This is a genomic window from Streptococcus sp. HMSC074F05, assembly GCF_001808725.1.
Classification (GTDB): Bacteria; Bacillota; Bacilli; order Lactobacillales; family Streptococcaceae; genus Streptococcus; species Streptococcus parasanguinis_I.
The window spans coordinates 437,084-494,754 of the sequence record NZ_KV794411.1 but is presented as its reverse complement, the minus strand read 5'-3'; the positions used below and the strand labels follow the sequence as shown (position 1 = coordinate 494,754).

Sequence of the window (57,671 nt, the reverse complement as noted above, 5' to 3'; positions counted from 1 at the left end):
TCTGGAACCAAAATGATGGCTGGTTTATCGATCGTTACCGTCAGGCCGAAATCGTTGTTTGTACTGGTTTAGGAGCTTGGGAGCATGACGGGCTTCCATCTTTCTACAAACTGAAAGAAGCCTTTGATCACAAAAACATTCCCGCTTGGTTCGCTGAATGGGGCCATGATGTAGCCCACGATTGGGAATGGTGGCGCAAGCAAATGCCCTATTTCCTAGGGCAAATGTATCTATAAGTCAAAAGGAAGGAGACCTCTATGAATTATCTTGTTATTTCACCTTATTATCCACAAAATTTCCAACAATTCACCATTGAACTAGCTAACAAGGGAATCACTGTCTTGGGGATTGGTCAAGAGCCGTACGAACAGTTAGATGAGCCTTTGCGCAATAGTTTGACAGAGTATTTCCGTGTAGAAAATATGGAAGACTTAGATGAAGTGAAGCGTGCAGTAGCCTTCCTCTTCTACAAACACGGGCCAATCGATCGCATCGAGTCCCATAACGAGTACTGGTTGGAATTAGATGCGGCGCTTCGGGAGCAATTCAATGTCTTCGGAGCTAAGCCAAAAGATCTGAAGAAAACCAAGTTTAAATCAGAAATGAAGAAACTCTTCAAGAAAGTAGGAGTTCCTGTCGTTCCTGGTGCCGTGGCTAAAACAGAAAAAGACATTGATAAGGCCGTGAAGAAGATTGGGTTACCATTGATTGCCAAACCTGACAATGGAGTAGGAGCAGCAGCGACCTTTAAACTTGAAACACCAGAAGATGTAGATCATTTCAAGGCAGAATGGGATGGACATACGGAGTACTTCTTTGAGAAATTCGTCACTTCTAGCGAGATCTGTACCTTTGATGGTCTGGTCGATCGTGATGGCAACATTGTCTTCTCAACGACTTTTGACTATGCTTATACGCCACTCGATTTGATGCTCTACAAGATGGATAACTCTTATTATGTCCTTAAAGAGATGGATCCAAAATTGCGTCAATACGGGGAAGCGATTGTCAAAGCCTTTGGCATGAAAGAGCGTTTCTTCCATATCGAGTTCTTCCGTGATGGGGATGACTATATTGCAATCGAGTACAATAATCGTCCAGCAGGTGGCTTTACCATCGATGTCTACAATTATGCTCATTCCATCGACTTGTACCGAGGTTATGCTGCCATCGTAGCAGGAGAACCTTTCCCAGCTTCTGAGTTTGAGCCCCTTTATTGCTTGGCGACTTCTCGCCGTGCCAATGCAACCTATGTCCTTTCAGAGGAAGAAGTTCTGGCTAAATACAGTGATCAATTCCGTGTGAAGAAAGACATGCCTGCTGCCTTTGCAGAACTTCAGGGAGATTACCTCTATATGCTTACAACACCTAGTCGTGAAGAGTTAGAACAAATGATTCACGACTTTGGTCAACGCCAATCATAAGATGCCGACCGGTAGGATAGGATCCTATCGGTTTTTTATATGTATAGCAAAACTATGAGAAATAAGTTTGTGAAATATTGAATTTATATTAAAAAAAGCTTATAAAACCTTCTTCCAATGAATAAAGTTTGTGAAATCATTTGAGTATTATTTTTGACAGTGCTTTCATTTTTGGCTAGAATGAAAGAGAATGAATAAATGCTAAGAAAGGCGAAATGATGGCAACATTAGATAAAAGTCTCTTATTGGATATGTTCCGTAAAATGGAAGAAATCCGTCGCATGGACTTAAAAATTGCACAGTTAGTAAAAAAAGGAAAAGTGCCAGGAATGACGCACTTTTCTGTTGGGGAAGAAGCGGCTAACGTTGGGGCTATGTTGGCTTTAAACGACGATGATTTGCTGACATCTAACCACCGTGGACACGGACAAGCCATTGCTAAAGGAATCGATTTGAATGGTATGATGGCTGAAATCCTTGGTAAGTATACTGGAACTTGTAAAGGTAAAGGTGGATCAATGCACATCGCCGACCTGGATGCAGGGAACCTTGGTGCTAACGGTATCGTAGGTGGTGGTATGGGGATTGCAGTAGGTGCAGCCCTTACTCAACAAATGAAAAACACTGGTAAGATTGTCGTCTGCTTCTTTGGGGACGGCGCAACCAACGAAGGTGTCTTCCACGAAGCGGTGAATATGGCTTCTATTTGGAATCTTCCAGTAATTTTCTACTGTATCAATAACGGTTATGGAATCTCTGCTGACATCAAGAAAATGACCAATATCCAGCATATCCATGAACGTAGTGCTGCTTACGGCATTCCTGGAATGTTTATTCCTGACGGGAACAACGTTATTGATGTCTATGAAGGATTTAAGAAGGCAGTCGATCACGTCCGCTCTGGTAAAGGCCCTGTCTTGATCGAGAGTGTCACCTATCGTTGGCTTGGTCACTCATCTTCAGACCCTGGTAAATACCGGACCCGTGAAGAAGTCGAAGAGTGGAAGAAGAAAGATCCAATCGAAAACCTTCGCAAGTATCTCCTTGAAAATGAAATCGCGAGCGCAGAAGAATTGGATCAGATTCAAGAAGAAGTGAAAGAAGCAGTGGAAGCTTCAGTGAAATTTGCGGAAGAAAGCCCATTCCCTCCACTCGAATCAGCTTTCGAAGATATTTACGCAGACTAAGGAGAAGTAGAGAAATATGGAAACAAAATTAATGTCTTTACGCGATACCATTATCCTTGCAATGTCTGAGGAAATGCGTCGCGACGAAAATGTACTCTTGATGGGTGAAGATGTCGGTGTCTTCGGTGGAGACTTTGGTACATCTGTAGGTATGCTTGAAGAATTTGGGCCAGAACGTGTTCGTGACTGTCCTATTTCTGAAGCAGCCATTTCTGGTGCAGCTGCTGGTGCTGCTATGACGGGACTTCGCCCAATCGTTGATATGACCTTCATGGATTTCTCCGTGAATGCCATGGATGCTATCGTTAACCAAGCTGCTAAGACTCGCTACATGTTTGGTGGAAAAGGGCAAGTACCGATGACAGTCCGCTGTGCCACTGGTAACGGAGTTGGATCTGCAGCTCAACACTCCCAATCTTTGGAATCATGGTTTACTCATATTCCTGGTTTGAAAGTTGTTGATCCTGGAACTCCAGCGGATATGAAGGGACTTCTCAAGTCATCTATCCGTGATAACAACCCCGTTATCATTCTTGAATACAAATCAGAATTCAACCAAAAAGGGGAAGTGCCAGTTGATCCAGACTACACGATCCCACTTGGTGTCGGAGAAATCAAACGCGAAGGAACTGATGTAACAGTAGTAACCTATGGAAAAATGCTACGTCGTGTTCTACAAGCGGCTGAAGAATTGGCTGAAGAAGGCATCTCAGTTGAAGTAGTAGACCCACGTACTTTGGTTCCACTTGATAAAGAAATCATCATTAACTCAGTTAAGAAAACAGGAAAAGTAGTTCTTGTCAACGACGCCCACAAAACAAGCGGCTATATTGGTGAAATCTCAGCTATTATTTCAGAATCAGAAGCATTTGATTACTTGGATGCACCGATCCGCCGTTGTGCAGGTGAGGATGTACCAATGCCTTACGCACAAAATCTTGAGAACGCAATGATCCCAACAGTTGAAAGCATCAAAGATGCTATTCGCAAAACATATAACAAAGAATAATACATAATATAAGTTATGTAAATTAATTGATAAGACGAGAAGCTTTGTATCTAATAGATGCAAAGTTCTCTACGTCCTTAGTATCTTAGATTAGAGCACGGGCTAAAAGCTCGGAAAAAAGATAAATCTCCTTGACTTCATCGAAGTCTGTGTTGATTTCCTATTTTTCGGTCGCTTTTAAACGCCCTTAGTATCATGTAATTGAATTCGGACGGAGGTCTGTGAAAAAAAGATAGATTTCCTTGTGTTCATCGAACACATCGTCAATCTCCTATTTTTTCATTGCCCTCTTCGTCCTTAATATCTTAGTATAGAATAGGAGAGGTCATGGCTGATGATAAGCTAAGAGCGACTCCTGCAGCTAGAAAATTAGCGGATGATTTAGGAATTAATCTCTACGATATTTCTGGCTCAGGCGCAAACGGTCGTGTCCACAAAGAAGACGTGGAAACATTTAAAGACACTAATGTGGTTCGCATTTCACCACTTGCAAAACGAATTGCCCTTGAACATAACATTGCATGGCAGGAAATTAAAGGAACTGGTCATCGTGGCAAGATCATGAAGAAAGACGTCCTTGCATTCCTTCCTGAAAATATTGAGAATGAGACCATTAAGTCACCTGCTCAAATCGAGAAGGTGGAGGAAGCTCCAGATAATGTGACACCTTATGGTGAGATCGAGCGGATTCCGATGACACCAATGCGTAAGGTAATCGCTCAACGGATGGTGGAATCTTACTTGACAGCACCAACCTTTACATTGAACTACGACGTCGATATGTCTGAAATGCTCGCCCTTCGTAAGAAAGTCCTTGATCCAATCATGGAAGCAACTGGTAAGAAAATTACCGTTACAGACTTGCTTTCACTTGCGGTTGTTAAGACTCTTATGAAACACCCATACATCAATGCGTCATTGACAGAAGATGGCAAAACCATCATTACTCACAATTATGTCAACTTAGCGATGGCAGTTGGGATGGACAATGGCTTGATGACTCCAGTTGTCTACAATGCTGAAAAGATGACCTTGTCAGAGTTGGTCGTAGCCTTCAAGGATGTTATCGGACGTACTTTGGATGGTAAACTAGCTCCAAGTGAATTGCAAAACTCAACCTTTACTATCAGTAACTTAGGAATGTTTGGCGTTCAATCATTTGGACCGATTATCAACCAACCAAACTCTGCCATCCTTGGAGTTAGTGCAACGGTTGAAAAACCAGTTGTTGTGAATGGTGAAATTGTCATTCGTCCAATCATGAGCTTGGGCTTGACCATTGACCACCGCGTTGTCGATGGGATGGCTGGTGCCAAATTCATGAAAGACTTGAAAGCCTTGATTGAAGACCCGATTTCAATGTTGGTCTAATCAACGAGAGAGAATAGAAACAAGAAAAAGAGGGAAATAAAATGGCCTTAGAAGTAATTATGCCAAAAGCCGGCGTAGATATGACCGAAGGACAAATCGTTCAGTGGAATAAAAAAGTCGGCGAATTTGTAAAAGAAGGAGAAGTTCTCCTTGAAATCATGACAGACAAAGTCAGCATGGAGTTGGAAGCGGAAGAAGATGGGTACTTGATCGCTATCCTGAAAGGAGACGGCGAAACTGTTCCTGTAACAGAAGTGATCGGTTATCTTGGTGAAGAGGGGGAAAACATCCCAACCGCTGGAGCAGCTGCACCAGAAGCAAGTCCAGCACCAGCTGCAGCAAGTGCTTCAAACGATGACAATAAGAGCGATGACGCTTATGATATCGTAGTGATTGGTGGTGGTCCTGCTGGTTACGTATCTGCTATTAAGGCAGCTCAATTAGGTGGTAAGGTTGCTCTTGTTGAGAAATCTGAACTTGGTGGAACATGCTTGAACCGCGGATGTATCCCAACTAAGACTTACCTCCACAATGCTGAAATTATCGAAAATATTGGTCATGCAGCAAACCGTGGTATTATCATTGAAAATCCAAGTTTCTCAGTAGATATGGATAAGGTTCTTGAAACCAAGAACAAGGTCGTAAATACCCTCGTCGGTGGTGTTGCAGGACTTCTTCGCAGCTACGGAGTGGATGTTCATAAAGGAATCGGTACTATCACTAAGGATAAGAATGTCTTGGTCAACGGTTCTGAATTGCTTGAAACGAAGAAAATCATCCTTGCTGGTGGTTCAAAAGTCAGCAAGATTAACGTTCCTGGTATGGAATCATCCCTTGTCATGACCAGTGATGACATCCTTGAAATGAACGAAGTTCCAGAAAGCCTTGTCATCATCGGTGGTGGTGTTGTCGGGATCGAACTTGGTCAAGCCTTCATGACCTTTGGTTCAAAAGTAACAGTCATCGAAATGATGGACCGCATCGTTCCAGCTATGGATGCGGAAGTATCTAAGAACCTTCGTTTGATTCTTGAACGCAAGGGGATGACCATCTTGACCGATACAAAACTGCAAGAAATCATTGAAGAAGACGGAAAACTCCGTATCAAGGTTGAAGGCAAAGATGATATCATTGCTAACAAAGCTCTTCTATCAATCGGACGTGTTCCAGACCTTGAAGGTATCGGTGAAGTCGAGTTTGAATTGGATCGTGGACGGATCAAGGTCAATGAATACATGGAAACATCTGTTCCAGGCATCTATGCGCCAGGCGATATCAACGGTACCAAGATGTTGGCTCACGCTGCCTTCCGTATGGGTGAAGTAGCGGCTGAAAATGCTCTTAAGGGAAATCATGCTGTTGCAAAATTGAACTTGACTCCTGCAGCCATCTACACCCTTCCAGAAGTTGCAGCTGTTGGTTTGACAGAAGAACAAGCTCGTGAGAAATATGATGTCCAAATCGGTAAATTCAACTTTGCGGCTAACGGACGTGCCATTGCATCAGATGCGGCTCAAGGATTTGTAAAAGTAATTGCAGACAAGAAATATGGTGAAGTTCTTGGGGTTCACATTATTGGTCCAGCAGCAGCTGAATTGATCAACGAAGCTTCTACTATCATTGAGATGGAAATCACTGTAGAAGAAATGCTCAAGACCATCCATGGGCACCCAACCTTCTCAGAAGTGATGTACGAAGCTTTTGCGGATGTACTTGGCTTGGCTGTTCACTCACCTAAGAAGAAATAATATTTGAAATGATAGAATGGCTGGACAGCAAATGCTGGACCAGTCTCTATCGTATATAAAGGAATCTTATGAAATACATTATTAATTATTCAAATGATACTGCTTTTAATATTGCTTTGGAAGAATATGCTTTTAAGCACCTCTTGGATGAAGATCAAATCTTCCTTCTTTGGATTAACAAACCTTCTATCATTGTTGGTCGCCACCAAAATACTATCGAAGAAATCAACCGTGACTACGTTCGGGAGCATGGGATTGAAGTGGTTCGTCGGATCAGTGGTGGTGGGGCTGTTTATCACGATTTGAACAACCTCAACTACACCATCATTTCAAAAGAAGATGAAAACAAGGCTTTTGACTTCAAGAGCTTCTCAACTCCTGTGATCAACACTTTGGCTCAACTTGGGGTTAAGGCTGAATTCACGGGTCGTAACGACTTAGAGATTGATGGCAAGAAATTCTGTGGAAATGCCCAAGCTTACATCAATGGTCGGATCATGCACCATGGTTGCCTTCTTTTTGACGTTGATTTGTCAGTCCTTGCCAATGCTCTCAAGGTATCTAAAGACAAGTTTGAGTCCAAAGGGGTTAAATCAGTCCGTGCTCGTGTGACCAATATCATCGATGAATTGCCAGAAAAAATCACGGTTGAAGAGTTCCGTGACTTGCTTTTGGACTACATGAAGAAAGAATACCCTGAGATGACAGAATATGTCTTCTCGGATGAAGAATTGGCTGAAATCAATCGTATCAAAGAAACCAAGTTCGGCACCTGGGATTGGAACTATGGAAAGTCTCCTGAATACAATATCCGTCGTGGCACAAAATTCCCAAGCGGTAAGGTGGAAATCTTCGCTAATGTCATTGAATCAAAAATTCAAGATATCAAGATTTACGGTGACTTCTTTGGTATCGAAGATGTTGCAGCAGTAGAAGATGTTCTTCGTGGCGTTAAATACGAACGTGAAGACGTCCTCAAAGCCCTTCAAACCATTAATCTAGGCCGTTATTTTGCAGGTATCACTGCAGAGGAAATTGCTGAAGCTGTGGTGGAATAAAGTCAAAAGAGATTCGCAGAAGCGGATCTCTTTTTTGAAACTAGTTTCACATAGAAATTATTGTTTTACTAAGGATTTTGTGGTATAGTAAAGGTGGAAAAGTGTATTCGCTTACAAAGAATGTAACTGTAATTTGTAAAACTCAGTAATTATTAAACAACGAAATTAATTGACTAGCTAGGTATTACTTTCCTTTTCTGCTTTAGAAAGTGTGATGATATGAAACGTGTCTTTATTATTTTATCAAACCTTTTCATCTCTAGCTTTTTGATTTGGATTGCCTTTATTTCTCCAAATACGCTTATCCACCGCAGTCTTCCGGTAGTAAGTGTGCAGAGACAAGAAAAGAGCGTCACATATGAAGACTTATCTTCCAGTTTAGACCGTTTGGCAAGGGAAAATCATAGTATAATTGCCGGTCAGATACAAAGAACAGATTCTAAAGGGCAAGTTGTTTTCACCTATGATATCTTCGGAGAGGGAAAACTTCCTTCTGGAATTAAAAAAGAGAAGAAAGAACTGGCTGCCAAAGAAAGCCTGCTAACGAATTATTATGTATTATCAGGTGAATTAGAAACTGAAAAGCTGGATCAAACGCTTCATACTCTTGGTTTCTCACAAACTTTTATAGAGAAACCAAATCCTCTGCAGACCTTTATTGCCTTTTTTGGCTCCGGTTCACAATCACTTGCCTTGGTTATTTTTATCATTAGTTTTAGCGCTTTGACGATTATCCAGAAAACACTTGAAATGAGAAGCGCTGGGATTCGATATATCTCAGGAATGAGACGCTTGCAACTTTTTGGACATTCCTTAAAAGATGATAGTATAGAGTTGCTTTTTGGATGTATTGTCACAAGTATAATGGGTGCGGTTCTGATTTATTTTTTTCAATTGACACCCTTTTCCTATTCCATCATCATTTCGAGTAGTATCATTTACAATGGGATGTTACTTATTTTATCTGCTATCTTATCCTTCCTCTTTGCATATAGTATTCAAACAATGCATTTAGTCACCCTTCTAAAAGGGAAAGTTCCATTAAAGCGCATTTTGGTTTTCCTCTTTATTTGTCAATTTCTCGCTGTCACACTAATTGGTCTTGCAGTTCATCGAATCAGTATTTATGGATCCGTCTGGCAAACTTACCAAGAGGGAAGTGAGGCTTGGTCTAAACAGTCGAACTGGGTCCAAATTGGTACAAATCGAGAATATTTCTATCAGAATATCAGTAAAGAGGGTCTGAAGGAGGATGTGGAGAAATGGTCCAAGCTCATCGAGTCTGGTATTGAAAATGGTGGTCTTTTAGCTTATCATAATCTCGTATTTTTTAGTTCAAAAGGAGTTATGACGGATCCTAGTACAGGTAAAGAGTTTTCAATCACAGATTACGATCCACTTGCACGAACTCTCTATGTAACTCCAAATTACCTAGAAATCCAAGATGTTCCAGTATCTCCTGAAGAAAAAGATTACTTAAATCACTTACAAGCAGGAGAATTTGGTCTCTTGCTTCCGGAAAAATTAAAAGGTCGAGAAGATGAGATGATCAAACGATATGAAGATTATCTATCTCCTCGAGATGATCAAGGAAATATCACCTTATCAATGAAGGCGCATGTAACGTATATTCCGAATCATCAAAAACGCTTTATCTACAACAACACACCAATCAGCTATAAACAATTCTTTACAGATCCTGTTTTAGTGGTTATTCAACCTGAAAGTTTTGGAGGCTATGTGAATCCATATTTCACCCATCTAAATCCCTACCTTTATTTTAATGGACTTCAGAATAGTAAGAAGCTAATCGCTGAGTATAATCTTGAAAAAAGTGTTAGTCAGTACGACTATGCAGTGGACGTTTACCAGCAAATGGCCCAAAACATACAAATAGAAAATCTCATGGCGATTGCAGGAGGAGTCTTTGGTATAGCAACCTCTGTTCTTCTTTTTAACACTATGAATTTCCTATATTTTGAAGAGTTTAGAAAACAAATCTTCTTGAAGAAGATTGCAGGTCTGGGATTTGTAAACATTCACCAAATGATTTTGATCTCAGAAAGTGGCCTCTTACTATTAGGAAGCCTCCTGGTATTCATTCTCACTTCGGAATGGTGGATTGCTCTTGTCACTCTCTTGCTATTTATTACTAATGCTTGGTTCATTCTCCTGTACCGGTCTCATAAAGAAGACCACTTGTTAGCCACTGTACTGAAAGGAGCCTAATATGATTAGCATAGAACATTTAACCAAATCATTTGGCCAACGAACGGTCTTTCAAGATTTGAGCTTGCAATTTACAGAAGGTAAGGTCTATGCTCTGATCGGAAATAGTGGGTGTGGTAAAACAACCTTGCTTAATATCTTGGCGAAGATAGAGCCTTATGAAAAAGGGAGTATAAGCTATAAAGGGCAAGAACTGAAACAAATCAAACAGCATCACTTCTTTAAGCGTGAATTAGGTTATCTCTTTCAAAACTTTGGCCTGCTTGAAAACGAGACTATCGCTACAAATTTAGATTTGGGATTGATTGGGCAAAAATTAACGAAAAAAGAGAAGAAGCAGCAAGAAGAAGAAGTGCTCAAAAAAGTAGGATTGGCTTACCTTGCTCTGGATCAAAAGATTTATGAATTATCTGGGGGAGAGGCGCAACGTGTCGCATTAGCTAAAGTCATTTTAAAAGATCCACCTTTAATTTTGGCAGATGAACTAACTGCAGCACTGGATCCAGAAACCTCACAAGAGGTGATGGACTTGCTCTTAATGTTAAAGAATCAAGAGCGTATAATCATTATCGCAACCCATAATCCAGTAATTTGGGAAAAAGCTGACGAAGTGATAAAACTCAACTAGTCCATGGCTGAAGAATGGTAGGATCTTCTGTATTATCTTTTATAGTTAGCTATTCATGAGGTAAGAGCTGATGAAGAGAAACATGTCAAACAAAAATTTTTAAGATTTATCATCAAAAGTTAGTTCATGACACGGCTTCTTTTCTTGATATTCAAAAATAATGAGAGTAGAATATAGAGGAAATCTGAACAAAAAGGGGATCATATTCGATGATGAAAATTCCAGTTGAAAAACTTGGTCTATTTGAACAGTTAGATCGTATAGTAGTGGCTTTTTTTAGAAAGCAACAACCTTCAAGTCCATATGATTTGAATATCAGTATTACACAAGAACACCTTGACCAGAAAAAGCAAGAGCTAGAACCATTAGGCTATCAAGCTGTCAAGCTACCATTAGGAATGGCTTTAGATAATGTCATCCAGCAACCTCATTATCAAAATTTAATCATTGGTGGACTTGCTCCCGACGAAATTATAGTCAGCAAAGAAGAATTAATGCCTTTGAAAGATATTGTGGACAGTTTTTGTATTATGTACGCTGCAGCGAATAACAGACTGGAAAATAGTAAGGCTTATGAATTAATGAAAGATAAGACGGTTTATTTTATTGGTAAACTATTTACAGATTTTCCAAAAGCCGGTGATGAAATTGCGTATTTAGGAATTGATCGAATAGCGAGCGATGGCACACCATATGAAGCAGTTAAATGCTTTCTAACAGAAGAGAGTGCAGAGAAGTTCAATGGTGAAAAAAGACCGGTCACTCCTGCAAACTTGGCCTATCTAAAATCATTCTGGGGAAAACCAGTCATTATTGAGCCACACCGTAATTATTGGATCGAATTTTTATAGAAAGAATAAAAGAGCGTAAGATACCATAAAAAATCTTACGCTCTTTTTCTAACACTAAAATATTACATAATTTATATTATGTGTCTTATAAACTATCCAAGGCATTTTTCTGTTCATCATTAACGATATGCGTATACAAGTCGGTAACTTGTGTACTAGCATGTCCCAGTTGGTGGCTGACCAAAACTTGAGATTTGGTTGCATCATAGAGACGGGTTGCAAGAGTATGGCGCAGTTTGTGGGGGGTTACGCGGACTTTGAAGTCTTCAGAATACTTGGCCACCATCTTTTCAACACTAGAAGCATCAATCCGGTTTGGAACACCTCGATACAAGGTTAAGAAGAGGGCTGTATCAGTCTTTTCTGTCTTATAACGTTTGTCTCGAATAGCAAGATATTGCTCTAAATAAGGCTTAGCAAAGGCAGCAACATTGACTGAGTCTCGTTTTCCACCTTTTCGAGTAACGTCAATCACCATCATCTTAAGATTGAGGTCTCGAAGATCGAGGTTGACGGCCTCAGATAAACGGACACCAGAGGCAAGAAGGAGTGCGATAATGGCTAAATCTCGCTCTTTATTCTTATTGAATGAAGATAAGGCGCGATTGGAGAGTGTTTGAGGGTATTCCTGGTCGATATAGTTAAGGAAACCTTCTGTCTCGTCACCTAAAAAGAGTTTTTGCTTGATATTTTCAGCTCGGGCCGCCAAGGTTTCTTTCTTTTTCTTGGTCGCAACCTTCTTCATGACATTGCGGTAGAAATAAGGTTCCCCTTGCTCATTTTCAACTTCCTCAGTCAAATATTTATATAGACTAGAAAGTGCCGAAAGGGTACGGTTAATGGTTGTTTGAGAAACCCCGTTTTTCGTCGTATTGGCATTGAGCAGAGGACGTTCACGTAAGTAAAGGATAAATGATTCCATGTCTTTCTTGGTCATGTGCTCCAGAACGTCTAAGGGAATATTGGCCATAGTGTCAGCATCCGATATACCAGATTCCAAGACCCAGGTGAAAAATCGATCGTATTCCTTTAAGTATTCGTATAAGGTTGTAAAACTGTATGGAACGGCCAGTTTTGATTGGTAATATTCTAAGACGTACCAAGGCATGACTTGTTTGAGTTTATCAATCCGTTCTAATAAGATCTCGCGTTTCATGTTTTTCTCCAAATCTTGCTATACTAGTAGTATAGCATAGCCAGATATATTTTTCAAGAAAATTATAGTTTTTCGGAAAGATGTTATAGGGGCTATATAGGTCTGTTTCGTTTCCCTTTCTATTCTAGATCCCTTTTAAACACAATAAAATCAGCAAATCTCATGGATTTACTGATTGTTTTTCTTTTCTAACTTATTTTTCTACATATCGAAATGGAATCTTGCTACCACAGAGCCAATTATAGACTCGATCATTGACTTGAACATTCATAGCTTCGTGGGCATATTCTGGCATGATTAAATGCTCTTTTGGACCTTCTAATCGATTATAAATGGCAAACTGCGTTTCAGGATAACAGACATCATCATCTAGACCTGTAATCATGTGAACCTGTCCTTTGATACGATGGGCAAAATTTTTCACATCAATATAGGCCAAAGTCTGCATCAAACGATCTTCCGTTTCATGGAATGGATCATGGAACTTGAAATAACGGAAAAGCTCGTCATAGGCCTCACTGGTATTTCCGATCTCTAATACCCGTCTGAAATCCGATAAGAATGGATAAATGGCGACTGTTCGTTGGATTCGGGGATTTAATCCAGCAGCAATCAGGGCCAGGGCACCACCTTGAGAGGCTCCGTAGCTGGCAAGTTTGCTGTCATCTACTTGAGGAAGGTTGGCTACAATTTCAATTAACTGGTAAAGGTCTAAGTAGATATCTTTATAAAAGAGCTCATCCGGACCTTCCACGGCTCCACGGATAATCTGTCCTTTTACCGTATTCCCAAGTGGTGAGCGATCTCCGTCCGTTGAATAGCCTGATTGCCCTCTTACGTCCATAGATACAACACCATAGCCAGCTACTGTATAAGCCAGCATGTCGGACCAATCCCAACAACGGCCCATATAGCCGTGAAAATGGAAAACAACGGGAACCTTTTGATCCGTTTTTGGGAGGATCATTCTTGAATAGACAAGGCCATTTCTGGTTCCTTTAAAGGTTAATTCATAACAAATCACATTTGGAATGCTGAAATCTCGTTCTTCGAGCTTGTATTCTGGCAGTTCAGTAATCTTTGCTAGGGCTTGATTCCAAAAAGCATCAAAATCTGCGGGAACCTCATCCCGTCCCTTGTAATCTTTCATTGTTTCTAATAATTTGGGATCTTTCATAAAATCCTCCTTAAGCATGTGTAATCGCTACCAAAAATGTACCATATTTACCTAAGGATTGCAAGAGACAAATAAAAATTACATAACCGAAATTATGTAATTTAATTATAGATTCAAAAACAGACTTAATTGTTTTACTAGATCTGGATTAGTGGGTAAAGCTGAATGATGAGCCTTACGACCATTTAAATTCACTTCTGTATAGGTTTGATTGTCAAAAATAGATTTTGCTGCTTGGGCACTAGAGAGAGGAACGATGCCATCTGATTTCCCAGCAAAGCTACCGACAAAGTTAAGGACCTCTACTTCTTTATCTAATCGATGCTTCCATTTTTGAAAATCGTCATACATTTCTTGATTGAATTGGTAAGGACTACCAATAATAACCAGCTTGCTCACGGTCACCTTCTTTTTCTCTAAAAAGCCACTTTCCAATAAACCAGTCAAAACCAGTCCACCATTAGAGTGACCCACTGCCTTAAACTCAGTAAAATGATAGTGATCAAGAAGATAGGTTAAAGCAATTTTAAGGGATTCGATTTGCTGCTTGATATTGCTGTAGCCATCTCGATTATTCTCAAAGCCAATCACAATCATAGGGTTTGGCTCTTTTGTATTTAGTCTTCCTTCCATCTCTATAGAATCATCTTTATTGACCTTTATTTTTAAGAGACTTTGCTTTTTTCTAGAAAAGCGATGGAGCATGCGGATGGTTCCGTTGAATCGCTGGATACTGGCTGAACTCCCAGGTACAAAGATAATCGGTCTGATGGGTGGTTTCTTCGATCCTTTAGGAAATTCAAAGGGCTTTCTGTGCGAAGAAAACAATCTTGTAAAGAAACGAATGACTTGTTGAAATAGTTTTTTTAACATCTTTCCTCTAGTAGTAGTTTCTAAAAGAACCCAGAACAGTGTGTTCCAGGCCCTCTTAGAAACGATTATTTCCGTTTTTTCTTATTTTTGCGCATTTGTTTGGCCATCTTGTTCATTGCCCGTTTCATCATAAATTCGCCGGCTTTTCCTTTGAGACCACCGCCAAACATTTGGCTCATATCAGGCATTCCAGCGCCTCCACCAAGAGCTGACAAGTCAGGCATGCCACCTTGTCCCATCAAGCCTTCGAGGGCAGACATATCAGGCATTCCACCAGGCATATTCTTCGGCATGTTATTTGGATTGAGCCCCATTTGTTTCATCATCTTATTCATATCGCCAGAGAGGACGCCTTGCATCATCTGTTTGGCTTGGTTAAAGTCCTTGATGAATTTATTGACTTCGACAAAGCTATTTCCTGAACCAGCAGCAATCCGACGACGACGGCTTGGATTTAACAAATCTGGATTTTCTCGTTCAGCTGGGGTCATGGATGATACAATTGCACGTTTGCGAGCAATTTCTCGTTCATCAACCTTAAGGTTCTTCATAGCTGGATTGTTGGCCATCCCTGGAAGCATTTTGAGCAGATCTTCCATTGGTCCCATGTTTTGAACTTGGTCTAACTGATCGATGAAATCGTTGAAGTCAAAGGTGTTTTCCCGCATCTTCTCAGCGAGTTCAAGAGAGCGTTTCTCATCGTATTCTTGAGAAGCCTTCTCGATCAGTGTCAGCATATCCCCCATACCGAGGATCCGGCCAGACATACGGTCTGGGTGGAAGGTTTCGATATCCGTGATTTTTTCACCAGTACCAGTAAACTTGATTGGTTTCCCAGTAATCTGACGGACAGAAAGGGCTGCACCACCACGGGTATCCCCATCGATCTTGGTCAAGATGACCCCAGTCACTTCGAGTTGTTCGTTAAACTCACGCGCCACATTGGCCGCTTCTTGACCGATCATGGCATCGACAACCAAGAGGATTTCATTTGGCTCAGCAAGGGCTTTGACGTCGCGCAATTCACCCATGAGTTTTTCATCGATTTGCAGACGACCAGCCGTATCGATCAAGACATAGTCATTGTGGTTGGCTCTCGCTTGCTCCAAACCTTGACGAACGATCTCTACTGCAGGGACTTCTGTACCGAGTGAGAAGACAGGGACATTGATCTGTTGACCAAGGGTCTTCAACTGGTCGATGGCTGCTGGACGATAGATATCGGCCGCAATCATCAAAGGACGTGCATTCTCTTCCTTGACCAATTTGTTGGCTAATTTACCCGCAAAAGTTGTTTTACCAGCCCCTTGAAGACCGACCATCATGATAATGGTTGGAATCTTTGGAGATTTGATAATTTCTGCTGTTTCTGATCCTAAAATCGCTGTCAATTCTTCATCGACAATCTTCACGATTTGTTGGGCAGGGTTGAGGGTTTCGATGACTTCATGACCTACAGCCCGTTCGCGGACCCGTTTGATGAAGTCTTTTACAACAGGAAGGGCAACGTCGGCCTCTAAGAGGGCTAGACGAATCTCTTTGGTTGCCTCTTGGACATCCGCTTCAGAGATTTTCCCTTTCTTACGAAGATTTTTAAAGACGTTTTGTAAACGTTCGGTTAAACTTTCAAATGCCATTATTTTCTCCTATTTTTTCAATTCAGTGGAAATCGTCCGAAATGTTGCAAACATTCTAGTTCTTCGGGTGTGACTTCTTTCATGATTTCTTTTGGATATCCCCAACAGCTAAAACCTATTTGCATAGCTTTGGAGATATCATTGGGCGAGATAATCTGTAGTCGAGTAGGAAATACTTCCTGTGCGACTAATAGTTTGCAAGGTATTCCTTGATAAATGACGAGACTGCCCATAATCACTCCCGATTGTCAATGCTTGATAAAATTTCAACCTGCTCTTGTAGAAAAGTATCTTCCGGATAGCGTTCTAAAATCTGATCAAAAATCTGGCTGCGTACAATGTAATCGGAATACATATGGAGTTTCATTTCGTAATCTTCCAAAATCTTTTCTGTACGTTTAATATTGTCATAGACCGCTTGACGGCTCACTCCAAACTCTTCTGCAATCTCAGCCAAGCTGTAGTCATCTGCGTAGTAGAGCTCGATGTAGTTCATCTGCTTGTCCGTCAAGAGCGCTGCATAAAACTCAAAGAGCGCATTCATTCGGTTGGTTTTCTCAATTTCCATACCTTTCATTATATCAAAAAAGCCCGCTAAAGACTAGCGGGACTTGATGCTTTTTGAGCTTGAAATAAGAGGATTCATCATTAAAGTTTCAGTGCCAACATATTGACCGTCATCCCTGCTGCAGTTCCCATCAAGAAGATGGTATCTCCTTCCTTCACATAGCCATGATCCAGTGCATAGGCTAGGCCGAAAGGTACGGCTACCGAAACCATATTTCCATAATCACTGACAATATTGAGGTACTTGTCTTTGCCGACGCCCAATTTGTCCATGACAAGTGGTAAGGCGCGACTTGCTTGGTGAGGAATAATATAGTCTACAGCATCTTTAGAAATGCCTGATTTTTCTTGGAATTCTTGGAACATTTCTGGAATAACACGGGCAGAAAGTAAGAGGATTTTCTTCCCTTTCATATCAAACATGAAATCAGTCTTGGTTGCTTCAGAGTACAATTTCGGATGATAAGCTGTCAAACCACCACGAATTTCAGTATCATGGGCTCCCTCAGACCAGGTACGTTGCATACTGGCAATGATTCCTTTATCTTCCTTTGTTGCTTCAAAAATAAAGGCTGCAGCTCCATCACTAAACAATTCAAAGCTTTCTTTTTGTTTAGGATTCAGCCCTAGGCTCCCTACTTCACTAGATACAATCAGAACCCGTTGGTATTCACCACCTTCAATCAGATAAGAAACAGTGCTTAAAGCAGATACAAAACTGGTACAAGTGGTATTGATATCCATAGCAGGAATCGTCAGTCCCTTGGCCACGCGCTCATGGATCAGAGCTGCTGTACAAGGAATGGGCTGAACGCCAACCGCACTAGCCGAAACCAGGCAGTCGATGTCTGCCATCTTAAGTCCTGCATGGTTTAAAGCCGCTTCAATCGCACGCGCTGCAAGATCAATCTGTGTTTCTTCTCCTTCTTTCACGCGGTAACGAGTTTGGTCTTTGAAAGTCACGGTATGAGCTGGAAGCGCTGTTCCATAGCCTTTAATTTGCAAATGTCTTTTTACAGTAGTCATAGGATTCTCCTTTTATTGAAGTCGTTGAACACGTTTTAATTTACGTGTTGGGTCCCATTGGTAATCGATAAAATGAATACTTGGGAGAATGAATTGTTTCTGCTGAGCTAAGAGTTCAAATTGAGCAAAAATCGCTTGCTCCATAGACTCTGTCCGGTGACTCAAGGCAATGGTAATGGATCCATCTGTCAACTGAGTTACTTGATAGTCCTGAATATTTTCGACAAAGAGAATACACCGTCGAATAAAATCCGGATAGATCATTTGGCTACTGCCATCGTCTTTTTTGAAATAGAAGATATCATCTGATCGTCCTTCGATCTTTGCGATTCGAGTAAAGACGGAACCGCAAGGGCAAGGAGACTTTTCTTCCACCAAAATATCATTGAGGCGGTAGCGATAGATGGGTTGACTGGTTCGTTTGAAATCCGTAATAATCGGATAAAAGCGGCTATCATCTAGATACTCTTTTTCGACATACAAAATATCTTCGTTGAGATGTAGATTGCCTTCTGAACAGGTACAAGCTAAAAATCCTTCTGTCGCTTGGTAGACCTGATCAAGCTTGTCTAGTTGAAAAGCTTTGGCTATGATCTGAGCATCTCGATCTTCTAGGATCTCTGCGACAGAAACGACCTTGACGGGTTGAATCGCAAGTTGCTGATTGCTGACATAGTTGGCTAACTCAATCAAGGTTGAAGCTGGTGCAACCACAATGGTTGGTTGATAGTCTTTGAGACGCTCTAAATGCTCCTTGCTATCCTTGAAAATATCAAAATATTCCAAGCGAATCAGGCCTGAATTAATGGTTTGATAGAGTTCATTGTCCGCTCGTAAGAAAAAGGCAATGCGATGACCAAAGAGTTTTCCTTTCGGTAGCATCTTGGCTAGAATCGCTGCAGCCCACATACTTCTTTCTTTTTCTGTGGTGACAAAGACTCCTCGGTGGCCGGAAGTCCCCGAAGACAAGCCCACTGCTACTTCTCCATTCATCTCAGTAAAATCTCGTGTTTGTTCTCCGCGAATCGCCATCTCTAAAGCCTGATCTCGATCCACTCCCAGGGTATTGAGTTCATTGAAATGTGTCATCATGAAGGTTTTATCCATGGTTCCAAAGGATTCGGGAGAATGGGTTTGAAAATAGGGGGATTGAGAAGTGATAAATGCAAGGTAGCGTGCCAATTGTTTATCTTGGTATCGCTTCAAGGCCTCCTTAGAACGGAATCGATGGCACCATCTGGTTTCAATAAAGGTTTTCAGAAAGACTGTTTTTTTCATTTAAAATCCTTTCAATCCGATCTTGCGGGTCGTGGCTGACCACAACTTGAATGCCATCTTGCAAGAGTGTTTCCAGCAAATCAGCTCCTTTTAAATAAGCCTTCTTATCATCCTGAACCAAGGAAGGAATCAGTCGCATTTGCCCTGTGTAAGGCAAGAGGTCTACTCCCCAAGAAAGATCTGCTCCGATGAAGAGTTTAAGCTCATCCAGATAAAGACAGCCTTGCCCTCTCGCATGTCCATCGATAGATGATATAAGAATGCTCCCATCACCAAAAAGATCCGCAGTCGGGCGATATGGGAAAGTAGGATGCCTTTGATCTGCTTTGAGACAAGTCACCCGATCTTTGAAATCAGCTGGCAAAAACTCTTTAAAAATCAGATCTTTAAATTTCGGTTTTTGGTACACCTCATAGACTTCCTGGGTAACAAAGAAATGAGCATTTGGAAAAAGTGCTGCTCCGCCAAGATGATCCGGGTGCAGATGCGAAAGAATCACATAAGTAATTTTTTCCGGATCAATTCCCCTCTCTTGCAATAAATAATCGATTTGGTCTTCTTTTTTCATTTGCATTGGGGTGGCTAGACGGTACCAGAAATATCGAGCTTTTTTCTTAATCTCGTAGTGATAACCGGTATCGTACAAAATATAGCCTTTTTCACGATGATGAATCAAAAAGACACCTGCTGGAAATTGCATTTTTTCATTCGGAATCCCTTTAAATAAGAGACCAGAATGACTGCTGCAATAGCCTGCTGGAAAATAATCAATGTGCTTGATCATGTTGGACATAGTTGTCAATCCCTTCTTCAATGGTCATTTTTGAATAGTAGCCAAGTTCGGTTTGAGCCTTTTGAATATCGAGGGTTTGGCTATATCGAAGGAGATAATAGGTATAGCGAGTCAATGGGGGTTCGGCTTTCAGATGAAAAAATCGATACACCCCTTCAAGGCTATAAGCCACACCTGCTACTAGACCTGCTGGAATTTTCCGATAGCGAATCGGTTCTCCCAATCCTTTTAGTGTGGTTTCGATCAAATACTTAAAGGTCTTTGGTTCCCCATTTGTAATATTATAAACTTGCCCGTGTGCTTCTTTTGCTTCCAATGCCAAACGAATGGCTAGAGCGACATTTTCCACACAGGTCATATCCATGAGCTGTTCTCCCCCTCGAATCAAAGGAATTCCAATTTTTCGACTGAGACGTAAGACACGAGGCAAAATGCTGGTATCTCCCACACCAAATAATCCTCTAGGTCGCAAGATGATACTTGGCACATCTGAATAGTCAGAAAAAAGTTTTTCAGACGCCAATTTACTTCGGATGTAATTGTTGAGGTGATTTTCTTTGGGAGCATCGCTTTCCTTAATGTTTAATTGGTCTTTTCCAGCTGCGTAAATACTGGGAGAAGATACGTAAACCAAGCGTTTTACCGCATATTCACGGCACAAGTCAAGGACATTTTGAGTACCAACTACATTAGCCTGATAGAAGGCCTTCCAAGGTCCCCAGGCAGTGGATAAAGCTCCAGCGTGAACCACAGCATCAACAGACTGAAAGGTTTGTCTTAATTCCTCAATAGCGCTCAAATCCCCTTTGATAAATTGGACGCGCTCACCTTCCAGAGCCTTCCCAATTTTTTCGTTTCGGCCAAAGGCTACAATGGAATAATCGTGAGCCAACAACTCATCGATCACATATTTTCCAAGGAAGCCAGTCGCACCTGTTACAAGAATTTTCATAGTTTACCATCCGTTCCACGTCTTAATAATCGTTGAATCTCAAACTCCAAGGTATCCAACGGCTTGTAGGTTTTTGAAAGTTTGTTTAGTCTTTCTAACTTTTCCCAAGATTCTTTTTCTAATAGAGCCTTAAAACCTGCTTGAATCTCTTCGGTGCGATTGCGATGTGCTTGAAAGGCAATTCCTGCTTCTACTCCTCGAATCGCATAGTCAAATTGGTCATAATCATGTGGCAAGATCAAGGCTGGTTTTTTAAATTCGATACACTGATAAAAGATTCCAGCTCCTCCATGGTGAATGACATAGTCCATCTGCGGAATATATTCTTTGTAGGGTAGATATGAGACGACCGTCACATTTGGCGCTACTTCTTCTTCAGAGAATTCCTTTGCTCCATCTCCTAAGGTGACGAAAAAGTGACATTCTGGATGCTCTTTGGCCAACTGCTTAGTTTGCTCTAGCAAGTTCTCCTTCGCCCAAGGCAACTGGGTTCCACATGTCACGAGTACCTTCGTCTTGTCCTCGTAAGGACTGAGATCTAAAGGATAATCTTCAGCTTTTTCAAGAGAAGTTCCCAAAGGGCCAAGCCACGCATATTGATGAGGGAAGTGTGTCTTCAACTCTAGCTCCATCATCCCAATTCCAAAGATGGCATAAGGAGAGTAGATGGTCTCCACTCCATTTTGATTGTACAACTTGAAATTGTAACGTTTTAAGCGTTTGCGTAAGAGGAAAGCCCCACAGTATTTTCCAATGCGCGTGAGTTTTCGGCATAGTGCTTGTACCTTCTCTTCCTTCTTTGTGCGCGCGACTCCCATCCCTCCGAAGAAGCAAGGAGGACCATAAGGAGTTTCGATGGCAAATTGTGTCGCCATGGTGGTAATCCAAGGAATTTCCAACTCTTCTGCCACAAACCCTGCTGATAGAGTGATAAAGTCAGCAATCACAATATCTGGACGATTGACGCGCCACTCCTCTAACAATTGATCCGATACATGATTAATCAAATCCAGACTCTTGGATAATTGCCGATAAGCTGAAAAAAGATTGAGTTTCTTATCGTTATTAGCCGCGCGTTCAAATTCTTCTACTTTGTCCTCTAGAATTGGAACGACAGTGAAGCCAAGACTTTCTGAAACGGCCTTTTTCTGAGGTCCTGTGAAAACCCGGATCTCCATCGAAGGATCATCTAACAAGGGTTTAACGAGATTTAAAGTTGGGTACAGATGCCCGCTCAAGGGAACAGCTACCACATCTATTTTAATTTTTTTCATTTTTTCCTGCCTTATATCTCTTATTAAGCTTTAAAACCTGCTTCTATCTATTAATTCGTAAAAAAAATAAAAAATTGAAGAAAAAATAAAAATTTTTTTAAATTTTTTTAAAATATTTCCATTTTGCCTTTACTATCACTATTTAGAAAGAATGTCTTCAACCTAAAAAAGCTCCCAAATGCCAAAGAGAGAAAGTCTCCCAAACATTTGAAGAGTTTTTTTATTACTGTGAATTGCGAGCTTAGTTATTTTCCAAATAAAATTCGAACCGTTCACCGACATACTGACTTTTTACATACTCAAAAGCCGTCCCATCTTCAAAATAGGAAACCTGTGTCAGACCTAAAATAGCTTGCCCTTTTGAAATCTGTAAATAGTCCGCAATCTTATCCTTGGCCAATCGCGCATAGATGGTCTGGTGCGACTTTCCAATCTTATAGCCATGACGCTCCAGGGTTTGGAAGAAATGGCTGGTAACCTCTTCTCGATTGAAATTCTTAATAAATTTCTCTGGAATAGAGGCCACTTCATAAACAACAGGGATCCCATCAGCATACCGGACCCGTTCCATCCGAATAATGGTCTCTGTCTTATCAATGCCCAATTTGTCCACTTCTTGGAGGCTAGGAATGGTTTTCCTGTAAGAAATCACTTGGCTAGAAGGTTCCTTGCCTTGCGATTTCATAATTTCTGTAAAACTGGTTGTGCCCCGCATTTTTTCTTGAACGCGCGTGCTGGTGATAAAGGTACCACTTCCTACCCGTCTTTCAAGCACTCCTTCTTCAACCAGAAGGGTAATAGCCTGCCTAAGCGTCATCCGACTCACCTGAAATTTCTCAGCCAGATCGCGTTCGCTGGGAAGACGCTCCCCGATTTTCCATATTTTTTGATCAATCTCAGACTTAATCTGATCATGAATTTGAATGTAAGCTGGAATCATAACCTTGCTCTTTCTCTGTGTTATCTCTATTGTAGCGTAAAATTCCTAATTCTTCAATCAGAGATTGGTAAAGACAAGGCTTTTGTGTTAGAATAGAGGAAAGTAAATTTCTTTAAGAAGGGGATAAGATGACAAACCTATCAACTGATTTGCATGATGTTGAAAAAATCATCGTGCTTGACTACGGTAGCCAATACAATCAGCTTATTTCACGGCGTATTCGTGAAATTGGAGTCTTCTCAGAGTTGAAGAGCCACAAGATTTCTGCTGATGAAGTTCGTGCAATCAATCCAGTTGGGATCGTTCTTTCAGGTGGACCAAACTCTGTATACGAGGAAGGTTCTTTTGATATCGATCCTGAAATTTTTGAACTCGGTATTCCAATCCTTGGAATCTGTTACGGGATGCAATTGTTAACCCATAAATTGGGTGGGAAGGTCGTTCCTGCAGGTGATGCTGGTAACCGCGAATATGGTCAATCTGAACTGACTTTGACAGAATCTTCTGCTCTTTTTGCCGGCACACCAGACAAACAATTGGTCTTGATGAGCCACGGGGATGCTGTTACAGAAATTCCGGCTGACTTTATCCGCACTGGTACTTCTGCTGACTGTCCATTTGCATCGATTGAAAATCCAGACAAGAAAATCTACGGAATCCAATTCCACCCTGAGGTTCGTCACTCTGTTCACGGTTATGACATCTTGCGTAACTTTGCCTTGAACATCTGTGGGGCTAAAGGTGACTGGACCATGGACAACTTCATTGACATGCAGATCAAAAAAATCCGTGAAACCGTCGGAGACAAACGTGTCCTTCTTGGTCTTTCAGGTGGTGTTGACTCTTCCGTTGTTGGGGTTCTCCTTCAAAAAGCCATCGGCGATCAATTGATCTGTATCTTTGTAGACCACGGTCTTCTTCGTAAAGGCGAAGCTGATCAAGTGATGGATATGCTTGGTGGTAAGTTTGGTTTGAACATCGTTAAAGCAGACGCTGCAAAACGTTTCCTTGATAAGTTAGCTGGTGTATCTGATCCAGAACAAAAACGGAAGATCATCGGTAACGAGTTTGTTTATGTCTTTGATGACGAAGCAAGTAAGCTCAAAGATGTGAAATTCTTGGCACAAGGAACTCTCTACACTGACGTGATCGAGTCTGGTACGGATACTGCTCAAACCATCAAGTCTCACCACAACGTTGGTGGACTTCCAGAAGATATGCAGTTTGAACTGATCGAGCCACTGAACACTCTTTATAAAGATGAAGTTCGTGCGCTTGGTACTGAGCTTGGTATGCCAGACCACATCGTATGGCGCCAACCATTCCCAGGTCCAGGTCTTGCGATCCGTGTTATGGGGGAAATCACTGAAGAAAAACTCGAAACTGTTCGTGAGTCAGACGCTATCCTTCGTGAAGAAATCGCTAAAGCTGGTCTTGACCGCGATATCTGGCAATACTTCACTGTTAACACTGGCGTTCGTTCAGTAGGTGTTATGGGAGACGGCCGTACTTACGACTACACTATCGCTATCCGCGCTATCACTTCGATTGATGGAATGACAGCTGACTTCGCTAAAATTCCTTGGGAAGTTCTCCAAAAAATCTCAGTCCGTATCGTTAACGAAGTTGACCACGTTAACCGCATCGTCTATGATATCACAAGTAAACCACCTGCAACTGTAGAGTGGGAATGACATAAGCAAATATGTCGCTGCTATAAAACCATTGAAAACAGTGGGTTTTAGCGATTAAATGGTGCAAAACACTCTTGAGTGATACTATTTTGATACTAAAAGGTTGAAATAGTACGTTCAAAAGGAAGTTATTGAATGTAGCTGAATTGTTTAAAAAGCCTTCCACTGATATGGTGGAAGGCTTTTGTGGAAATAGTGTAAAAGGGAAACTGGGCAGATCAGATGGACAATAAATATATCAAAATAAATATCTTTCCAATTATTACTGAAGTACTGTTTGTACTAGCATGCTTGCTATTTCAAGGATATTATATATACATCAATTTTTTGTTTTATATAATTTTAGCAATATATTTCTGGTTAGGAAAAGATTTTTTAATCAAAGAGTGGATAGCTTCTATAAAAGGGGGGATTGCTTTTTGGAAACAGGTTATATTGACGACATTATTCTTTTGTCTTGCTTTCGTATTTACAAATATCTTAGAAAATATGTTCCCATATCTTAGTACGGAAATGATTCATTTGAAAGCGGATAATTGGTTAAAACTTATTCTATTTGCAGCATCTACAATAATACTGCCACCAATCGTAGAAGAGGTGTTTTATAGAAAGAACCTTATATCTTTTAAAAATGGGAAAATGTTAATTTTGACAACCTTGTTTAGCATGTTTGCATATGCTTTAGAACACACATTTTCAATTTGGGGAGTTTTCTTATGCATGATATGGGCTTTGCCCTTAAGCATATCTTACATTAAAACCAAAAACATCTATGTTACAATGACGTCACATTTTATATGTAATTTTGTTATAAACGGAATTGCTGTTGTTAAAATATGTGATTATCTATTGAATTGATTATCTGCACAAAACAATATTTACATTGTTAAAGCACATAACTTTAAGATTGTAAAATCTTTCAGCTATGTGCTTTTTCTGTGCCTATTTTATATTCGGTGGAATTTTGGCTCCAATGCTACTTTTATAGAACTTTAGATCGCTTTCCCAAAAAGGAATGTAATCTTTTTCAGGTTGTCAGGAGTGCTCTATTTTTTTTAATTTATCCAACCAAACCACTAAAGAATTTGACAATGGCATTCCAGATGGCTCCGAAGAAGCCAGCAATGGCATTCCACGCATCTGTGAAGAAGTTGCCACTATCTTTTAAAATGGCATTTGTATCAAAATTGAGATTGATATTGTTAAAGGTATCGCCTGCCTTGTCTACGATACTATCTTTGAGGTCTGTCAAGGTCTTTGTGAAATTTTTGCTGCTGATGACGCTACTCTTTGAGAGGTTCACTGCGAAATTTACGATCAAATTGATCTGGTTACCTGTCACAGTTGTATCTAGCTTATAATTTTTGAGCGTTTCTTCGACGATTTTCCGGATATCATCCTTACTCAAATCCTGATTGTTCTGTTTGGCATTGGCTACTGCTGTTTTAATATCGGTCAAAGCGACGTTTAACTTATCTGCATCGAAGTTTTTCTTGCCAGCGTTTTCGTCGTTGATCCCGGATAGAGTCTTTAACTCTTCTTGAGCCAGATCTTTGCTTTCTTGCGAAACCTTAGCACCATTTTTCTCAAGCGAGTAATAGATACCAGCTAAGGCACTTTCACCTGTTACTTGGACAGGAGATGCGACTGTAATTTGAGCATGCTCCAATCCAAGTGTAACGGCTGCATTACGATACATATCTGCGGTAACCTTGGTGATGTTTTGAGGCGTTACGATATTCACTTCTAGAGCCTTATTCTTACCTAATTTTTGAATTTTAACGGAGGAATAGAGTTCTAGACTATCATCGTTCGCAACGTTCATAATCGAAGAGTAAACCTCTGGTGTCATGGTCTTCCACTCTTCTTTGTCTTTTGAACTATCGTAGTTCAGCAAACTCAAGGTTTGCTCAATTTGACTTTGGTCTAGAGAATAACCCAAAACATAGTCTGGCTTGACATAGGTTTCATCGATAACTTTTTGTACATTACTATCTGCGGAAACTCGCGGGACAGCGGTAAACAAGGCTAAAGTCGTCGTTACAAACAATGCAATCTTCTTTAATTTCATCTTTTTCTTCTTTCTAACTCAAATCAAATCTGGGCATCTCTTATTCTTATCTCACCTCACTAGGGATGAAAAAAGAAGTAAATAAAGAGTTTACCCACTTCGATTTTTATTATACAGTTGATTTCTTAAAACTAGCTTACAGTTTTTTTAAGAATGCATGACATATTTATTTTCCCCAAAGAAACTGGATCAACAACTTATCTACTATTGGATTTTCATGAAGTTGGCTGTGCTGAGCACCTTTGCCATCAATCTGTTCTTCACGGTAGCTTTTTGCACGTTCTGCTACTAGGTAACGAAGGGCTTTTGAAGAAATATTGAGAACCGATCCATCCGTTTCTCCACCGATATCTCCATAGATATTCAGTACATCAATTTGATTTTCAGGATACACTTCCCGAAGAGCTAACAGATGCTGGTACTGCTCATTTATTGCGGAGGGGTTACCAGTTTGCGTATCTAGAGTCAACCCTTGGGGAAGGTTCATCCCTTCGAGTCCAGCGACATGGTTAGCAATGGCGACCTGCTTGACAATTTTTGGCAGATTCTCATCACTTCCATGTTCCAGAAGATAATATAAGACGGACATATTTCCCATAGAATGAGCGACGACGTTCATCTCTTTAAAATGGTAGGTATCTTGAAGTTTTTTAACTACCTGATAGGCATAATGGCTGATGACTTTTGGATCGGGCGTGCGATTGTTTTGGTATTCCACTTTAATAATTGGATTGACCGCACCTTTGGGAATGGTCCCTATCAGCTTTACTTGTCCATCGGTAGCCACGTTTGCAGTAATGACGGTCTCTGTAACCCCTGCTTTTTTTGCCGCATCTGTCATGTGTTTTTCTGCATTAGCACTCGAGCCATAACCATGAAAAAATAAGGTAGGACGAGTATTTTGTAGGTAATTCGTGTGGTCCAGCTGCGTTTTTTGTTGAGACTTCCCCCAAAAAGCGATACATAGGAGAATCAACCCCAAAAGCAGCCCGTAGAATAATTTTTTGTTCAATAGGAACTCCTCAAGATAATTTAAAACTAACTAGTATTTTATCATAGCTATTCAATGATTTCAAAATATTGAGAATGAAAGAGCCAAAATACACAAAAAGATTTATAGATTATAAGAGAGGCTGGGACAAAAGTCCTAGCCTCTCAATTATTTTTGGATTGTCGAGCAAGACGCAGTGGTTGAGTGGGCTCTACTACGCTGATTTCATCAGCTGTTACAGCTCTACTCAACTGTGCGGAGGTGGGACGACGAAATCAAATTCTAACGAATGACCGATTTCTGTCCCACACTCTCTGACTTGATTGATTAAAACCATGAAAATAACTTCATAATTGTCATATTGGTTTCTACTAAACGAGAATAATAAATGTTACCCCCATTAATGTAGAGTTCCATCCCATTTAATAGGGAAATAGGGTGAAGATAAAGATAGGTTTCACCAGTTACATTGCCAAGGCTTGGCGCTACTACATCCCGCGAATAAGCGCGGGCCAACTCTAGGGAATTGGTTCCGCCGTGTTTAGCCACATAATCGATGTAGTCCTTCCCAAAATTATAGGCTTGAACGGCTGTCCAGCTATCAACCCCTTTTTTTTTGGCTTCTTTTAACTCATCTGAAAGAGTCTGAATACCTTGGCGAATGCTGGCCTTATTATCACTAATGGTATTGGTCTCACCACTTGCACTCTCACTAGCCTGCATGACATCGTCCTCTCGACCTTTGGTCTCTGTATAGATCATAGCCAGAATGAGGTTTTCATTGGCTGTGGTATCCTCCTCAGCAAGGACTTCTCTAACCAGGGAGCGATACTGCATGACTTGTTTAACGTCATGATGGATCTGAATTCCCTTGTAGATTCCAAATATTAGTAAGATGAATAAGAAGATCTTCACTATACGTTTAATCATTATTTACTCTGTATATCCTCAATATTTTTGATCAAAATAGAATAGGTCCCGTTATCGTTTAGAATGAATTCAACAGATTCTGCATCTTCATAGACATTATTCGGAACGATCAGTTCAATTCCATTTGACAATGACAATTTCTGATTTTCGAACTTCTTCAACTGGCGACTGGCATCAATCTCTTCAAAGGTGACAGGCTCTGGTACAGCTTCTTTAACTTGGTCAATAAAACTAAGGCGAGCTGTCAGATTGTCGTCGAAGAGATCATCCGCTAATTTCTCAGGAGAGAGTTTATTTTCTTCCTCAATATGGTTAAAAATAGCTGATTTAACCTTTGATTGAAATTGAAAATCATCTGTGTTAAAGCTTTCCGCAATCTTCTGGGCTGTTTTTTCTAGTGCCTTGATCGATTTTTTAGGAGAGATCTTGGGTTGCGCCTGCAACAGATTCTCAGAAAAATAGTTCAAGAAAGTCCCATTGTACTTGATTCGTTTTTCAATCAAGTGGTATTTGCGGCTTTGAAGATTGATGACCAAAGCTTCATCTGCACCAGTCCCAAAACCAGGTAGATTATTTTGCGTCAACTTAATCGGATTGTCCACTTCACCACCAAGATGCGTCAGGGTTTCCCGTAAGGCAATCCGAAGAAAAGCAAAATGGTCCACCCCTTCTTTTGAAAACTCAACAAAAACCAAATCGTTAGTCTTTTGATTCTCAGAGACGACAAATTCTTCCTTCCAACGATTCGCTACTGCGACTGAAGTTTCTAATAGGTCATCTGAGATCATCTCAAGAAAAGGATTGTCCTCTTCGAAAATACCGGTTCTGGCTTCATCGGAGTAGACCCGTTCAATCTTCTTACGCAAGTATTCCTCGATTTTAGGCGTGATATTGAGAAATTTATCTGCTAGATAGAGATCGGTATCGTCTGGGCTAAATTGATGAATGATGGCTTTTTTTACGTAAATATCCATAAGATGGTTTAGTCCTCGTAAAGTGGAAAGGCGTCTGTCAAGGCTTTGACTTGGCTGCGCACTTCGTCTAATACTTCTTGCTTGTCCGCATTCTTCAGCGCTTTGATCATGAGTTCAGCAACGGTGCGACTTTCTTTTTCACCAAAACCACGAGCAGTGATGGCTGCTGCACCAATCCGAATCCCACTGGTCTTAAATGGAGACAAGGTTTCATAAGGAATAGAGTTCTTGTTGAGGGTAATATTGACTTCATCCAACAAGTTTTGCGCCACTTTTCCGTTTTCAACGACTTTAGTGACGTCAACAAGGAAAAGGTGGTTCTCTGTTCCGCCTGAAATGACACGGAAATCAGGATCTTGCAAGAAGACATCAGCCATGGCCTGACTGTTCTTAATTACGTTAACTGCATACTCTTTAAAGGCAGGATCCAAGGCTTCTTTGAATGCGACAGCTTTGGCTGCAATGACATGCTCCAACGGTCCTCCTTGAATACCAGGGAAAATAGCAGAGTTAATTTTCTTAGCTAATTCCTCGTCATTGGTCAAGATTAGGCCTCCACGAGGTCCACGAAGGGTCTTGTGAGTGGTCGTTGTCGTGATATGTGCATAAGGAACTGGACTTGGATGTAGACCTGCTGCTACGAGACCAGCAATATGGGCCATATCAACCATGAGCTTAGCTCCTACTGCATCTGCAATCTCACGGAATTTTGAGAAATCAATGATATGAGAGTAGGCTGAGGCACCAGCGACGATGAGTTTTGGCTTCACTTCTTGGGCTTGTTTTAAGATGGCGTCAAAATCCAAGAGCTCTGTTTCAGGATCTACACTATAAGACACAAAGTTATAGGTTTGACCAGAGAAGCTCACAGAAGCTCCGTGCGTCAAATGTCCACCGGCAGCTAGATCCATTCCCATAACAGTATCACCAGGCTCAATCAAGGCCATATAGGCAGCACAGTTTGCCTGACTTCCTGAATGCGGTTGAACGTTGGCAAATTTAGCACCAAAGATTTCTTTGGCCCGTTCGATCGCGAGACTTTCGACCACATCGACCACATCTGTCCCGCCATAGTAACGACGGCCAGGGTAGCCTTCAGCATATTTATTTGTCAGAATAGACCCTTGAGCAGCCATCACTGCTTTAGAGACGACATTTTCAGAAGCAATCAACTCAATATTGTTTTGTTGACGCTCTTCCTCTTTAGCGATCGCATTCCATAGGTCTGCATCATAAGCTTTGTAATCTTCTTTATCAAAAATCATCGGTCTACTCCTTTATAAAAAATTATTTATGTACATTATCACTGAGGAAGTTCATCTTCCTCAAAAGAAAGCTCCGGCACTTGTGCAAGCAAATCAGCTTTAGTAATCGAACCTTGCCGCAAAATCCTGGCCTTGGAACCAGAGATATCCAAAATAGTTGAATCTTGTCTAGTCAAGAAGTCATCATCCTCGACACCAGGAACCACTTGATCAAACTCGCTTATAATATCCTGATACTTTGTTCCACTTGCATGACCTGAAAGATTGGCCGAAGGACCAACCAAAGGGCCGAATTTACGAATTAATTCCAACGTTTTTGGGTGAGCCGGAATACGGAAACCAACTGTATCCAATCCTGAATGAATCCAGTCTGGCACCTTGTCATTCGCTTGAAGAATAATAGTCAGAGGCCCTGGTAAAAATGAATCAATCAGTTTTGATAAATAACCAGGTTGATTTTTCGAATAAAATCGAATCGCTTTTTCGTCGGCTACATTTAAATTCAGAGCCTTGTCTCTTGGTCTACGTTTTAATTCGTAAATGTAATCAACTGCCTCTTGATCCAAAGCTTTAGCGAAAATACCATAGACTGTTTCAGTTGGCAGAATAACCGCACGTCCTGCTTCTAATTCTTTCTCAATGTGATCCATTGTCTACTACTACCATTCTATCTTGTCCAAATTGGTCTTTCAGAACGCGAACTTGTTTGTTGGGAAACGCCTCTTGAAAAAGCTCTTTTACCTTGCTTCCTTGCTTATAACCAATTTCTAGGTAAATTTTACCATCTGCTGTTAAAAGACTTGGTGCTTGCTGGGCAATCTTTTCGTAGATGGCATATCCATCACGATCCGCAAAAAGAGCTAAGTGGGGTTCAGAGGCTAAAACATTGGCTACGACTTCTTCTACATCATCCCGAGAGATATAGGGAGGGTTGGATACAATCAGGTCATAAGGACCTTCTAGTTCGTCCAGTACATCTGACGACTTGAATTCAAGGGCAGCTTCTAATTGCTTGGCATTTTCTTGAGCTAGGGCTAATGCCTCTTCTGAGACATCACTAGCTTGAACCTGCCAGGTAGGTCTAGCAAGGGCTAAGCTAATAGCGATAGCACCACTTCCTGTACCAATATCCAGAACTCGTAAGGCTTTCTCATCGTTTTCTTCGAGAATTAGAGCCACCAACTCCTCTGTTTCTGGGCGTGGAATCAGCACGCGCTCATCCACTGTAAAAACATGGCCACAGAATTCTGCACTACCAATAATATACTGGGCAGGGACGTGATGTTTCAACTGCTCAAAGATGGATAGAAGCAAGGCCTGATCCTCTACTTCCACTTCTTTTTGCAAGGCAAGGACAAAGTCTGTAAAAGTCCAGTTTTTTAAAGCACGATACGCGAAGGAGAGGCTTTCTGCTTCCTCTCCAACGGCTATTAATTCTTCTTCATACTGGGCTAATAATGGTCCCAACAACATTATTTGTTCAACTCTTCTAGTTTTTGTGTTTGATCATACAAGACCAAAGCATCGACCACTTCATCTAATTTACCAGATAAGATGGTATCCAGTTTTTGAAGGGTCAAGCCAATCCGGTGATCGGTCACACGGTTTTGAGGGAAGTTGTAAGTCCGGATCCGCTCGGAACGATCACCAGTACCGATGGTTGACTTCCGTTCAGCGTCTTGCTCGTCTTGGGCAATCTGAGCAAAGTGGTCAGCCACACGCGCACGGATGATCTTCATGGCTTTTTCGCGGTTCTTCTGTTGGGTCCGTTCTTCTTGCATCTCGACCTTGATATTGGTTGGCAAGTGGACGATACGAACGGCTGTTGCGACCTTGTTGACGTTCTGTCCACCTGCACCAGATGCGTGGTAGATATCAATCCGTAGGTCTTTTGGATCAATGTCGTACTCGACTTCTTCGATTTCTGGCATAACTAGAACTGTAGCAGTCGAAGTATGGACACGACCTTGGCTTTCTGTCACAGGAACCCGTTGTACCCGGTGGGCACCAGATTCATACTTGAGTTTTGAATAAACCGATTGACCAGAAACCATGGCTACAACTTCTTTGATCCCACCAACGCCATTGTAGGAAGCTTCCATGACTTCAAAACGCCAGCCTTGGCTTTCCGCGTATTTTTGGTACATTTGTAAGAGGTCGCCAGCAAACAATTGGGCTTCGTCTCCTCCAGCTGCTCCACGGATTTCCAAAATAATGTTCTTGTCATCGTTTGGATCTTTTGGAAGAAGTAAGATCTTCAGTTTTTCTTCGTACTCTTCTTTTTCAGCCTTAGCATCTTTTAGCTCTTGCTTGGCCATTTCTTCCAAGTCCGCATCGCCGCCTGCTTCCTTAATCATTTCTTCAGCGTCAACAATGTTTTGAAGGACTTGCTTGTACTCTCGGTAGGCTGTCACCGTATCACGAGTGGAAGCTTCTTCTTTTGAAAGCTCCATAAATCGTTTGGTATCAGAGACCACATCTGGGTCACTCAACAATTCTCCTAACTCTTCATAACGGTCTTCTACAGCTTGTAGTTGATCATAGATATTCATGTTTGCTCCTTAATTCTAGGTTGTTAGATCATAGATTGCTACAATTTCGTCTTCTATGACTTCGCCAGTTTCTTTAAATCCATAATGGAGATAGCAAGATCTCGCTTGATTATTTTCCGGTTCATAAGATAACCAAAGACTTCTTGCTTTTCCAGCTGGCTCTGTTCGAACAAAGTCAATGACTGCATCCATAGTCGGTTTAAAATAGCCTAAACCTTGAAATCGTTTATCGATCATAAAACGAAATAACAAGTAGTTCCCCTTGCTAATCCCAATTTTCTGGTCATAGGCAATCATAACAAAACCAACTAATACTTCCTTATCATAAACTGCTAAGGGAGCTATAAAATCACCATTTTTATCATATACATAGGCTTCAGCTAAGCTAATGGAATTGGATGCAATAAAATTCCTTTGGTTTGGATGAACTTCTAGATTTAAAACGTCAAAATAATTCTCTATTGTAATATCTTTTAAACAAATAGACATTATTATCCTCTCTAAAACGTTCTAGACGCTTTCAGTTGGAATGTCTGGATTAAAATAATGCTTGCGGCAAACGGAGATATAGGTCTCGTGTCCACCGATCTGGATCTGCTCTCCATCATAGACAGGTTTACCTGCTTGGGTACGCAAGACCATGGTTGCCTTGCGGGAACAGTATTGGCAGATGGTTTTGATCTCCTCGATCTTGTCGGCTAACAAGAGGAGGTGTTTGGAACCTTCAAAGAGTTCATTTCGGAAATCATTTTTGAGGCCAAAAGCCATAACCGGCACATCCAGTTCATCCACGACTCTTGCCAAGTCATAGACATGGTGGCGTTTCAAAAACTGAGCTTCATCGATTAACACACAGTAAGGTTTGATTGTTTGGTTTTTAATAAAGCCAAAGATATCCGTATCGTCTTCAATTGCAACGGCTTCTCGTTTCATACCGATCCGACTAGAAACCACTCCTACTCCATCTCGTGTATCGATTGCCGAGGTCATGATGACGACGCTCTTTCCTTGCTCTTCATAATTATGGGCCACCTTCAAGATCTCAATGGTTTTCCCCGAGTTCATGGTCCCATATTTATAATATAATTGTGCCATTTTCCTTTTGTTCTCTCTAAAATGTGTTTCATTATCATTTTACCATAATTTCGCTAAGCTTTGTATCCCAAAATGTGATAAAATAGTCCTATAAAAAATTTAGGAGGTGGCCATATGCCATTTGTACGAATTGACCTATTTGAAGGACGCACCTTGGAACAAAAGAAAGCCTTGGCCAAGGAAGTAACCGAAGCTGTTGTTCGCAATACTGGTGCTCCTCAGTCAGCAGTTCACGTCATCATTAACGATATGCCTGAAGGAACCTACTTCCCTCAAGGTGAAATGCGCACCAAATAATGGTTCCACTAAAAAACCTTTCTTGCTTGTGATATCACATAGCAGGAAAGGTTTTTTCTTATTTTTCTTGGGCTTGACGTTCTGCTTTCCGTTCTTCGAATTCTTCGTTACTCATCAAGGTTCCGCCGACGTTGGCTGATTTGGCAAAGGCTGTATAGCGACGCAACCAACCGCTGGAGATTTTTGATTTGAAAGGTTTCAAATGTTTGCGACGTTCTGCAAGAGTGGCATCATCGACAAGCAAATCAATAGTACGATTTGGAAGGTCAATCACGATTTCGTCCCCATCTTCGATTAGGGCGATATTACCACCTTCTGCTGCTTCTGGAGAAACGTGACCAATAGCAATCCCACGAGTAGCTCCTGAGAAACGACCATCCGTAATCAGTGCCACATCCTTACCAAGACCGCGTCCGACAATCTTAGAAGTTGGTGCCAACATTTCTGGCATACCAGGTCCACCTTGAGGACCCTCGTAACGAATGACAACAACATGTCCCTTCTTGACTGTTCCATTGTCAATCAACTCAAGGGCTTGATCTTGTGAATCGCAACAAATAGCTTTACCACGGAAAGTGGTCACAGACGGATCGACCCCACCGACCTTGATAACAGCTCCATCCTGAGCAATATTTCCGTAGAGGATCGACAAACCACCTACAGGTGAAATAGGATGCTCAATTGGATGGATAATTTCTTGATTTTTGATTTCAGCACCAGCTACGTTTTCTTTCAAGGTTTTACCAGTAACTGTGATACGATCACCCTTAATGGCACCTTTTTTGATCAACTGATTGATAATGGCTGGAACACCACCAGCTTCATGCACATCATGCATAGTGTAAACACTTGAAGGGGCAATTTTAGAGAGATAAGGTGTCTTCTTAGCAATCTCGTTGATATCTTTGAGATCATAGTCAATCCCTGCTTCACGCGCAATAGCCAGCGTATGAAGCACCGTATTGGTTGAACCACCCATGGCCATATCGAGCGCAAAAGCATCGTTGATGGCTTCTTTGGTCACGATATCCCGTGGACGGATACCCTTTTTAATATTCTCTACCAATTGTTTGGCTGCTTGACGAACCAATTCCCGGCGTTCATCTGAAACAGCTAGGATAGTACCATTTCCAGGAAGAGCAAGGCCTAATACTTCCATCAAACAGTTCATGGAATTGGCAGTAAACATACCAGAGCAAGAGCCACAAGTTGGACAGGCATTTTTTTCCAAGAAATCCAGCTCATCCATGCTCATATCACCAGCTTGATAAGTACCTACAGCTTCAAACAAACTTGAGAGCGTCGCTTGATGCCCCGTCATGTCAACGCCGCCCTTCATGGGTCCACCAGAACAAAATACGGCTGGTACATTGGTCCGCATAGCTGCCAAAATCATACCTGGTGTAATTTTATCACAGTTGGGAATATAGAAAACACCATCAAACCAGTGGGCATTGATGACTGTTTCAGCAGCATCTGCGATCAACTCACGAGATGGCAAACTATAACGCATCCCGATATGGCCCATCGCAATCCCATCATCGACACCGATGGTATTAAATTCAAAAGGAATCCCACCAGCCTCGCGGATAGCTTTCTTGGCAACATCTGCTAACTCACGCAGGTGAACATGGCCTGGAACGATATCAATATAGGAGTTACAAATGGCAATAAAGGGCTTTTGCATATCCTTTGCTGATTTTACTTGCCCTGTTGCATAGAGGAGACCACGCGCTGGTGCTCGGTCGATCCCCATTTTGATCATATCACTTCTCATCTTGTTCTCCTTCTAGTTCTTCATTTCTACCTCCTAATCTTACCACTTTGACATCAATTGTCAAGAACTTTCAGAAAATTTATAATATTCACGGTACACAAAAAGCCTGGTTTCCCAGACTTCATTTTAGTTTGTTTGCTTTTTTTCGATCTGCCAGAGCCGAAGTTGGTAACAAATTCCACTCACGACAAGGCTAGAAATAAGGCCGATCCAATAAGCATAGGGACCAAGGTTGATCACATGATCAAGGAAAATCCCTAGTGGGATAGAGATACACCAATAACTAAAGACACCTAATAAGAACGGAACCGTTGTATCCTTATAGCCCCGCAAAATCCCTTGTAAGGGTGCTGCAAAGGTATCGGCTACTTGGAAAAATAAACTATAGGTCATGAAAATCGCTGTTTGCTGCACAAAGACTGGATCCTTCCCGTATAGTCCTGCTAGTTGGAAGCGGAATGTATAGAGAAAGACCAGGGTGACAATGGCAAAGCCAAAGGCTGTCAGCCGTCCCAAACGGCAATATTGTTTGACCACTTCTGGTCTTCCTGCTCCCAGTTCGTAAGATACGATAATCGCCATGGTACTGGAGATACTAACTGGGAAAGCATACATCAGGGTAGAAAAATTCATGGCCGATTGGTGACTAGCAATGGTCAGTGATGGGAATTTTGCCATTAACAAACCAACGAGCGAGAAGATGATGACTTCTGCAAAAACAATTCCACCGATTGGAAGCCCAAGGCGCAATACTTCTTTCATCCCTTGAAAATCATAAGGTTGCGGCTTCCACAATTGGAAAGGTGCTACCTTGGGATGCTTGCACAAGATCAAAACCGCAATAACCAGCAAGACCCAGTAGGCCAGAGAGGTTCCAAGACCTGCTCCTGCTCCTCCCATCTCAGGAAAACCAAATGCCCCATAGATCAGGATATAGTTAAAACAAGCATTGAGAGGCAAAAGCAAGAGCATCAAGTACATGGATAGACGCGTCATTCCCAAGGTATCGAGGAAGGTCCGCACGATACTAAAGAGCAACAAGGGTAAGATTCCCAGAGAAAGGAAATATAAATAGCGAATGGCTATTTGGGCAACAACATTTTCTAAGCCGATCTGCTTGAGAATCATGGGTGCAATCCCCCAAACAAAGCCTATTAAGAGAATAGCCATACCAAATGACATATAGAGGAATTGGTAAAAATCGCCAGCAATCCTTTCTTTATTTCCCTTGCCTAAATGATGCCCAACAATCGGCGTCAGTGCGGAGACAATCCCTGTCAGGAAAGTAAAAAATGGATTCCACAGACTGGTAGCTGTAGAAACACCAGCCAAATCAAGGGTCCGGTACTGACCAGTCATGGCTGTATCGACAAAGCTGGCCGAATAATTGGCCAATTGATAGATTAAAATCGGCAAAAATAGACTCAAAAACAAGCGCAAGCGCTCTTTAAAGTGATAGGTTACATACATGATTCTAACTCTCTTCTCATCAAATAAGATTTTCTCCTCTTCCACTCTACTATATGTTTCTTTAAAAGTCAAAAAAACCGAAGATCCAAGGACCTCCGGTTCATGTGAGATTAGTTTTTGTTGCGGTTTAAAATAGCATTGAGAATGATCGCCAAGACACTGGCAACGACAATTCCGTTCGCAAAGAACATTTGGAATCCTGTTGGAAGGCCATTGAAGAGGGTGCTGTTGTTCAAACCAACCCCTGCAGCAATCGATACAGCAGCGATCAAGAAGTTGTGCTCATTGTGTTCAAAATCAACACGCGCAAGAATCTGCATCCCTTGAATCGATACAAAACCAAACATGACAAGCATCGCTCCCCCAAGAACTGGGCTTGGGATGATTTGTGCTAAAGCTCCAAACTTTGGAAGGAGACCGAGTAGAACAAGGAAACCAGCCGCATAATAGATTGGAAGACGAGTCTTGATACCAGACAATTTCACTAAACCAACGTTTTGTGAGAATCCAGTGTAAGGGAAGGTATTGAAGATACCACCGAGAAGAACGGCCAACCCTTCAGCACGATAGCCATTACGGAGGCGCGTGCTATCAATCGGATCTTTGGTAATATCTGAAAGTGCAAGATAAACACCAGTTGATTCGACCATGGAAACCGTCGCGATAATACACATCATTAAGATTGAAGTGATTTCAAACTTAGGTGCTCCAAAGAAGAATGGTGTTGGAACGTGAACGACTGGTGCTTGCGATACAGGTGTGAAATCCACCAAGCCCATTGAGGCCGCAATAGCAGTTCCTGCAATCAATCCAATCAAGATAGAGATAGACTTGATAAAGCCAGTCGTATAGATATTAACGAACAAGATAATGAGAATGGTGATCACGGCTAAAATCAGACTTTGCACCGTTGGTTTGGCTGCGTTATTCCCCATGTTCCCAATCGCTACCGGAATCAAGGTCAAACCAATGGTCGTAATGACCGATCCCGTCACAATGGATGGGAAGAGGTTGGCAATTTTCGAGAAGAATCCTGAGACCAGAACCACGTAAATCCCTGAAACAATCAAGGCACCAAACATGGCCCCACTACCATGGCTAGCCCCGATCATGCTGAGAGGTGCCACAGACTGGAAGGCAACCCCAAGGACGACCGGAAGACCGATCCCAAAGTATTTATTGAGTTGCACTTGAAGGAAAGTTGCCACCCCACACATGAAGATATCTGTAGAGATGAGGTAGGTCAGCTGATGAGCGTTATATCCCAACGCTCCCGCGATCATGATCGGCACCAAAATTGATCCCGAATACATGGCTAATAAATGCTGCAAGCCTAGAACAGCGGCCTGTGAATGGCTTTCTTGTTTTTGCATTAGATGTCTGCCTCCTTAAATACAACCTGACCATTTTCAAAACGGTCCAAACGCGCGAGGGATACAACTGGATATCCCAACTCTTCTAATAATCCCCGTCCATCTTGGAAGGATTTTTCAATGACGATTCCAACGGCTTCCACTTGTGCACCAGATTGTTCGATGATCTGAATCAAGCCCTTAGCCGCTTGACCATTTGCTAGGAAATCATCAATAATCAAAACCTTATCCGCTGGATCTAAGAATTTACCAGCAATTGACACCGTACTAGTGACTTGCTTGGTAAAGGAATAAACCTCAGCGGTCAAAATCCCCTCATTCATGGTGATGTTTTTCGCTTTCTTCGCAAAAATCATAGGGACATCAAGTGCTTCCGCTACATAAAGGGCTGGCGCGATCCCAGACGCTTCAATGGTGACGACTTTGGTAATACCCGCATCTTTGAACCGGTCCGCAAAGGTCTGGCCAATTTCTTTCATGAGTTTGAAATCCACTTGGTGGGTCAAAAAGGAGTCCACCTTGAGGATATTCTCACCTAAAACGTTGCCATCTTTTAAGATGCGTTCTTCAAGTAATTTCATACTTCCTCCTACTTTCTATAAAATCCGTTACTTCTTCACAAAACACAAAAAGGCCTGCAAAGCAAGCCTTGAATATCCTCTCACAAAAGGATTTATCTCGACTTACTTATTGTTAGGTGTTCCGGCACCTTGTAGAAACATCACGCCCATTCGTGAAATAAATAAGTAATTCAATTAGTGTGCATCGCCATTCCAGATGGAATTCTTAACGATCACATAGTCAACGTGTTTCAAATCTGCTAATTTTCGGCCTCCAGCATATGAGATCGAACTTTGCAAATCTTGTTCCATTTCTGTCAAGGTGTCTTGCAAATGACCCTTGGCAGGCAATAAAATCTTCTTGCCTTCGACATTCTTATAAGCACCTTTTTGGTACTCTGAAGCAGATCCATAGTACTCTTTGAAAGACTCTCCATCGATCTCTACTGTTTTACCAGGACTTTCGATATGACCTGCAAAAAGAGAACCAATCATGACCATAGACGCCCCGAAACGAATCGATTTGGCAATATCACCATGGGTCCGAATCCCACCGTCCGCAATAATTGGCTTACGCGCTGCTTTTGAGCACCAGCGAAGGGCAGCCAATTGCCAACCACCTGTACCAAATCCAGTCTTCACTTTGGTGATACAAACCTTACCAGGACCAATCCCGACCTTAGTCGCATCAGCTCCCGCATTTTCTAATTCACGAACAGCTTCAGGTGTTCCAACATTTCCAGCAATGACAAAGGTATCTGGCAATTCCTTCTTGATGTGTTGAATCATCCGAATGACACTATCCGCATGACCATGTGCGATATCAATGGTAATGTACTCAGGTGCATCTGCCTTTAATTGACTCACAAAGTCGTATTCGTATTCCTTAACACCAACCGAAATGGATGCGATTAAACCTTGATCATGCATGCGTTTGACAAAAGGAATCCGACCTGCTTCATCAAAGCGGTGCATGATGTAGAAGTATCCACCACGCGCCAACTGCTCTGCTACATTCTCATCCAAGATCGTCTGCATATTAGCTGGAACAACTGGTAGCTTGAAGGTATGCTTTCCAAATTGGACGGTTGTATCTGCTTCTGACCGGCTATTGATGATACATTTGTTGGGAATCAACTGAATATCTTCATAGTCGAAAATAGGAAATTCATTTAACATAGATTGAAAAATCTCTTTTCTAAAAACTGACCTACCTATGCGCAAGCGCATCGCTACGTCTCTTGACGTTTCCTTGATAGATTATACCAAAGATACGGACCTAATGCAATGGGAATGATTTTATAGGAAATAACGTTCGGAAATTACAAGGTAAAAACCCGTTTCAAAAAGAGAAACAGGTTTTATTTATGAACATTTTGGAGCCAATTGTTGACTTCTCTAGCTACAATTTCAGGCGCCTCTGTATATAGTTCGTGCCCCAAACCATCTAGCAAGACTTGCTCGATCTGAGGATCTAGTTGCTCCAGAGCTTCTTTTCTCCATTCCGGTTCTTCTTGGTATCGAGGGCCAATAAAGAGGACAGGCAGGTCCGCCAGTGGAATCTGGTAAGTCTTGATCCGACGCCGTAGACGCAATAAAGCCATGACCTTTTCGAGATCCAGATTTAATTCATATTGTTCACTTGCTGGATTCCAGCGAAAGCTAGCCTCTACTGCTTTTCGCGCTATAGGAGTAGGATCTTCTCCATCACCAAGTTCTGATAACACGGCTTCTTCTAAAGTTGCAAAAACTTGCTGCTGCATGAAGGACGCCGTTCCTTCTAGTTCTTCTTCAAGAGGCAGGATCTTTTCCATATCCAGATAACCCCCATCCAGGAGAATCAAAGCCTGGATCTGAGGAAACTCAGTAGCCAGATAACGAGCCAAATCTCCACCCAAGGAATGCCCAAATAAGCAGATCTCTTCAGCCTGGCCAACCCGACCTTGGAACCAATCACGAAGATCGTTTTCTGTCTGAATCATTTCCCTATAGGGATCTAGAAAGGTCACAGGAAAGCCTAGCTCATCCATTAGTGGAGCCAGATGGTAGCTATTACCACCTAGGCCACCGATAAAATAATACTGCATGTGTTTTGTCCTTTCTTTTTCATTCTATTTCATTGGTTAGCGCTACTCTCTCGCGTCTCCTTTATGGAGTTCCGTATTATAAACAATTTCTGCACCAGGGCTTCCTTTATCATCCTTTACGACTCCTATTAACTGACCATCTTCTACTAATAATTCAATATTTTCATCTGTACTACTTGCCTCTGTGAGTATAGCTCTCTTAGGCAAATGCTCCTCATTTGAAACGTCTACAGGTTTGCCATTTGAGTCCAGTAACTCAATGACTTCATTGCCACCTCCATCAAAATCAAGAACAATGTCTGAAATCAATCCATAACTTAATGGAATAAATTTCTTTATTTTATCTCCCAGAGTAGCTTTATTTCCATACTTGTCATAGATCGTCGGACGCACATAGGCATTTGAGAATGTTGACCCTTCTTCAGTAACGTAGATTGGGGAGAACTCAATCTTCTCAATCCCAGTATAGTGTTCTTTGATGTAGGTTCCGATTTGTTCTTCTAGCAAAAGAAAACCATGCTTATAGAGCTTTGTTGTTTTCGGTCCAAGATTCGGCTTCGTTAGTTTATTGTAGACAAAGTAACTACCGGATAGGATGAAAATTAAAATAGCAATGATCTTTACCCACTTTCTGCTCATCAGTCGCTCCTCCTTCTATCTACTTCAGTATAGCATATTTGGTTGGCTTTCCATCGCTATTCCTAACGAAACGGAATATAAAGATTTGAAATGTGGCGAAATTTTAAAGCATTTCACAGTCTCATGAAATACTTTTAAACTGTATTATTTTTATATGAATAGAAGACTAGTTCCTTCAGTTTTCTTGGTCTCTTCAATCCAATATTGCTCCTCTTTGGGGATCAAATGATCAAAACGTCCTGAAAAAAACTTCCATCCGTTTGGCACATATCTTTCGTAGTTTTTCATCCCCAGATGGTTTGAATAAAATTCTTCTTTATCAAAATCGATGAAAAGATCCGGAAGCAAGGCTTTTCCTTCCAGAATAATCTCTGAATTCAAGTTCTCCTCTTCCATTGAACGTTTGATCATTGAGATCAATTCTTCAACCGTCACCTTCAGCCAATCATCTTTATACATTTCTAAGTAGCTCTCAAGATTGCTTTTTGTAATCACATGAAGATTCTGCTGAATCTCAGGTAAATAGGAGAAATCAACATCCAGACCTGCTTCCTGGTATGCCTGAATATATTTATCGATATCCATTGTCCACATTTCGTTTGAACAAATATACCAGTTAAACTGATGATTTGCAATAACCCCAACAATATTTATTTCTGGTTTCTCTATCAATTGGTCTTTATTCACTAGTTTTTTCTCCCCTTCTCCTATCTACTTGTTCCGAACTGACAATAGGACTTACTTACCAAACATTATATATCTATGATACCGAATTATATTTTGACAAGCAAGTTAATGACCGAGTCGCTAACAAAAAAGCCAGCTAAAAGGGTTTAGCTGACTGATGTCATATCTAATAAATCTTTCTCTGCTCGATCATCTAGCAGAGAAAGCAAGTATCCCACATTCTCTTATATTCTATAAAACAAAAAAGCACTCTGCAAAAACAGAGTGCTATCGTCTTTAATACTTTATATTCCGTTCGACAAACTTGAAGTTGTTTACTTACAGTACTCCTCTATTTTGTAGCTATATTCTTTTAGAAGTCCCCGTGAATAAATTTTTTTATTTTTTGAATCTCTAACTTCATTCCAAAGGATAGCCGCAACTTTTAACTTGTTGGAGTAATGATTGCTAAATTCATCGGCACAAAAGTCTTTTAGAAATTGATTCCATTGGCAAGCTGAATTATCATACTTGGCGTAGTCTGACTCTCCATAGTATATTTTAATCATATCTTGGATTGTAAAATTTATGTTGTTGTCCCGTTTTACTTTTCTCCAAGCAGTTGCCATATCAGCATTAAACTTAAACGGATTAACACCTGTTACAGCTGAAAAATAATCACGAAATTTCTGATTAAAGGAAAACCCACATTCAAGTAATGATGTATTTAGGGTTATTATTTCGGTTTGATTTTTGTTTCTTTTCCTCAAAACTTTTTCTACTCTATTTCCCCTAAAATATTGTTCTATAATATGATTTAATTCTTTTTTTGTACATCTGTATTCTAATCCAAGGTACTTACAAATTTGTGAAAGCTCTTCTCGATACCAGTAGTATCTGTTAAATTCTTCAAATGATTTTATATCTCTAAAATCAGGTCTATGTTCTTCCAAATGCTCGCCTCTACAACTCCAAATTTATCTCATTATACCATAGATAATAAAAGTCATATCAATTTATACCCATGCCACATAAAGCTATAACAGAATATATTACAATCTTGTAATTACTGTATTTCTATTAAGCTTAACATTCTTATAAAATAAATAAGAAAAACAAACGATATAGTCCATCACTAGTAACAAGAAATACTAGAAGTTGAAAGATATAAAAACATTTAAATGGAAAGCATAGCAATAAACAAAACAGTCAGTAAAACGATGGTTTTGTTGTGTTGTTTCACTTGCTTTCTAATTTCCTCTTTTGACTTTATCCGCAGACGCCCTTTGTATTTTGATTTAGTCATGGAACTTCTAATAAGTTCGCTGACGTCCGTACTCACTTAAGGAAAGTTTTTTATATGACTTTATCTTCAATCTGAGACCGTTAAAACCTCTTTGTTTGAATCTTTCTAACTGAATTGGACACAAAAAATCCACTCACTCGGGGTGAAATGGATTGTTTCTTCATTAACGGTTCAACAAGAAATTGAACAATTTTTCGACAATTTTTACGACCAACCAGCATAAGAATCCGATATAGCTAAAATAGAAAATGAGTGACAAAATCGTAATAATCATGGTTTCCTCCTTCGTCGATTGCAAGTACTTGTCTTATTATACCTTTTTATGCAATCGAACTCAATAGAATTTTGAAAATTGTCTGATTATTCTTTTTCTTCTTTAGCTTCTTTGGCGTCTTGATCTGCTTCTTCACTGCCTTTATTGACAGCTGTCTTAAATTCAGCAAACATTTTGCCGATAGACTGGCCCAACTCAGGCAGGCGTTTTGGTCCAAAAATCAAGAGGGCGCCCAGGATGATGATGATCAAACCTGGTGCTCCAATATCACGTAAAATTCCCATTAGTTTCTCCTTTTTCTTGAATAGATGACTTTACTGATGGCGACACTGACTTCAAATAAGAGGATCAAAGGGAGTGTCATGGCCAAGTCACTGATAAAGTCTGCAGGGGTTAACACGACGGCTAAGACCAGCAGAACAAAGTAAGCGTAACGTCGGTAGGTTATTAAAAACTGTGGTGTCAAAAGTCCAATCGAGGTCAGAAAAGCGACCAAAACTGGTAACTCGAACAAGACCCCTAAAGGCAAGGTAGTATGCCATAAGAAGGTTAAATAATTTTGTGCTGTTAATTGGGTATCAAACAGCCCTTCTCCTAAACGCATCAAGACCTCTAAAATAGCTGGACTGACAAAGACATAACCAAATGCAAGCCCCAGCACAAAGCAAATAAAGCTAGCTGGGATGTAGGCAAAGATTGCACGCGCCTCCTTCTCCTTCAGAGCCGGCCTTACAAATTGCCAGATCTGGTAGACAATAAAGGGCAAGGTCAGGCTAAAGGCTGTGAGATTGGCCAGCGATACATAGATCCAGAGGATATCATTCGGTCCCAGCACCAGCAGTTTTTGATGCAGGCTAGCCGTCAAGGCTTGGTAGAGCTCTCCTCCAAATACAAAGGCTACGATGAAGACGATAATATAACATAAGACCACTGCGATCAATCGTTTTCGAAATTCGACCAAGTGCTCAACAATGGTCATTTCATCTGCTCTACTCTTTGCCATGTTGTCTCACCGTGATGAGGGCGATCAGAGCCACAAAGATTAGTTGGGGAAGAAGAACTTCCCAGCTTGGATAGATGCCCGCCCAATCGATGGTTGGAAGTCCATTGACCAAATTGCTTGGTAGGATATTGGTCAACTGCAGGGCGTGGATGCTGACACCGAGCATCTTGAAAGCCAAGACGTAAATCAACCATGTCAGAATGAAAAAGATTCGATGAGGTTGGATAGCTTGACTAGCCTTGGTCATGGCCACTGCAATGATGATGAGCACAGCTATAGCAAGCCCGATTCCCAGTAAGAAATTCGCGGTCGTAATCCGCGGAATGATCCCGACATAAAAGAGAATGGTCTCAGCCCCTTCACGAAAGACTGCTAAGAAACTGAGAGCAAACATAGAGACAAAGCTTCCTGTAGCCGTCACGGTCTTCATTTGACGGTCCATAAAGGCATTCCACTGTTTGACAGAGGACTTGCTGTGGAGCCAAATTCCGATGAGAATCATCATGACTACAGCGAAAATCCCAACGCCACCTTCAATGATTTCCCGGTTAGATCCCGAAGTAACGGCTGGAAACGCTACTTGCAAAACAAGAGCGATCGCTGCACTGGCAAGAACACCAGCAATAGCTCCACCGTAAACCCATTTGAGTCCTTTCCTCATCTTAGCGGCCTTAAGGGTCGTCACAAGCGCCATCACGATCAGAAGGGCTTCTACTCCTTCACGCAGAAGAATCAACATGGCATCAAAGGCGTTGTAAGAAGCTGTCGTATCGATCGCAGACAGGTCTCTGATCAAGGCTTGTAATTTCTCTTGATAGGTCTTTTCTTTCCCCTTGACCATAATGACCGGGGATTCGCTCTCTACGCGCGTGTAGAGACTGGGATTCGTCGTGCTGACATCCCCCTCGATGGTTGGCCAGATCGTGATGAACTGCTTCATAGTCGCTGCTGCAGATTTGTCGTCGCCGGATTGGAATTGGCTTTGCGCCTTCTCCAAAAGCTTGATCCCATCGTTCAACGTCAAATCCGTACTAGCACTGCTAATGGCTTCTCCTTTTACAAAGGCATCAATCCCGTTTTTGAGATCATCATAAGAGGACTGGATGTTGGTAAAATCGGTAGGCTCTGTTTCAATACTACTGCGCAAGAGTGAAATGGCCGTCTCGATTTTGCCATAGTAGGCTGTGCTATGATCTCTTACCACTGCTTCGTTTCGCGTCCAGGTATTATTGAGATCGGCATAGGTTTGACGAGTTTTATCCAGATCCTTAGCTGTAATGGCCTCTTGTAGATTCTTAAAGTAAGGTGCGAGGCGACTCACGAGTTTGTCTTTTTCCGCCTCTAAATCGACCGGATTTTGCTCTTTTTCAAAAGCGAGCAAGGCTGATGAGATCTTGGTGAGATCCTCTTTGGTTACCTCCCCTTTTATAGCCAGGGCTTGGCTAACTTTTTTCCCTGCTTTGGAATCATGGTGGTCTTTGGATTCAAAATCAGCCTGAATTTCAGCAATCAATTCCTTGGCCTTTTTCTGGTCCTTATTTTCTATAGCGGTTGTTGCATCTGTGATCTTGATAAAGAGATCGCTATAAGACTCCGCAGCCACTGGATGAGTCCAGAACAAGGCAAGAAGGCCTAACAAGATCAAAAGTTTATTCAAAGAGTGCTTGACCAAGGTAGCCTCCTTTCTCAACACCTGCAAAGCAAGCAAAGAGTCCACTTCCGATATGGGTGATGTACTCGTTCATTTTATCCTCTGCACCTAGATTGGTTTGGATTTTAACAAAACTGTTTGGATCTTTTTGAAAGGCGATAAAGATCAAGCCAGCATCAAATTGCCCAGTCTGTTCATTGATGCCATCCGAATAAGAATAAGAACGCCGTAAAATCGGTCGATCCACTTCTTTGGCCAAACGAACATGTGAATCAACTGGTAGTTTAGATAAATCTACTTCATCAAATTCGTTGGTTTTACCAAAGGGAGCACCGGATTCCTTGTAGCGACCAAAGGTATTTTCCTGCTCCTGCAAATTGGTTCGGTCCCAAGTTTCCAAGTGCATTTGCACTAGGCGAAGAGCCATATAGGAACCACCCTTCATCCAATCCTTGCTATCAGTCCAGACGACCTTGTCAAAATCCTTCTCCGTCGTGACATTTGCTGTTCCATCCTTGAAACCAAAGAGGTTGCGGGGCGTTTCTTTTCGGTCACCAATAGCTGCAAATCCTGATTTGCTCCACTTCATGGTAATGGTATTGCGACCCTTACGAATCAGATTTCGCACCGCATGAAAGGCTACTTGCTCATCGTCTGCACAGGCTTGAATGACGATATCGCCACCTGTATATTTGTCCTGCAACTGCTCCTTTGGAAATGGGGGCAAATCACGAAAGAGTTTCGGACGTTTGGACTCCAAGCCCAGTTTCTTTAGAAAGGAAGCCGATACCCCAAACGTCAGGCTCAAGCGATAGGGGTTGAGTCCCACTGTTTCACCAGTATCTGTTGGTGGCAAGAGGGCATTGAACCCATCTTTTTTGACCAATTCTCCTTCGACTAATTTACTACTATAATCAGTCCAGTCTTTAAAGAGCTGGATGACTTCTTTTTTGTCCGTCGTGTGAAGGTCTAACACCACCAAGTAGCAAGCCTTCTGCATGGCCGTTGTAATCCCTGCTTGGTGCTTGCCATAAAAGGAGATGTCTTCATCCCCATCATAAGCTTTTTTGCTGGAACTGTCTTGATTAGCGAAAAAAGCAGATGCACCAGAGAGACCTAGCGCTAGACCAGCCCCTCCAATACCTGCTTTTTTAAGAAATTCACGACGGTCCATTTTTTTATCTAAAAATTTTTCGTCAGCCATTTTTCTTATTTCCCATCTAAAATCACACCCATTTGAGACAAAGGTTCACCAAGTTTGGTCACCGCTTCAGCCAATTCCTTAGTATCTTCCTTGGATAAATCTGTGTAAGACTTATAGTTTGAATCATCTGTCATGTGTTTGTCCAATAAAGCATTAACATTCTTGAATTCTGCTTCCAAGGTTTTAACCAATTTAGCATCTTTTTTCTCAATCAAAGGTTTAAAGAGAGAGAAGATCTTTTCAGCCCCTTCAATATTGGCACGGAAGTCGTAAAGATCTGTATGAGAGAAGACTTCTTCTTCACCTGTAATCTTTTGCGTTGCCACTTCATTGAGCAAATCGACAGCACCGGTCAACATGATATCCGGTGTGACTTCTACTGTAGCAATTTTAGCTTTCAACTCCTTGATATCGTTCACCAGTTGGTCAGCGTATTTGTCTGTTCCATCTGTGGTATTGTTTTCCCAAAGAATGCGCTCAATCCGGTGGAAGCCAGACCAGCCTTCTTCTGATTTATTTTCATCCACATAGTCTACCAAACGGTAGTCAATCTTCACATCAGACTCCCCAAAGGTTTCAGCAATCGGTTCGGAACGTTCATAGGCCATGCGGATCAAGGGATATTGTTTTTTAGCTTCTTCCAAATTCCCAGCTTTTAGGGTATCTCGGAAACCTTCTGTATCCTTAAGCAATTGGTCGATTTGCATTTCAACAAAGTCTTTGTATTCAGCTGTCGCATTGTCCAAGGTCTTCTGGTCAGCCTTTGATAACTGCACCGTTGAGCTGGTTTGCGTCTTTTGACTGGACTGTTTGCTAGTAGAATTCGCACACCCTGCTAAAAGAGCAACACTCAATAAGAGTAGACTATATTTTTTCATGAAAGACTTCTCCTCTTTTGTTCTTGGACTTATTTTACCAGAAGTTTTCTCATTTTTCAACAATTGTCTGAAAATTTAATAATAGAAAGACTTTCTAAGAAACTGTCTTTTACAAAAGAATATCCTTGACTCGTCCAATTTCAGATTCTTTCACCACCACAAAGATGCTATCACCTAGATACAAGCGGGTCGCACCATTGACCATATAGCTTTTACCACTTCGCATTTGCGTGGTGATCAAAATATCTTGGGGGAGTTCGAGTTCATGAACTTGTTTCCCTGCAATCTTTTCGGATACAGGAATCTCAATCAAGGTCAACTCTCCTTCTTCTTGCGCCTTATCAGGTAAGAGTTGCTCCAGCATGGCTTCATAGACTGGTGCTCCATGGAAGAGATCCATGATCATGTAAGCCAGCAAGGTGACCATACCCAGTGGCATTAAACTACGAATATCACCGACCATCTCTGTTACCAAAATCATCGCTGTTAATGGCGCTTTTGAAATAGCCCCAAAATACCCACTCATTCCTAAAATAATGAAGAGAGGTAATTGATTTTGGGAGATAAAGCCAATGTTTTGGAGGAAAGTTCCAACGATCGCGCCTAAAAGAGATCCTAAAGCTAGAATGGGCAAGAAAATTCCGCCAGGTAGACCACTACCATAGCTCAACATACTCCAGATAAAACGGATCGTAAAATAGAGAAGGATCGATAGAACTGGATACGGTACTCGAGCTAAATCCAAAACCAATTGGTTCCCGCCACCAAGAATTTGTGGAAGGAAATAGCCGATTGGAAGAATCGAGACAAAGGCAAATAAGGAAGAGTAATGAGAGGGAACATGAAAAATCTTCTCAAGTAAACGATACAATCGACCGATATTCAGCACCACTACTTCATAGACATAACCTGCTGCCCCCAAAAAGACTCCAAGAAAAAGGTAAATCCAGTACTGAGACAAATGGAGCGGCGGAATATTTTGCGGCATATGAAGTACGGGTGTTTGACCAAAGACATTGAGTGAAATAAAATTAGCAGTCAGACTAGCGGCCAAGGTCGAAATCCAAAAGAATCGAGAAAAATGATGGTAGACTTCTTCCACGACAAATAAAAGTCCTGCTATAGGTGCATTAAAGGCGGCTGCAAGGCCTGCAGCAGCTCCACTTGCAATCAAAGACCGCTCTTCAACTGGGCTGACCTTCAAATGATGGGCCACTCCTTTTCCACCCATAGCCCCTAATTGAATACTAGGACCTTCACGACCAAGCATCAAGCCACTTCCGATGGCCAAGACACCTAAAATATACTTCTTCCACAAGGTATCCCACCAGCTCACCGCCAAAAGACCCTTGAGCTCTGCTTCGACTTGCGGAATTCCCGATCCCTTGATATCCCGATTGGTGCTTATGAGACGACCAGCAATCAGTACGATCACCCCATACCCCAACAGCATCGCCAGCAAATAAAGTGGTTGACCAGACATCTCCTTGTAGACGCCTTGAACAAAATGAAAAATATGTTCGATTAAAAAGCGAAAACTAGAGACGACACAGCCCACAACGATCCCAACCAGAACACCTCTGACAATATGGGCCACAATCGAACTAGAGGCAAAACGAAATTCATTTTTTAAGGCTTCTTCTTTTTCAGACATTCCCTAACTCCTTCAAACTCTTATCCTATTCATTATACCTTATTTCACTGACTCTGAATACTTGGAAAGACAAAAAAAACAAAACTAGCACCGCTAGCTTTGTTTTTCATTTAGCCATTATTCAGCAGTTAAAGCTGCCATTGTGATGTAGTTATATGGTTTGTTGAAGTGTGGCAAGAAGAACAAGTCAGTCAAGGCTAACTTATCAATTGTCACATGTTCTTGAATTGCAAGTGAGAACATGTGGATGGCCATTGAGATGGCGCTATCACGTGATACCATTTGAGCTCCAAGGATTTGACGAGTGTCTTTGTCATAAACAATCTTGATGCCAACCTCATAGTTATCGTGTTTGATAAATTCTGGTTTTTGAAGGTCATTGAAGCCTGTTTCAGTGGCATTGAAGCCGGCAGCTTTTGCTTTTTCAAGAGTCAAACCAGTTGAAACCATGTGAAGGCCATAAATAGAGATACCGTTAGAACCTTGAACACCGATTCCTTCCAATTCATGACCAGTCGCATTGTAGGCACCAACAATACCTGAACGAACCGCATTAGATGCAAGTGCGATGTAGCTCATTTCACCACGTGCATTGTCATAGATAGTCGCACAGTCACCAACTGCATAGACACCTGGAAGTGAAGTTTCTTGTTTCTTATCGACAAGGAAGGCACCGTTGCGGAAGAGTTCAATCTTACCATCTGCAAGAGCTGTATTGGGACGGAAACCAACAGCCAAGATGACCATATCTACGTCGAAGGTTTCTTTATCGGTTACAAGACGTTCTACCTTACCGTCTCCTTCAACCGCTTGAACCGTTTGTCCAAGTGCCAAACGGATGTTGTGGTCTTCCAAGTTTTTCGCCATGATGTCAGTGAAGTCTTTGTCGTAGTAACCATTCAAAACAGTGTCCACGATATCCACCAAGACAACATCTTTACCAAGACGTTCGAAAGCTTCAGCAAGTTCAACACCTATGTAACCACCACCAACGACGGCGATACGGTTCAAGTGTTTGCTGTTGTCTTTCAATTTTTCGATCACTTCTTCAGCGTTTTGGTACAATTTAACAAATTGAAGATTTTCGAGAGTTGCTTTGAATTCGCGGTTACCAGGAACGATTTCAACTCCTTTAATTGGGGGAATAATTGGTGTTGATCCAGTCGCAAAGATCAATTTTTCGTAAGATTCTTTGTGTTCTTTTCCATCAACTTCCGCTGTAACCACTTTGTTGTCATAGTCAATTGAAAGAACAGGAGAGTTCATGTAGACTTTTGCACCTTTTGCTTCCAATTTTTCTTTGTCAGAGTAGAAAAGACCTTCAGGACCATCGATTTGCTCACCGATCCAAAGCGCCATCCCACATCCAAGGAATGAAATGTTTGAGTTTTGGTCAAAAACTACAATTTCATTTTCATTTCCGAAATTATCTAACATAGTGTTGATACAAGCTGTTCCGGCATGGTTAGCCCCTACAACAACGATTTTACTCATAGAATAAATCCTACCTTTAATTTAATTTACTTCTTGAGTATATCATAAAAATGATATCGGTTACAATTATTTTGCTCAGAATTTGTGATCTTTTTTTCAATTTTCCAGAAAATCACATTTCACATGTTTCAAAAAATGTCAAACAATATGCTTGAAAGGATTGTGAAAACGATATCTTTTTGATATACTGTAAGTAAGTGAAAATAGGAAAGGATAGATTTTTAGTGGACCTAAGTAGTCGATCCGAACGGTTGATGGGAACGACCATCACTGTTTCGATCTGTCACCCACAAGCGAATGAACTCTTAGCCCGCTGCTTTGAACTTCTTCGCTCCTACGAACATCGCTTCAGTGCTAATGATGCAAGTTCTGAACTCATGGAAGTCAATCACCAAGCTGGTATTGCTCCTGTCCAAGTACATCCAGATCTTTTTGAACTGATTGCATTAGGAACCTTGCATAGTCAAGCTCAGAACAGCCATTTAAACATCGCCATTGGTCCTCTTGTACAGACCTGGCGAATTGGATTTTCAGATGCTAGACGTCCCCAGCAAGGGGAAATTGATCAAGCTCTGACCATGATCGATCCTCACCAAATCCAGCTCGACCCAGAACATCATACGGTCTTTCTGACGCGTCCTGGAATGAAGATTGATTTAGGAGCCTTGGCTAAGGGCTATAGTGCAGACTGCATTGCGACCTTTTTAAAGAGCCAGGGAGTAACAGATGCCTTGATCGATCTTGGAGGAAATATCCTCACTGTCGGTCAACATCCCGTCAAACAACAGCCTTGGCGGATTGGCATTCAAAATCCAGTCGAAAAAAGAGGTCAGCACCTACTGGTCCTCTCTGTCAAGGATAAATCTATTGTCACCTCTGGCATCTACGAGCGTCATTTAGAAGTTGACGGCCAGTCGTTTCACCACATCTTTGATAGCGCGACGGGCTATCCGGTCGAGACAGACTTAGCCAGTATCACCATCATATCTGATCGATCCGTAGACGGGGAGATATGGACTACCCGCTTGTTCGGGGAATCTCCTACTTCTATCCTCAACACTGTTGAATCACTTCCTGGTATAGATACCTTATTGGTTTCTCAATCAGGCAAGATCGCCTATACAAGTGGGCTTCAATCTTATTTATAATTCTCCTATCAGAAAGGAATTTTCCATGATAAAACTTATTGCGATTGTGGGGACTAACTCCAAACGTTCTACAAACCGTCAACTGCTTCAATACATGCAAAAACATTTTGCTGACAAGTCTGAGATCGAATTGGTTGAAATTAAAGATATCCCTGTCTTTAACAAACCAGCCGACAAACAAGTGCCTGAAGCTGTCTTGGATATTGTTGCAAAAATTGAGGAGGCTGATGGAGTCATTATTGGGACTCCAGAATACGACCACTCTATTCCAGCGGTCTTGATGAGTGCACTCGCTTGGCTCTCATACGGAGTCTTCCCATTGTTGAATAAACCAGTCATGATTACTGGGGCTTCATACGGTACGTTGGGATCTTCACGCGCCCAACTCCAACTCCGTCAAATCTTAAACGCTCCAGAAATTAAGGCGAATGTCTTGCCAGATGAATTCTTGCTTTCTCATTCATTGCAAGCCTTTGATCAAAATGGAGACTTGGTGGATTTGGATGTCATTCAAAAATTAGATGCCATCTTCAATGATTTCCGTGTGTTCGTGAAAATTACAGACAAATTGCGCAATGCCCAAGAATTGCTTCGCAAAGATGCTGAAGAATTTGACTGGGAAAACTTGTAAGATAGGAGACAGGAAAGAATGAAATTTGTAGGACTTGTAGGATCAAACTACGATCAATCATATAACCGTAAACTTTTGGAATTCATTCGCCGCCAATTTAAGATCAAATTTGAATTGGAAGTTCTTGAAATCGATGAAGTTCCAATGTTTAACCAAGATGAAAAATGGGACGAAAGTTTCCAATTACGTCTTTTGTACAATAAAATTACTCGAGCAGATGGTGTCATCATTGCTACTCCAGAGCACAACCATACGATCTCTGCTGCTCTTAAATCTGTTCTTGAATGGCTATCTTTTGAGGTGCATCCATTTGAAAACAAACCAGTAATGATTGTTGGTGCTTCCTACTATGATCAAGGGACATCACGTGCTCAGGTTCACCTCCGCAAGATCCTTGATGCTCCAGGTGTCAATGCTTATACTCTTCCAGGTAATGAATTCCTTCTTGGAAAAGCAAAAGAAGCTTTTGACGAAAACGGCAATATCATCAACGAAGGAACCGTCAAATTCCTCGAAACCTGCTTGGATAATTTTATGAAATACGTTGAGGTTGTATCTAAATTGAAAAAACCAAAACCAATTGAACCAGAAGACTTGGATTGTAATCATCCAATCGCTACAACTGTTACTGAGGTCGATCCTGACGATCCAGATTGGGTAGAAAAAGTAGCTGAAATCACTGGTGCCGTTTCCGGCGATACCTATGTCAAACTCGACCACGGTATCCTAACCGTTAACCAAATTGATATGTTCTTAAAGGCTATGCCATTTGAATTGACCTATGCCGATGATAACAACCAATTCCTCTACTACAACAATGCCCATCAAGATCCTGATACCATGTTTGCCAAACGCGTGCCACCTCAATCAGGAAGCCGGATGTCAACCGTTCATGGTTCCCTACCACCAGCACGTATGAAAAACGTGGAATGGGTGATTGGTACCCTTCGTAACGGTAACCAAGACTATGTTCGGACTATTGTTCCAGGATCTCCTGAAGGCGTGATCAACACTCACAACTACCAAGCTATGTACTATGAAGATGGTTCATACGCTGGTATCAATGAGATTGTCTTCAACTTCAAACCATGGTTGGACTGGTACCTGCAAACAACCGGCCAACGTCTAGTTGGCGGAAGCGGTCCATTTGCTCCTGCTGGTGGACACGGTAGTGCAGATGCAACTTCTGGTGCTTCTGATGCTGGAGGACATGGTGACGGAGGGCACGGAGATGCCGATGCAACTTCTGGTGCAAGCAACTAATAAAAAAATGAAGCTTCGTGCTTCATTTTTTTATTGTAACTCTTTGATGATCTTCTTAGCATCTTCATTTGAAATAGCCCCTAATTGGACATGTCCAATTTTCCCATGACTGTCTATAAAGACCTCTGTAGGAATAGAGCGAACCTGATAATCTGCAAATGCAGAACCATCTGGATTGTACAAGACCGGTACGGACTTGTAATCTTGTTGATCAAACCATTTAACAAATTCTTCTTCTGTTTTTTCACCTTGGAGTCCTGGTGCCATAATGGTCAGAATTTCAAAGTCTCTATCCGTATCCTTGACCAATTTCTCTAATTCGGGCATACTTTGCCGGCAAGGGCCACACCAGGTTGCCCAAAATTTCAAATAAAGCTTCTTCCCTTTGTAGTCTGAAAGTTTGACCGTATTCCCCTTCATATCCTTTAGTTCAAAGTTACTAGCGTCTTTTCCTACCAAAGGATTCTTATTCGTTGTTGTATTCATTGTTGTCTGATTGTCCATACTAGTCTCACTGGATTGATTCATGGAACAAGCTGACAGCAAAGCTAAAGAAAGAACTGAGAAACAAGCATATTTAAAACCTTTCATCATGCATTAAACCTCCGATTATTTTTATGAAAAGATAGATGACAAACTGTTCAATTGTCCCAAGAGTAAGAGAATTCCCATCAGAATAATGATGGCTCCGCCGATTTTCTTCAGCAATAACAAATGGGGTTTGAGACGATTAAAGTAAGGTAGGACCAGACTAGATGCTAAGGCTAACAGTAAAAACGGAAGAGCCATTCCCAATGTATATACAAGGAGATAAATAGCACCCATAAGAGCATCTTGCCCATCTGATGCTGCTAAAGCAAGGACTGATCCTAATACCGGACCAATACAAGGCGTCCAACCAAAACTAAAACCAAGACCAAGGAGAAAAGCTGAAAACAATTCATTCTTCTGTTTGTTGGCTCCAAAATCCATTGTTTTTTGCTTTTCAAGGAAATGAAAATGAAAGACTTCCATTTGATGAAGACCAAGGATAATGATGAGGGCTCCCATCAGATAACGGAACCAATTGGTGTACATGATCTTTCCAAGCAAGCCCGCTCCAAAACCAATGAGGAGGAAAATAACAGAAATACCGGCAATAAAACAAAGGGTTTTCAACAAGCCATGCCAGCGAATTTTTTTCCCGAACAATAGGATAGCCTTTTCCTGATCACTTCCTAGCAAGATTCCAATATATACCGGTAGCAAAGGAAAGACACAGGGAGAAAAGAAAGACAGAATACCCGCAAGAAAAACTGTCAATGAAAAAATGATTGGATTCATAGTTCACTCCGTATATTGATATGCTACATTCAGTATAACATTGACTGACCTAAAATAAAAATTTCTGCTACGTTTTTTTACTAAAGTTTGGATTTAGATACTAGTTTCAAAAGAAAGACCCTAAAGCCAATAACTTTAGAGTCTAAGTTGTGGTGAAAAACTAAAAGAATATATAAGGCACATTCAAGTATACATTGAAACTTTCCGCCGTGAGAAAAGTGCT

56 protein-coding genes and 1 riboswitch (1 of these 57 cut by a window edge) are annotated in these 57,671 nt (G+C 41.3%); of the genes, 16 read left to right on the top strand and 40 right to left on the bottom strand.

From position 1 onward, the window contains the following. The 10 genes from HMPREF2685_RS06215 to HMPREF2685_RS06170 form a co-directional block, all read left to right on the top strand. Positions 1 to 236, top strand: the 3' end of a protein-coding gene (locus tag HMPREF2685_RS06215; protein ID WP_070465929.1) for an esterase family protein. Its footprint begins 505 nt before the window's first position; 236 of the gene's 741 nt are visible here — the last part of the coding sequence; the start codon falls outside the window, past its left edge; its stop codon occupies positions 234 to 236. A gap of 21 nt (positions 237 to 257) precedes the next feature. Next, positions 258 to 1,424 carry an ATP-grasp domain-containing protein gene (locus HMPREF2685_RS06210; protein WP_070465927.1) on the top strand — a complete coding sequence of 389 codons (1,167 nt, stop codon included), beginning with the start codon at positions 258 to 260 and terminating at the stop codon, positions 1,422 to 1,424. Positions 1,425 to 1,642: 218 nt separating this feature from the next. Beyond that, positions 1,643 to 2,611: a thiamine pyrophosphate-dependent dehydrogenase E1 component subunit alpha gene (locus tag HMPREF2685_RS06205; RefSeq protein ID WP_070466686.1), complete on the top strand. Its 969-nt coding sequence runs from the start codon at positions 1,643 to 1,645 to the stop codon at positions 2,609 to 2,611. A 16-nt stretch (positions 2,612 to 2,627) separates the two neighbouring features. Then, positions 2,628 to 3,620 carry an alpha-ketoacid dehydrogenase subunit beta gene (locus HMPREF2685_RS06200; protein ID WP_070465926.1) on the top strand — a complete coding sequence of 331 codons (993 nt, stop codon included), beginning with the start codon at positions 2,628 to 2,630 and terminating at the stop codon, positions 3,618 to 3,620. 327 nt (positions 3,621 to 3,947) lie between these two features. Next, positions 3,948 to 4,991: a dihydrolipoamide acetyltransferase gene (locus HMPREF2685_RS06195; protein ID WP_070465925.1), complete on the top strand. Its 1,044-nt coding sequence runs from the start codon at positions 3,948 to 3,950 to the stop codon at positions 4,989 to 4,991. Positions 4,992 to 5,032: 41 nt separating this feature from the next. Next, positions 5,033 to 6,739 carry a dihydrolipoyl dehydrogenase gene (gene lpdA / locus HMPREF2685_RS06190; RefSeq protein ID WP_070465924.1) on the top strand — a complete coding sequence of 569 codons (1,707 nt, stop codon included), beginning with the start codon at positions 5,033 to 5,035 and terminating at the stop codon, positions 6,737 to 6,739. A gap of 68 nt (positions 6,740 to 6,807) precedes the next feature. Further along, positions 6,808 to 7,797 carry a lipoate--protein ligase gene (locus HMPREF2685_RS06185; RefSeq protein WP_070465922.1) on the top strand — a complete coding sequence of 330 codons (990 nt, stop codon included), beginning with the start codon at positions 6,808 to 6,810 and terminating at the stop codon, positions 7,795 to 7,797. Between the two features lie 219 nt (positions 7,798 to 8,016). Beyond that, entirely contained in the window at positions 8,017 to 10,026 is a 2,010-nt protein-coding gene (locus HMPREF2685_RS06180) for a DUF1430 domain-containing protein (protein WP_070465920.1), read from the top strand. A gap of 1 nt (position 10,027) precedes the next feature. Then, entirely contained in the window at positions 10,028 to 10,654 is a 627-nt protein-coding gene (locus tag HMPREF2685_RS06175; RefSeq protein ID WP_070465918.1) for a putative bacteriocin export ABC transporter, read from the top strand. A gap of 209 nt (positions 10,655 to 10,863) precedes the next feature. Next, entirely contained in the window at positions 10,864 to 11,505 is a 642-nt protein-coding gene (locus HMPREF2685_RS06170; protein WP_070465916.1) for a hypothetical protein, read from the top strand. Positions 11,506 to 11,590: 85 nt separating this feature from the next. Here the strand turns inward: HMPREF2685_RS06170 and xerS are convergent, their stop codons facing one another. The 12 genes from xerS to HMPREF2685_RS06110 form a co-directional block, all read right to left on the bottom strand. After that, the gene (gene xerS / locus HMPREF2685_RS06165) at positions 11,591 to 12,661 is read right to left on the bottom strand and encodes a tyrosine recombinase XerS (protein WP_070465915.1); all 1,071 of its coding nucleotides are present in this window, start codon (positions 12,659 to 12,661) and stop codon (positions 11,591 to 11,593) included. Between the two features lie 193 nt (positions 12,662 to 12,854). Continuing rightward, positions 12,855 to 13,838, bottom strand: coding sequence for an acetylxylan esterase (locus HMPREF2685_RS06160; RefSeq protein WP_070465913.1), 984 nt, complete (start codon positions 13,836 to 13,838; stop codon positions 12,855 to 12,857). A 105-nt stretch (positions 13,839 to 13,943) separates the two neighbouring features. Continuing rightward, a complete protein-coding gene (locus HMPREF2685_RS06155) occupies positions 13,944 to 14,711 on the bottom strand; it encodes an alpha/beta hydrolase (RefSeq protein ID WP_021153217.1) in 768 nt (255 codons plus the stop codon). Positions 14,712 to 14,776: 65 nt separating this feature from the next. Further along, positions 14,777 to 16,348 (bottom strand): signal recognition particle protein, encoded by a 1,572-nt coding sequence (ffh, locus tag HMPREF2685_RS06150; protein ID WP_070465910.1) that lies wholly within the window; start codon positions 16,346 to 16,348, stop codon positions 14,777 to 14,779. 17 nt (positions 16,349 to 16,365) lie between these two features. Continuing rightward, on the bottom strand, positions 16,366 to 16,581 hold the full coding sequence (locus tag HMPREF2685_RS10860; protein ID WP_049483260.1) for a hypothetical protein: 216 nt from the start codon (positions 16,579 to 16,581) through the stop codon (positions 16,366 to 16,368). Positions 16,582 to 16,583: 2 nt separating this feature from the next. Beyond that, on the bottom strand, positions 16,584 to 16,916 hold the full coding sequence (locus tag HMPREF2685_RS06140; protein ID WP_003001435.1) for a putative DNA-binding protein: 333 nt from the start codon (positions 16,914 to 16,916) through the stop codon (positions 16,584 to 16,586). 80 nt (positions 16,917 to 16,996) lie between these two features. Beyond that, a complete protein-coding gene (locus tag HMPREF2685_RS06135; RefSeq protein ID WP_045759455.1) occupies positions 16,997 to 17,941 on the bottom strand; it encodes a 3-oxoacyl-[acyl-carrier-protein] synthase III C-terminal domain-containing protein in 945 nt (314 codons plus the stop codon). Positions 17,942 to 17,953: 12 nt separating this feature from the next. After that, a complete protein-coding gene (locus HMPREF2685_RS06130; protein WP_049474941.1) occupies positions 17,954 to 19,219 on the bottom strand; it encodes a F390 synthetase-related protein in 1,266 nt (421 codons plus the stop codon). Next, positions 19,185 to 20,012, bottom strand: a complete 828-nt coding sequence (locus HMPREF2685_RS06125; RefSeq protein WP_070465908.1) for an MBL fold metallo-hydrolase — start codon at positions 20,010 to 20,012, stop codon at positions 19,185 to 19,187. Before HMPREF2685_RS06125 ends, HMPREF2685_RS06130 begins: the two co-directional genes overlap by 35 nt. Next, positions 19,987 to 20,964, bottom strand: a complete 978-nt coding sequence (locus tag HMPREF2685_RS06120) for an NAD-dependent epimerase/dehydratase family protein (RefSeq protein WP_070465906.1) — start codon at positions 20,962 to 20,964, stop codon at positions 19,987 to 19,989. The genes HMPREF2685_RS06125 and HMPREF2685_RS06120 overlap by 26 nt, the downstream gene beginning before the upstream one ends. Continuing rightward, positions 20,961 to 22,238, bottom strand: a complete 1,278-nt coding sequence (locus HMPREF2685_RS06115) for a glycosyltransferase (RefSeq protein WP_070465902.1) — start codon at positions 22,236 to 22,238, stop codon at positions 20,961 to 20,963. The genes HMPREF2685_RS06120 and HMPREF2685_RS06115 overlap by 4 nt, the downstream gene beginning before the upstream one ends. A 241-nt stretch (positions 22,239 to 22,479) precedes the next feature. Further along, positions 22,480 to 23,178, bottom strand: a complete 699-nt coding sequence (locus HMPREF2685_RS06110) for a GntR family transcriptional regulator (RefSeq protein WP_003016564.1) — start codon at positions 23,176 to 23,178, stop codon at positions 22,480 to 22,482. 128 nt (positions 23,179 to 23,306) lie between these two features. On the opposite strand from HMPREF2685_RS06110, the gene guaA reads away from it, so the two are divergent. After that, positions 23,307 to 24,872 (top strand): glutamine-hydrolyzing GMP synthase, encoded by a 1,566-nt coding sequence (guaA, locus tag HMPREF2685_RS06105; RefSeq protein ID WP_049485834.1) that lies wholly within the window; start codon positions 23,307 to 23,309, stop codon positions 24,870 to 24,872. Positions 24,873 to 25,094: 222 nt separating this feature from the next. Further along, positions 25,095 to 25,730, top strand: coding sequence for a CPBP family intramembrane glutamic endopeptidase (locus HMPREF2685_RS06100; protein ID WP_049485686.1), 636 nt, complete (start codon positions 25,095 to 25,097; stop codon positions 25,728 to 25,730). Between the two features lie 202 nt (positions 25,731 to 25,932). On the opposite strand, the gene HMPREF2685_RS06095 is transcribed toward HMPREF2685_RS06100, so the two are convergent. From HMPREF2685_RS06095 to HMPREF2685_RS06050, 10 genes are all read right to left on the bottom strand, one after another. Beyond that, positions 25,933 to 26,943, bottom strand: a complete 1,011-nt coding sequence (locus HMPREF2685_RS06095; RefSeq protein WP_049485685.1) for a DUF1002 domain-containing protein — start codon at positions 26,941 to 26,943, stop codon at positions 25,933 to 25,935. 166 nt (positions 26,944 to 27,109) lie between these two features. Next, on the bottom strand, positions 27,110 to 27,904 hold the full coding sequence (locus tag HMPREF2685_RS06090; RefSeq protein WP_398578101.1) for an alpha/beta hydrolase: 795 nt from the start codon (positions 27,902 to 27,904) through the stop codon (positions 27,110 to 27,112). Between the two features lie 357 nt (positions 27,905 to 28,261). Continuing rightward, the gene (locus HMPREF2685_RS06085; RefSeq protein ID WP_003007284.1) at positions 28,262 to 28,864 is read right to left on the bottom strand and encodes a lysozyme family protein; all 603 of its coding nucleotides are present in this window, start codon (positions 28,862 to 28,864) and stop codon (positions 28,262 to 28,264) included. After that, positions 28,864 to 29,838, bottom strand: coding sequence for a nucleoid-associated protein (locus HMPREF2685_RS06080; protein WP_049485699.1), 975 nt, complete (start codon positions 29,836 to 29,838; stop codon positions 28,864 to 28,866). The genes HMPREF2685_RS06085 and HMPREF2685_RS06080 overlap by 1 nt, the downstream gene beginning before the upstream one ends. 8 nt (positions 29,839 to 29,846) lie before the next feature. Then, positions 29,847 to 31,103, bottom strand: a complete 1,257-nt coding sequence (gene glyA, locus HMPREF2685_RS06075) for a serine hydroxymethyltransferase (protein ID WP_003001554.1) — start codon at positions 31,101 to 31,103, stop codon at positions 29,847 to 29,849. A 38-nt stretch (positions 31,104 to 31,141) separates the two neighbouring features. Continuing rightward, positions 31,142 to 31,753, bottom strand: coding sequence for an L-threonylcarbamoyladenylate synthase (locus tag HMPREF2685_RS06070; RefSeq protein WP_070465900.1), 612 nt, complete (start codon positions 31,751 to 31,753; stop codon positions 31,142 to 31,144). Further along, positions 31,740 to 32,576, bottom strand: coding sequence for a peptide chain release factor N(5)-glutamine methyltransferase (gene prmC / locus HMPREF2685_RS06065; protein WP_070465894.1), 837 nt, complete (start codon positions 32,574 to 32,576; stop codon positions 31,740 to 31,742). The genes HMPREF2685_RS06070 and prmC overlap by 14 nt, the downstream gene beginning before the upstream one ends. After that, on the bottom strand, positions 32,576 to 33,655 hold the full coding sequence (gene prfA / locus HMPREF2685_RS06060) for a peptide chain release factor 1 (protein ID WP_003007273.1): 1,080 nt from the start codon (positions 33,653 to 33,655) through the stop codon (positions 32,576 to 32,578). Before prfA ends, prmC begins: the two co-directional genes overlap by 1 nt. A gap of 15 nt (positions 33,656 to 33,670) precedes the next feature. Then, positions 33,671 to 34,144, bottom strand: coding sequence for a GNAT family N-acetyltransferase (locus HMPREF2685_RS06055; RefSeq protein ID WP_070465893.1), 474 nt, complete (start codon positions 34,142 to 34,144; stop codon positions 33,671 to 33,673). Between the two features lie 21 nt (positions 34,145 to 34,165). Continuing rightward, on the bottom strand, positions 34,166 to 34,750 hold the full coding sequence (locus HMPREF2685_RS06050) for a thymidine kinase (RefSeq protein WP_003007269.1): 585 nt from the start codon (positions 34,748 to 34,750) through the stop codon (positions 34,166 to 34,168). Positions 34,751 to 34,864: 114 nt separating this feature from the next. Here HMPREF2685_RS06050 and HMPREF2685_RS06045 point away from each other — a divergent pair, with 114 nt between their 5' ends. Continuing rightward, positions 34,865 to 35,047: a 4-oxalocrotonate tautomerase gene (locus HMPREF2685_RS06045; RefSeq protein ID WP_001117401.1), complete on the top strand. Its 183-nt coding sequence runs from the start codon at positions 34,865 to 34,867 to the stop codon at positions 35,045 to 35,047. Positions 35,048 to 35,105: 58 nt separating this feature from the next. Here the strand turns inward: HMPREF2685_RS06045 and ilvD are convergent, their stop codons facing one another. From ilvD to nox, 16 genes are all read right to left on the bottom strand, one after another. Then, positions 35,106 to 36,824 carry a dihydroxy-acid dehydratase gene (gene ilvD, locus HMPREF2685_RS06040; protein WP_070465892.1) on the bottom strand — a complete coding sequence of 573 codons (1,719 nt, stop codon included), beginning with the start codon at positions 36,822 to 36,824 and terminating at the stop codon, positions 35,106 to 35,108. A 126-nt stretch (positions 36,825 to 36,950) separates the two neighbouring features. After that, positions 36,951 to 38,294 (bottom strand): MATE family efflux transporter, encoded by a 1,344-nt coding sequence (locus HMPREF2685_RS06035; protein ID WP_070465887.1) that lies wholly within the window; start codon positions 38,292 to 38,294, stop codon positions 36,951 to 36,953. A gap of 110 nt (positions 38,295 to 38,404) precedes the next feature. Next, positions 38,405 to 39,667 carry a nucleobase:cation symporter-2 family protein gene (locus HMPREF2685_RS06030; protein ID WP_070465884.1) on the bottom strand — a complete coding sequence of 421 codons (1,263 nt, stop codon included), beginning with the start codon at positions 39,665 to 39,667 and terminating at the stop codon, positions 38,405 to 38,407. Further along, entirely contained in the window at positions 39,667 to 40,248 is a 582-nt protein-coding gene (locus tag HMPREF2685_RS06025; protein WP_070465881.1) for a xanthine phosphoribosyltransferase, read from the bottom strand. Before HMPREF2685_RS06025 ends, HMPREF2685_RS06030 begins: the two co-directional genes overlap by 1 nt. A gap of 89 nt (positions 40,249 to 40,337) precedes the next feature. Next, positions 40,338 to 40,433: riboswitch (purine riboswitch) on the bottom strand. Next, positions 40,423 to 41,406, bottom strand: a complete 984-nt coding sequence (guaC, locus tag HMPREF2685_RS06020) for a GMP reductase (protein ID WP_021153179.1) — start codon at positions 41,404 to 41,406, stop codon at positions 40,423 to 40,425. Its footprint overlaps the riboswitch before it by 11 nt. A 182-nt stretch (positions 41,407 to 41,588) precedes the next feature. Beyond that, a complete protein-coding gene (locus HMPREF2685_RS06015; RefSeq protein WP_070465880.1) occupies positions 41,589 to 42,314 on the bottom strand; it encodes an alpha/beta fold hydrolase in 726 nt (241 codons plus the stop codon). Positions 42,315 to 42,356: 42 nt separating this feature from the next. Continuing rightward, positions 42,357 to 42,953, bottom strand: coding sequence for a hypothetical protein (locus HMPREF2685_RS06010; protein WP_023918094.1), 597 nt, complete (start codon positions 42,951 to 42,953; stop codon positions 42,357 to 42,359). A gap of 150 nt (positions 42,954 to 43,103) precedes the next feature. Continuing rightward, complete coding sequence (locus HMPREF2685_RS06005) at positions 43,104 to 43,640, bottom strand: hypothetical protein (protein WP_023918092.1); 537 nt, start codon at positions 43,638 to 43,640, stop codon at positions 43,104 to 43,106. A gap of 314 nt (positions 43,641 to 43,954) precedes the next feature. Continuing rightward, positions 43,955 to 44,572 carry an SAP domain-containing protein gene (locus tag HMPREF2685_RS06000; RefSeq protein WP_023918090.1) on the bottom strand — a complete coding sequence of 206 codons (618 nt, stop codon included), beginning with the start codon at positions 44,570 to 44,572 and terminating at the stop codon, positions 43,955 to 43,957. 713 nt (positions 44,573 to 45,285) lie between these two features. After that, positions 45,286 to 45,483, bottom strand: a complete 198-nt coding sequence (locus tag HMPREF2685_RS05995; RefSeq protein ID WP_023918087.1) for a Sec-independent protein translocase subunit TatA/TatB — start codon at positions 45,481 to 45,483, stop codon at positions 45,286 to 45,288. Then, a complete protein-coding gene (gene tatC, locus HMPREF2685_RS05990) occupies positions 45,483 to 46,202 on the bottom strand; it encodes a twin-arginine translocase subunit TatC (protein ID WP_031576239.1) in 720 nt (239 codons plus the stop codon). The genes HMPREF2685_RS05995 and tatC overlap by 1 nt, the downstream gene beginning before the upstream one ends. Continuing rightward, positions 46,189 to 47,874 (bottom strand): FTR1 family iron permease, encoded by a 1,686-nt coding sequence (locus HMPREF2685_RS05985; protein ID WP_070465878.1) that lies wholly within the window; start codon positions 47,872 to 47,874, stop codon positions 46,189 to 46,191. Before HMPREF2685_RS05985 ends, tatC begins: the two co-directional genes overlap by 14 nt. After that, complete coding sequence (gene efeB, locus HMPREF2685_RS05980) at positions 47,852 to 49,057, bottom strand: iron uptake transporter deferrochelatase/peroxidase subunit (RefSeq protein ID WP_061591087.1); 1,206 nt, start codon at positions 49,055 to 49,057, stop codon at positions 47,852 to 47,854. Before efeB ends, HMPREF2685_RS05985 begins: the two co-directional genes overlap by 23 nt. A gap of 5 nt (positions 49,058 to 49,062) precedes the next feature. Next, positions 49,063 to 49,935: an iron uptake system protein EfeO gene (efeO, locus tag HMPREF2685_RS05975; RefSeq protein ID WP_061591088.1), complete on the bottom strand. Its 873-nt coding sequence runs from the start codon at positions 49,933 to 49,935 to the stop codon at positions 49,063 to 49,065. Positions 49,936 to 50,044: 109 nt separating this feature from the next. Beyond that, positions 50,045 to 51,589 (bottom strand): ClC family H(+)/Cl(-) exchange transporter, encoded by a 1,545-nt coding sequence (locus HMPREF2685_RS05970; protein WP_061591089.1) that lies wholly within the window; start codon positions 51,587 to 51,589, stop codon positions 50,045 to 50,047. 117 nt (positions 51,590 to 51,706) lie between these two features. Beyond that, positions 51,707 to 53,083 carry a H2O-forming NADH oxidase gene (gene nox / locus HMPREF2685_RS05965; protein ID WP_023918076.1) on the bottom strand — a complete coding sequence of 459 codons (1,377 nt, stop codon included), beginning with the start codon at positions 53,081 to 53,083 and terminating at the stop codon, positions 51,707 to 51,709. A 224-nt stretch (positions 53,084 to 53,307) separates the two neighbouring features. Here nox and HMPREF2685_RS05960 point away from each other — a divergent pair, with 224 nt between their 5' ends. The 3 genes from HMPREF2685_RS05960 to HMPREF2685_RS05950 are packed head-to-tail and all read left to right on the top strand — an operon-like array spanning position 53,308 to position 56,125. Then, positions 53,308 to 54,231 (top strand): FAD:protein FMN transferase, encoded by a 924-nt coding sequence (locus HMPREF2685_RS05960; protein WP_315940850.1) that lies wholly within the window; start codon positions 53,308 to 53,310, stop codon positions 54,229 to 54,231. A 25-nt stretch (positions 54,232 to 54,256) separates the two neighbouring features. Beyond that, positions 54,257 to 54,862 (top strand): NADPH-dependent FMN reductase, encoded by a 606-nt coding sequence (locus tag HMPREF2685_RS05955; protein WP_061591091.1) that lies wholly within the window; start codon positions 54,257 to 54,259, stop codon positions 54,860 to 54,862. An 18-nt stretch (positions 54,863 to 54,880) separates the two neighbouring features. After that, positions 54,881 to 56,125, top strand: coding sequence for an NAD(P)H-dependent oxidoreductase (locus HMPREF2685_RS05950; protein ID WP_049507732.1), 1,245 nt, complete (start codon positions 54,881 to 54,883; stop codon positions 56,123 to 56,125). Between the two features lie 30 nt (positions 56,126 to 56,155). On the opposite strand, the gene HMPREF2685_RS05945 is transcribed toward HMPREF2685_RS05950, so the two are convergent. Both HMPREF2685_RS05945 and ccdA2 read right to left on the bottom strand, forming a co-directional pair. Continuing rightward, the gene (locus HMPREF2685_RS05945) at positions 56,156 to 56,719 is read right to left on the bottom strand and encodes a TlpA family protein disulfide reductase (RefSeq protein WP_080978242.1); all 564 of its coding nucleotides are present in this window, start codon (positions 56,717 to 56,719) and stop codon (positions 56,156 to 56,158) included. A gap of 21 nt (positions 56,720 to 56,740) precedes the next feature. Next, positions 56,741 to 57,448 carry a thiol-disulfide oxidoreductase-associated membrane protein CcdA2 gene (ccdA2, locus tag HMPREF2685_RS05940; RefSeq protein ID WP_045759415.1) on the bottom strand — a complete coding sequence of 236 codons (708 nt, stop codon included), beginning with the start codon at positions 57,446 to 57,448 and terminating at the stop codon, positions 56,741 to 56,743. Positions 57,449 to 57,671 lie beyond the last annotated feature (223 nt).

Coding starts and splice junctions, on each gene's coding strand:
- HMPREF2685_RS06210 (WP_070465927.1), top strand. CDS start 258: ATGAATTATCTTGTTATTTCACCTTATTATCCACAAAATTTCCAACAA.
- HMPREF2685_RS06205 (WP_070466686.1), top strand. CDS start 1,643: ATGGCAACATTAGATAAAAGTCTCTTATTGGATATGTTCCGTAAAATG.
- HMPREF2685_RS06200 (WP_070465926.1), top strand. CDS start 2,628: ATGGAAACAAAATTAATGTCTTTACGCGATACCATTATCCTTGCAATG.
- HMPREF2685_RS06195 (WP_070465925.1), top strand. CDS start 3,948: ATGGCTGATGATAAGCTAAGAGCGACTCCTGCAGCTAGAAAATTAGCG.
- lpdA (WP_070465924.1), top strand. CDS start 5,033: ATGGCCTTAGAAGTAATTATGCCAAAAGCCGGCGTAGATATGACCGAA.
- HMPREF2685_RS06185 (WP_070465922.1), top strand. CDS start 6,808: ATGAAATACATTATTAATTATTCAAATGATACTGCTTTTAATATTGCT.
- HMPREF2685_RS06180 (WP_070465920.1), top strand. CDS start 8,017: ATGAAACGTGTCTTTATTATTTTATCAAACCTTTTCATCTCTAGCTTT.
- HMPREF2685_RS06175 (WP_070465918.1), top strand. CDS start 10,028: ATGATTAGCATAGAACATTTAACCAAATCATTTGGCCAACGAACGGTC.
- HMPREF2685_RS06170 (WP_070465916.1), top strand. CDS start 10,864: ATGATGAAAATTCCAGTTGAAAAACTTGGTCTATTTGAACAGTTAGAT.
- xerS (WP_070465915.1), bottom strand. CDS start 12,661: ATGAAACGCGAGATCTTATTAGAACGGATTGATAAACTCAAACAAGTC.
- HMPREF2685_RS06160 (WP_070465913.1), bottom strand. CDS start 13,838: ATGAAAGATCCCAAATTATTAGAAACAATGAAAGATTACAAGGGACGG.
- HMPREF2685_RS06155 (WP_021153217.1), bottom strand. CDS start 14,711: ATGTTAAAAAAACTATTTCAACAAGTCATTCGTTTCTTTACAAGATTG.
- ffh (WP_070465910.1), bottom strand. CDS start 16,348: ATGGCATTTGAAAGTTTAACCGAACGTTTACAAAACGTCTTTAAAAAT.
- HMPREF2685_RS10860 (WP_049483260.1), bottom strand. CDS start 16,581: ATGGGCAGTCTCGTCATTTATCAAGGAATACCTTGCAAACTATTAGTC.
- HMPREF2685_RS06140 (WP_003001435.1), bottom strand. CDS start 16,916: ATGGAAATTGAGAAAACCAACCGAATGAATGCGCTCTTTGAGTTTTAT.
- HMPREF2685_RS06135 (WP_045759455.1), bottom strand. CDS start 17,941: ATGACTACTGTAAAAAGACATTTGCAAATTAAAGGCTATGGAACAGCG.
- HMPREF2685_RS06130 (WP_049474941.1), bottom strand. CDS start 19,219: ATGAAAAAAACAGTCTTTCTGAAAACCTTTATTGAAACCAGATGGTGC.
- HMPREF2685_RS06125 (WP_070465908.1), bottom strand. CDS start 20,012: ATGTCCAACATGATCAAGCACATTGATTATTTTCCAGCAGGCTATTGC.
- HMPREF2685_RS06120 (WP_070465906.1), bottom strand. CDS start 20,964: ATGAAAATTCTTGTAACAGGTGCGACTGGCTTCCTTGGAAAATATGTG.
- HMPREF2685_RS06115 (WP_070465902.1), bottom strand. CDS start 22,238: ATGAAAAAAATTAAAATAGATGTGGTAGCTGTTCCCTTGAGCGGGCAT.
- HMPREF2685_RS06110 (WP_003016564.1), bottom strand. CDS start 23,178: ATGATTCCAGCTTACATTCAAATTCATGATCAGATTAAGTCTGAGATT.
- guaA (WP_049485834.1), top strand. CDS start 23,307: ATGACAAACCTATCAACTGATTTGCATGATGTTGAAAAAATCATCGTG.
- HMPREF2685_RS06100 (WP_049485686.1), top strand. CDS start 25,095: ATGGACAATAAATATATCAAAATAAATATCTTTCCAATTATTACTGAA.
- HMPREF2685_RS06095 (WP_049485685.1), bottom strand. CDS start 26,943: ATGAAATTAAAGAAGATTGCATTGTTTGTAACGACGACTTTAGCCTTG.
- HMPREF2685_RS06085 (WP_003007284.1), bottom strand. CDS start 28,864: ATGATTAAACGTATAGTGAAGATCTTCTTATTCATCTTACTAATATTT.
- HMPREF2685_RS06080 (WP_049485699.1), bottom strand. CDS start 29,838: ATGGATATTTACGTAAAAAAAGCCATCATTCATCAATTTAGCCCAGAC.
- glyA (WP_003001554.1), bottom strand. CDS start 31,103: ATGATTTTTGATAAAGAAGATTACAAAGCTTATGATGCAGACCTATGG.
- HMPREF2685_RS06070 (WP_070465900.1), bottom strand. CDS start 31,753: ATGGATCACATTGAGAAAGAATTAGAAGCAGGACGTGCGGTTATTCTG.
- prmC (WP_070465894.1), bottom strand. CDS start 32,576: ATGTTGTTGGGACCATTATTAGCCCAGTATGAAGAAGAATTAATAGCC.
- prfA (WP_003007273.1), bottom strand. CDS start 33,655: ATGAATATCTATGATCAACTACAAGCTGTAGAAGACCGTTATGAAGAG.
- HMPREF2685_RS06055 (WP_070465893.1), bottom strand. CDS start 34,144: ATGTCTATTTGTTTAAAAGATATTACAATAGAGAATTATTTTGACGTT.
- HMPREF2685_RS06050 (WP_003007269.1), bottom strand. CDS start 34,750: ATGGCACAATTATATTATAAATATGGGACCATGAACTCGGGGAAAACC.
- HMPREF2685_RS06045 (WP_001117401.1), top strand. CDS start 34,865: ATGCCATTTGTACGAATTGACCTATTTGAAGGACGCACCTTGGAACAA.
- ilvD (WP_070465892.1), bottom strand. CDS start 36,824: ATGAGAAGTGATATGATCAAAATGGGGATCGACCGAGCACCAGCGCGT.
- HMPREF2685_RS06035 (WP_070465887.1), bottom strand. CDS start 38,294: ATGTATGTAACCTATCACTTTAAAGAGCGCTTGCGCTTGTTTTTGAGT.
- HMPREF2685_RS06030 (WP_070465884.1), bottom strand. CDS start 39,667: ATGCAAAAACAAGAAAGCCATTCACAGGCCGCTGTTCTAGGCTTGCAG.
- HMPREF2685_RS06025 (WP_070465881.1), bottom strand. CDS start 40,248: ATGAAATTACTTGAAGAACGCATCTTAAAAGATGGCAACGTTTTAGGT.
- guaC (WP_021153179.1), bottom strand. CDS start 41,406: ATGTTAAATGAATTTCCTATTTTCGACTATGAAGATATTCAGTTGATT.
- HMPREF2685_RS06015 (WP_070465880.1), bottom strand. CDS start 42,314: ATGCAGTATTATTTTATCGGTGGCCTAGGTGGTAATAGCTACCATCTG.
- HMPREF2685_RS06010 (WP_023918094.1), bottom strand. CDS start 42,953: ATGAGCAGAAAGTGGGTAAAGATCATTGCTATTTTAATTTTCATCCTA.
- HMPREF2685_RS05995 (WP_023918087.1), bottom strand. CDS start 45,483: ATGGGAATTTTACGTGATATTGGAGCACCAGGTTTGATCATCATCATC.
- tatC (WP_031576239.1), bottom strand. CDS start 46,202: ATGGCAAAGAGTAGAGCAGATGAAATGACCATTGTTGAGCACTTGGTC.
- efeB (WP_061591087.1), bottom strand. CDS start 49,057: ATGGCTGACGAAAAATTTTTAGATAAAAAAATGGACCGTCGTGAATTT.
- efeO (WP_061591088.1), bottom strand. CDS start 49,935: ATGAAAAAATATAGTCTACTCTTATTGAGTGTTGCTCTTTTAGCAGGG.
- HMPREF2685_RS05970 (WP_061591089.1), bottom strand. CDS start 51,589: ATGTCTGAAAAAGAAGAAGCCTTAAAAAATGAATTTCGTTTTGCCTCT.
- nox (WP_023918076.1), bottom strand. CDS start 53,083: ATGAGTAAAATCGTTGTTGTAGGGGCTAACCATGCCGGAACAGCTTGT.
- HMPREF2685_RS05955 (WP_061591091.1), top strand. CDS start 54,257: ATGATAAAACTTATTGCGATTGTGGGGACTAACTCCAAACGTTCTACA.
- HMPREF2685_RS05950 (WP_049507732.1), top strand. CDS start 54,881: ATGAAATTTGTAGGACTTGTAGGATCAAACTACGATCAATCATATAAC.
- HMPREF2685_RS05945 (WP_080978242.1), bottom strand. CDS start 56,719: ATGATGAAAGGTTTTAAATATGCTTGTTTCTCAGTTCTTTCTTTAGCT.
- ccdA2 (WP_045759415.1), bottom strand. CDS start 57,448: ATGAATCCAATCATTTTTTCATTGACAGTTTTTCTTGCGGGTATTCTG.